The organism is Bacillus sp. TCT6, assembly GCF_056033845.1.
Genome location: NZ_JBVYHX010000001.1, coordinates 3,534,088 through 3,591,758, shown reverse-complemented (window position 1 = coordinate 3,591,758; position 57,671 = coordinate 3,534,088). Strand labels below are relative to the sequence as shown.

Below are 57,671 nucleotides of genomic sequence, written 5' to 3'. Positions count from 1 at the left end.
GCAGATTGTCACTATCACGTATGTCACGTAAGTACAAAAGGTTCTGTACGTGTAATCCGTGATGCGAAACGAGCTGGAATTAAAGTAACAGCAGAAGTAACACCACATCACCTAGTGTTATGTGAAGATGATATCCCATCAGTTGATCCTAACTTTAAAATGAACCCACCGCTTCGTGGAAAAGAAGACCATGCAGCATTAATTGAAGGATTACTAGATGGAACGATCGATATGATCGCAACTGACCATGCACCGCATACAGCGGAAGAGAAAGCACAAGGAATTGAAAGAGCGCCATTCGGAATTACTGGTTTTGAAACAGCATTCCCACTTCTATACACAAACCTTGTGAAAAAAGGAATTATTACATTAGAGCAGTTAATTCAATTCTTAACAGAAAAGCCAGCTGATACATTCGGCTTAGAAGCAGGTCGCCTGAAAGAAGGTAGAACAGCTGATATTACAATCATTGATTTAGAACAAGAAGAAGAGATTGACCCAACAACATTCTTATCAAAAGGAAAAAATACACCATTCGCAGGTTGGAAATGCCAAGGATGGCCGGTAATGACAATCGTTGGTGGTAAGATCGCATGGCAAAAGGAGAGTGCATTAGTATGAAAAGACAACTTATCTTAGAAGATGGAACAGTATTAATTGGAAAAGGTTTCGGAGGCGAAATTGAAAAGTCAGGTGAGGTTGTATTTACAACAGGAATGACTGGATATCAAGAAACATTATCTGATCCATCATATTGCGGTCAAATCGTAACATTCACGTACCCATTAATCGGAAACTACGGCATTAACCGTGACGATTTTGAATCGATTCACCCATCTGTAAATGGCTTAATCGTAAACGAAATTTGTGATCACCCATCAAACTTCCGTAATGAAATTTCGTTAAATGATTACTTAAAAGAAAGAAATATCCCAGGGTTAGCAGGAATTGATACAAGAAAATTAACGAGAAAAATTCGTCAATACGGTACATTACGTGGACGTCTATGTAACATGGATGCAGATGTAGAATACATCGTGAGCCAATTAAAAGCGACAGTATTTACAGATCACGTGAAACGCGTATCAACGAAAGATCCATACCCAAGCCCAGGCCGTGGACACCGAGTTGTACTTGTAGACTTCGGAATGAAACATGGTATTTTACGAGAATTAAACAAACGTGACTGTGATGTAATTGTAGTACCTTACAATACAACAGCAGAAGAAATTTTACGCCTTAGCCCAGATGGAATTATGTTAAGTAACGGACCTGGAGATCCGAAAGATGTACCAGAAGCAATTGAAATGTTAAAAGACATTATCGGTAAAGTTCCTTTATTCGGAATTTGCTTAGGACATCAACTATTCGCTCTAGCATCTGGTGCGAATACAAGTAAGTTAAAATTCGGTCACCGTGGTTTAAACCATCCAGTAAAACATCTTGCAACTGGAAAAGTAGCAATTACATCTCAAAATCATGGTTACGCAGTAGAAGAAGAATCAGTTAAAAATACAGAACTTGAAATTACACATGTCGCTTTAAATGATGGAACAGTAGAAGGTCTTCGTCATACGAAGTTCCCAGCATTTACAGTGCAATACCATCCAGAAGCTTCAGCAGGACCAGAAGATGCAAATGATTTATTCGAAGATTTCTTAGAAATGATTGAAAACTTCAAGAAAGAAGGGGAAGAGTTATGCCAAAACGCCTAGACATTAACACAATTTTAGTAATCGGATCAGGACCAATTGTAATTGGGCAAGCAGCAGAGTTTGACTACTCTGGTACACAAGCTTGTCAATCTCTTAGAGAAGAAGGTTACAAAGTAATCCTTGTTAACTCTAACCCAGCAACAATTATGACAGATACTGCAACAGCAGATAAAGTATATATAGAACCATTAACACTAGAATTCGTAAGCCGTATCATTCGTAAAGAACGTCCAGATGCAATCTTACCAACATTAGGTGGTCAAACAGGTTTAAACATGGCTGTTGAACTTGCGAAATCAGGCATACTTGAAGAGTGTGGAGTTGAAATTTTAGGAACGAAATTATCAGCAATTGAGCAAGCGGAGGATCGTGATTTATTCCGTACATTAATGCAGGAATTAAATGAACCAATTCCATCTAGTACCATCATTCATACGCTAGAAGAAGCACATGAATTTGTAAAAGAAATTGGATATCCAGTTATTGTTCGCCCAGCATTTACAATGGGGGGAACAGGTGGCGGAATCTGTAGTAATGAAGAAGAACTAATTGAAATCGTATCAGGTGGATTAAAACATAGTCCAGTAACACAATGTTTATTAGAAAAGAGCATTGCTGGTTGTAAGGAAATTGAATATGAAGTAATGCGTGATTCAAATGATAATGCGATTGTAGTATGTAATATGGAAAATATCGATCCAGTTGGAGTTCACACAGGTGATTCTATCGTAGTAGCACCGAGCCAAACATTAAGTGACCGTGAATATCAAATGTTACGAAACACTTCATTACGAATTATTCGTGCATTAGGAATTGAAGGTGGATGTAACGTTCAGCTTGCACTTGATCCACATAGCTTCCAATACTATGTAATCGAAGTAAACCCGCGTGTAAGTCGTTCATCTGCACTAGCATCTAAAGCAACTGGATATCCAATTGCGAAGCTAGCGGCAAAAATTGCAGTCGGTCTAACATTAGATGAAATTATAAATCCAGTAACACAAAAAACATACGCTTGTTTCGAACCAGCATTAGACTATGTTGTTTCAAAAATTCCGCGCTGGCCATTTGATAAGTTTGAATCAGCAAACAGAACACTGGGTACACAAATGAAGGCAACTGGTGAAGTTATGTCAATCGGACGTAACTTAGAGCAATCATTATTAAAAGCGGTTCGTTCTTTAGAACTTGGCGTTTATCACTTAGAGTTAGAGCATTTAAAAGAACTTGATAAAGAAACAATGAAAAAACGCATTATAAAAGCTGATGATGAGCGACTGTTTATTGTAGCAGAAGCAATTCGTCAAGGTGTAACGAAAGAAGAAATCAACGAATGGTGTGAAATGGACTTCTTCTTCTTACAAAAAGTTGAAAACATCGTAAATATGGAACGTGAAGTAAAAGCGAATGTAGGAAATATGGAAGTACTACAAACTGCGAAAGAAATGGGCTTCAGCGATCACTACGTTGCAGCAGCTTGGAATAAAACAGAGCGTGAAATTTACGATATGCGTAAAGAAAGCAATATAACTCCTGTTTATAAAATGGTAGATACTTGTGCGGCAGAGTTTGAATCTGCAACACCATACTACTACAGCACATATGGTGACGAGAATGAATCGGTTAGAACAGATCGTAAGAGTGTAGTAGTTCTAGGATCTGGTCCAATCCGTATCGGTCAAGGTGTTGAGTTTGACTACGCAACTGTTCACTCTGTATGGGCAATTAAAGAAGCTGGATATGAGGCAATCATTGTTAATAACAATCCAGAAACAGTTTCAACAGACTTCAGTATTTCTGACAAATTATACTTTGAACCATTAACAATTGAAGATGTAATGCACATTATCGATTTAGAAAAGCCAGAAGGTGTTATCGTTCAGTTCGGTGGACAAACGGCAATTAACTTAGCGGCGAAATTAGAAGAACACGGTGTGAAAATTTTAGGAACATCACTTGAAGATTTAGACCGCGCAGAAGATCGTGATAAGTTTGAAGCAGCTCTAACACAGCTTGGTATCCCGCAACCAGTTGGTAAAACAGCAACAACTGTAGAACAAGCGGTAGCAATCGCTGAAGAAATTGGTTATCCAGTATTAGTAAGACCGTCTTACGTACTAGGTGGACGTGCGATGGAAATCGTATATCGTCAAGAAGAATTACTGCACTACATGAAAAATGCAGTTAAAGTTCATGCAGAGCATCCGGTATTAATTGACCGTTACATGGTTGGTAAAGAAATTGAAGTAGATGCAATTTCAGACGGTGAGAATGTATTCATTCCAGGTATTATGGAACATATTGAACGCGCTGGAGTTCACTCTGGTGACTCAATTGGAGTATACCCACCACAAAGCTTATCTGAAAAACTAAAAGAACAAATCATTGAACATACAATTGCACTTGGAAAAGGTTTAAACATTGTTGGATTACTAAATATCCAGTTCGTAGTATTCAAAGATCAAGTGTACGTAATTGAAGTAAACCCACGTGCGAGTCGTACAGTACCGTTCTTAAGTAAAATTACGGGCGTACCGATGGCGAATGTTGCAACGAAAGTTATTTTAGGTCAAGACTTAGTAGAGCAAGGATACGGAACTGGTTATCACCCAGAAGAGAAAGAAGTATATGTAAAAGCGCCGGTATTCTCGTTTGCGAAACTACGCTCAGTTGATACAACATTAGGACCTGAAATGAAGTCAACAGGGGAAGTAATGGGTAAAGACTTAACGCTTGAAAAAGCATTATACAAAGGATTAGTTGCTTCTGGAATTAACATCCCAACGCACGGATCAGTAATCATCACAGTAGCGGATAAAGATAAAGAAGAGGCAATGGAAATTGCAAAACGTTTCCACGAAATCGGTTATAACTTATTAGCAACAGCTGGAACAGCACAATCGTTAGCAGAGCAAAATATTCCAGTGCAAGTGGTAAACAAAATTGATTCTGAAGACTATAACTTACTTGATATTATCCGTCAAGGAAAAGCACAGTTTGTAATCAATACATTAACAAAAGGCAAACAACCAGCGCGTGATGGTTTCCGCATTCGCCGTGAATCAGTAGAAAATGGTGTGGCTTGCTTAACATCACTTGATACAACGAGAGCAATCTTACGAGTATTGGAATCTATGACATTCTCAGCTCATTCAATGAAAGAAATTACGCAAACAAAGCGTCACGAGGTGGTACATGCATGATGCAAAAGCAAAATATGATTGTCGTTAACCAAAAAGAAATCGCAAAAAACATTTACGAATTAGTGCTTCAAGGAACGTTAGTACAGCAAATGAACGAACCAGGGCAGTTTGTACACATTAAGGTAGCAGAGGGCATTGCGCCCCTTCTGCGCCGCCCAATTAGTATTTGTAATGTAGATCAAGAGAAGAACGAATTTACAATGCTATATCGTGCCGAAGGACAAGGGACAAAAACATTAGCAACTAGAAAACAAGGTGAAATGATAGATGTACTAGGACCATTAGGACACGGTTTTCCTGTAGAAGAAGCAGAAGCTGGTCAAACAGCTTTACTAGTAGGCGGGGGAATTGGTGTACCACCACTTTATGAATTATCACAGCGCCTCGTTGCAAAGGGTGTACGTGTGATTCACATCTTAGGTTTTCAAACGAAAGATGTTGTTTTCTATGAAGAAAAATTTGCAGAACTTGGTGATACGTACGTTGCGACAGTAGACGGTACACACGGTACAAAAGGATTTGTCACAGATGTAATTGATAATTACGGAATCGACTTTGACATTCTTTATTCATGTGGCCCGTTAGCGATGCTTCGTGCATTAGAAGGACGTTACAAAGAGAAAAAAGCATATATTTCATTAGAAGAGCGTATGGGCTGTGGTATTGGAGCTTGTTTCGCATGTGTATGCCACTTACAAGAAGATCCAAGTGGACATTCTTACAAGAAGGTGTGTAGCGACGGACCAGTATTTCCAATCGGGGAGGTTGTACTATGAACAGATTGCAAGTTGAATTACCAGGATTATCATTAAAAAATCCAATTATACCGGCATCTGGATGCTTTGGATTTGGTCGTGAATATGCACAGTTTTACGATTTAAGTGTACTAGGATCAATCATGATTAAAGCGACGACAGAACAACCACGTTATGGAAATCCAACGCCTCGTGTTGCTGAAACACCAGGCGGCATGTTAAATGCAATCGGACTTCAAAACCCGGGATTAGACAAAGTAATGAATTCGGAATTACCATGGTTAGAACAATTTGACCTTCCAATTATTGCGAACGTTGCAGGCTCACAGGCTGAGGATTACGTAGCGGTTGCGAAGGAAATTTCTAAAGCGCCTAATGTCCATGCACTAGAATTAAATATTTCTTGTCCAAACGTAAAAACAGGTGGTATCGCCTTTGGTACAAATCCTGAAATTGCTGCTGATTTAACGAAGCGAGTAAAAGAGGTTTCTGAAGTACCTGTATACGTGAAATTGTCACCGAACGTGGCAAACATAGTGGAAATTGCAAAAGCGATTGAAAATGCAGGTGCAGATGGTTTAACGATGATTAATACATTGCTTGGTATGCGTCTAGATTTAAAAACAGCTAAACCAATTTTAGCAAACCGTACAGGCGGATTATCAGGTCCTGCGATTAAGCCAGTAGCAATTCGCATGGTACATGAAGTAAGCCAAGCGGTTAACATTCCAATTATCGGAATGGGCGGTATTGAAACAGCGGAAGATGTAATTGAATTCTTCTACGCTGGCGCAAGCGCAGTTGCAGTAGGTACAGCGAACTTTATCGATCCGTTCGTATGTCCGACAATTATTGAAGAGTTACCAGCATTACTAGATGAATTAGGATTTGATCATATTTCGGAATGTCAAGGAAGGAGCTGGAAGCAAACATGTCACAGTCGTTAATCGTTGCACTAGATTTTCCAGGGAAACAAGAAGTAGAACAATTCTTACACCACTTTGAAGGGGAAGAGTTATTTGTCAAAGTAGGTATGGAGTTATTTTACAAAGAAGGCCCTGCAATTATTACGTACTTAAAAGAAAAAGGACATAAGATTTTCCTAGATTTAAAACTTCATGATATTCCGAATACAGTAAAAAGCGCTATGCGTAGCCTAGCTAGTCTAGATGTTGATATGGTAAATGTTCATGCTGCTGGGGGAAGTAGCATGATGAAAGCTGCGATTGAGGGATTAGAGGAAGGTAAGCAAGAAGGAAAAGAGAGACCGATTTGTATTGCAGTTACACAACTAACAAGCACTTCGGAAGCTATGATGAAAAAAGAGATTGGCATTGAGAAAACGTTAGAAGAAGCGGTTGCTCATTATGCAAAATTAACGAAAGACAGTGGACTTGATGGCGTTGTTTGTTCAACACTTGAAGTTCCAAAATTACGTGAAGTATGCGGAAATGAATTTGTAACAGTAACACCGGGGATTCGTCTTGCAAGTGATGATGTTAATGACCAAGTGCGCGTAGCAACACCGAAACGTGCGAGGGAACTTGGCTCAAGCTACATCGTAGTTGGACGCAGTATTACGAAAGCAGAAAATCCGCTTGAAGCGTATAAAACAGTAAAACAACAGTGGGAAGGTGTAACAGTATGAAAAAAGAAATCGCATCGCATTTATTAGAAATTGGAGCAGTATTTTTACAACCGAATGATCCATTCACTTGGTCTTCAGGTATGAAATCACCAATTTATTGTGATAACCGTTTAACTTTATCTTATCCAAAAGTACGTCAAGCGATTGCAGCTGGATTAGAAGAGTTAATTAAAGAGCACTTCCCAACTGTAGAAGTTATTGCAGGAACAGCAACTGCTGGTATTGCGCACGCTGCATGGGTAAGCGATCGTATGGATTTACCAATGTGCTACGTACGTAGTAAAGCAAAAGGTCACGGTAAAGGGAACCAAATTGAAGGAAAAGCTGAAAAAAGTCAAAAAGTAGTAGTAGTAGAAGACTTAATTTCAACTGGTGGTAGTGCAATTACGTGTGTAGAAGCACTTCGCGAAGCTGGCTGTGAAGTATTAGGAATCGTATCAATCTTCACATACGAGCTAGAGTCAGGAAAAGAAAAATTAGAAGCAGCTAACGTAGCATCATATTCTTTAAGTGATTACAGTGCATTAACTGAAGTTGCAGCAGAAAAAGGTATGATCGGACAAGCTGAAACGAAAAAATTACAAGAGTGGCGTAAAAATCCAGCTGACGAAGCTTGGATCACAGCGTAACATAAAAAAGACGACTGCGGGGGAACGCAGTCGTCTTTTTTATCATTGTTAAAAATTCAAGTAAAGTCCTATCGATATTAAAGAAAATTCATATTATAATCTTTCTACTAAAAACTACTTAGCGCTTTCTGCAAGCTCATATCCTCTTACAAACAATAGAGTCATATAAGAAACAATAAATGAGAAGATGCTGTACATGCCAACCCAAAAGAAGAATTTTGGAGTGAAGGCGATAACACCTATTATTAAAAAACTAGCAAACGTTACAATCGGCATTACGTAATACGTTTTCGTCTTGCGTGTTCCAATAACAGAAACGATAAAGATAAGTAATGGACAAATTAATAAGACGAAAATCAATTCATTCATAGTTATGTCCCCTTTTCTAATGGAAGTAATCTGTACCTCGTAAACGTTTTTTAAATAAATATTCTCTTAATATAACTTCGCTAACATGTAGTTAATCCCTTTAGAAAGTCACTGGATTTCATAATAAAAAGCGTAAGCAAGAGAAAACTTGCTTACACTATAGAATAAACATCGCAACGATCGTGGTGACAATTAAGCCAATCACAACTGGTAAAAAGTTTCGGCGTGCGAGTTCAAATGGATCCACTTTACAAATGGCAGCGGCAGGAATAAGCGCCCAAGGAATTAAAGTCCCGCCTCCGGTCCATATGGCAGCAATTTGCCCGAGTGCTGTTAATGTAGCTGTTCCATGCCCAAGTGCTGTTCCGAAAAGATTGGCAATTGAACCAGCAAGTGATATACCAGAAAAGCCAGATCCATCTAATCCTGTTATGACACCAACGATAGTTAATGTTCCCGCCGATACGTATTGATTTAAAGGAACAGTTTGAGATAAGGCAATCCCTAAGTCGTTAATGATTCCATGTGAACCTTTCGGTAAATAGTCTCCGATAATTTTCACAAAACCGCTATCTCCTAAATAAAAGAGTGCAGCAATTGGAATAACTGGACCAAAGATTTTAAATCCAAATTGGAGCCCTTCTATAAAATAATCGGTTGTTTTATTTAGTCCATTACCTTTGTAGGCGATGAGGGAAATGATGATAATCATAATAACAGTCGTTCCGCCGATAAGTGCTGTTGCATCGCTTCCTTGTAGTTTAAATTGAATCATGCAAAGGATATCGATGATATATACGATAGGGATACATATAGCGAGCCATTTCTTTATGCGAGGAGATAATAAAATAGTAGTTTTAGATGGTTCCGTTGATGCAGGGGAGTTTTGCAAGGATAATCCTGTATCAAATTCTTTTCGTAAGAAGAAAAAAGCGACAGAAGTTGTAACAACGCCCATCACGATAACGAGGGGAACACTGGCAGAAACGACGCTGGAAACAGGAAGACCAGCCGCGTCTGCAGTTAATTTCGGTGCTCCTTGAATAACGAAGTCGCCAGATAAGGCGATGCCGTGTCCGAATAAGTTCATAGCAATGGCAACCCCAATTGGAGGAAGACCGACGCGTACAGCGACGGGGAATAAAATAGCTCCCATTAAGGCGACAGCTGGAGAAGGCCAAAAAAAGAAAGAAATTGTCATCATTAAAAGGCCGATAATCCAGTAGGCGAGGGTAGGGGTACGAATCATCTTTGTAAATGGTGAAATCATCGTATCATTTATGCCAGTATGAACGAGTAGATTGCTCATTGATACGATAATAGAGATGATTAATATAGTTGGTAAAAGTTCAGTAATAGCGTAAATGAAACTTTGAAAAATACCGCTAACGGCAAGAGGGATAGAACTTGTAGCGGTTAATGCTAATAAAAAGATAAAAACGATACAAATAATCGTCGTATCTTTCCGGAGAATAAAAAAAGTAATAATAGTGAGTAAACAAAGAATATAGAGAGCATGCAACAGCGTTAATTCAACTCCCATAACATTCACATCCTTTAGGCATTCGTGTAGTTTATTGTATGAAAGCAGTAAAAGTATGTGAGTATAGGAAAAAAAGTGAAATTTCATGTACTGTAATGGTAAGAAGTGGAAATGGATGTTACAATACAATTAATCCTAAAAATGGAATTTAAGGAGGGCTTATGCGCAAAAAAAATCGGGTTTTGGGGATTCATTATATCTTGTAGTCTATTAATCATTTTAAATCTATTTACAAACAATGAATGGATAAGTATCACCCCTCTTTTTGGGTTTGTTTTTATACTGTTATAACGATGGGATGACATGAAACAACATAGTAAGAAAAGCATTGGAATTATGATAGGTATCATTGTTGTTTGCTCATTTTTCATAGGGTTTATTTTAATAGAAGGACAGAAACAGATGGAGAAAATGTCTATTTTTCAAGAATGGATGTCTTCTGCAAAAGGTCTTTATATTGTAATTGTAGTTGTTATTTTTCTTAGGTTCACGATAAGAATATGGAGTTACATATTAAAGAGAGGATAGAATGGAGGTAGTAAGAATGAGAGAAAAAATAGGATATTATGGTGTGCTCGTTTGTTTACTATTATCAGTTATTTCAGGGCAATTTTTAAAAAGTGAATGGGTACCAGTTATATTATGTATAGGAGTATTGATTTTTGCACCTATGTATCGCTGGAATGAATGGAAAGCATATAGTCGAAAAAAGAAAATGGTTTTCAGCATCGAATTTGTCATTATAATCAGCACAATTCCGTTTTTGTTATGGAAAGGAAATGAGATAATAGATGGAATTGTAATGTTTCAAGGGTGGTTGTTTATTGCGAAAATGCTATATTTAATATGCATTTTAATGTTGGTAGTGGTAGTCACTAAAATAATAAACGAAAAGCTATTCGTTAATGAATAAAAGAAAATACCACCTTATTCGGTGGCATTTCCTCATTTTACTGCATGAGCTTTTTGCATCTTTTTAATTAAACGAATTTGTCCACGATGATTGATTTCATCTTCAAAAACGTGAAACCACTTAAAATAGTTATTTGCTGGTTTGTCATACCAAAAGTCTGTCGTTTTAAATAACCATTCATCAGGTAACGATTGAAAAGTCTCGATTGTTTTGGAACGTACTTCTTGTAATGTATTTATGTAAAATTCTATAGCGTTTCCTTTTATTTTCTCACGTCCAAGATCGCCTAATTCAATGCCAGGTAACCAGCGTTCTAATTCAGCCTCCGTTGGTTCACGGTCTTCAAAAGTATGAATCTGGTAGTAAAATTCAATAGCAGCCATATGATACAATAACATGCCAATTGAATTTGCTTCCTTATCATATAAATAATCAAGTTCTTCAATTGTTAAACTTTCCACTGCTTGCATTGTTGTATAGCGAGCGTAATTCATCATGGAAACAAGCTTTGAAAATTCTACATGTAAACCCTCCAATTTATCAATTACAAAATTCAATTAAAATTCCCCCTCTTTAAACGATGACTCCAGAGAAAGAATTCTATGTGCAGAGAAAAACTCCTTTTAAAAAGTTCATGATTTTAACAAGGAATCACAATTAGTTCCCGATTTGATTTTGTAATAACTTCATATCCGTCTTTTGTGATGACAATATCATCTTCAATTCTACAACCGCCCCAGTTTGGTATGTAAATACCAGGTTCAACTGTAACAACCATACCTTCTTCTAAAGTAGCCTGACTTTCTTGGGATAGGCGAAGAGGTTCATGTATTTCTAACCCAAGACCATGACCAGTAGAGTGTCCAAAGTATTGACCGTATCCATGTTCTGTAATGTAATCTCTCGTTATATCATCGATACTTTTCGCAGTTTCTCCAGGCTTAATTGCTTTAGTTCCACGTTTTAACGCTTCTCGTACAACATTGTATATCTTTTTGAATTCTTCTGATGATTCTCCGATTGCTACAGTACGAGTTATATCGGAACAATATCCATCGTAAAGTGCACCGAAATCTAATGTAACGATGTCGCCTCGCTCGATTATTTTATTTGATGCAACTCCATGAGGAAGTGAAGAACGAACGCCAGAAGCTACAATGATTTGGAATGAAGAGGATGTAGCCCCTTTTTTTCGCATGAAAAATTCCAACTCATCTCGTACATCATTTTCACTTATTCCTGGTTTTAGAAACGTAATGATGTGGTGAAATGCTTCGTCAGCAATATTAGCTGCGATTTTCATTGTTTCTATTTCCGGCATGTCTTTAATAATACGAATATTTTCGATGATTTCGCACACTTGAACCATTTCCACATGTACGCATTTTTGTAAGTTTTTATATTGTTGCAATGTCATGTTGTTCTCTTCAATTCCGAGTTTTTGAATGTTTAATTTTGATACTTGATTTGCAATTTCTTTTTCTAAATTTCCTGTATGCATAATAATTTCAGCATCTTTTATTTGTGATTTCGCTTGATCTACATAGCGAAAATCAGTTATAAAAACAGCTTTATCCGCAGAGATTAAGACGACGCCAGCACTACCTGTAAAGCCTGTTGCATATTGGCGATTTTCTTTTTTGGTAATGAGTAACCCGTCAATTTCATAGTTTTGTAGTTGATTTTGGATTTTATTAATTTTTAAAGTCATGTTAATTCCCCCCTATTCACAGTATTTAATAAAGCAAATAGTGTGCCAAAATGTATATTTGAAGAAAGGATAGTAGGGAAAACATATATTTTAAGGGAGATAAGAAAATAGCCCGCCATTTGTGGGAGACGGTTTGTTTATAAAATTCAGATTGCTTCAATAAATAGCAGGGGGATGAAAAAATATTGATTGGAGTTACACTTGTACTTTATTTACATGCTTTAAAAAATTTATACAAATGTAAAATGACACTGTCAATTTTTTTGACAATATTGAATGGATATAGCAACTAAATTGAAAATAAATAAAAAATGCGTTGCTTATAAGCAACGCATTTTTGTATTTACGCTTTTAATTTCATTACAATATCAGCATCTGGTGTTACATATACGGTTTGCTGATTGTCGTACGTAACAAAACCAAGTTTTGCACCACTCGGTTTTTTCACATGGCGTATTTTAGTGAAATCAACAGGTACAGAGCTAGACTCTTTCGCTTTACTGTAATAAGCGGCAATTTTGGCAGCTTCTAGTAAAGTTTCTTCAGCAGGCTCTAAAGAACGAATGACAACGTGAGAGCCAGGTATGTCTTTCGTATGTAACCAAATTTCATCACGGCGGGCAAACTTCGTTGTTAAATAATCATTTTGTTTATTGTTTTTACCAACGAAAATCTCTGTGCCATCACTTGCTAAATATTTATCTAATACTGGCTTAGTAGGCTTTTTCTTTGCGTTTTTCGTTTTGCGATTGCGCACATAACCTTCTTCAGCTAATTCCTCACGAATTTCTTCAATATCTTTTGAAGAAGCAGCTTCCATTTGTTGAAGTAAGCTATCAAAATAAAGAATTTCTTCATTGGTTTTTTCGATTTGTTCTTCTACAACAACAACTGAATTTTTTGCTTTTTGATACTTTTGGAAATAGCGTTGTGCATTTTCAGATGGTGTTTTTAAAGGATCTAATGTGATTTTTACAGTTCCGCCATTTTCATCGTAATAATTAACGACCTCAATATCTTTATCGCCTTTTTTCAAAGCGTACATATTAGCTGTAAGTAGCTCTCCAAATAGTTGATATTTATCTGCTTTTCCAGCATCTTGCAGTGTTTTTTCGAGTTTAATGAGTTTTTTCTCGTTTTTATTTTTTTCGTTTTGCATAAAGCGTTCTAAATCATGAGCTTGTTGTTTTACACGATCACGTTCTGCTTTGCCAAAGAAGAAACGATCTAACAATTCGCTCACTGATGAGAATGTTTTTTCTTCTCCTTGCAAGTGTGTAAGAGGGAAAAGATAAAAGAATTCTTTTCCATTTGCAGTAATCATTGCTGGTGTATATGCATGAGATAGTAATGGTGTTTGTATAGAGAAAAATGCTTCTGATAATGCTTTCTCATTTACCATACCGGCTTTCTTTACTACTTCTTTTGCAAATAATGGGGATATTCCCATGAAAGCCCCGACGAGTTGTTTATCCATATTTCCAGATAGAAAGTCTAGCGGTCTAATAAAATCATCTGCGGTTTCAATTTGCAGAGGATTGATTTTATGTTGGGCTGGTGGCGCGACGTACTCAGCACCAGCATATACAGTTCGGTGACGGTTTACGGCTAATGAAACGTGTTTTAAGCTATCTAAAATCACGTTTGTTTTCGTATCTAATAAGATAATGTTGCTATGTCTTCCCATTATTTCAATTACTAATGTTTTTAATGATTCGTCTCCGATTTCATTACGACTGCGAACTGTAATTTGGATAATCCGTTCTAAGTCGATTTGTTCAATTTTTTCAATAAATCCACCTTCTAAATGTTTACGAAGAAGCATACAAAACATCGGCGGTATTGCTGGCGAATCGTAGTTTTGATTCGTTAAGTGCATACGCGCATATGTAGGATGAGATGAAAGAATTAGTTTTTGGTTCTTTCCATTCGCTCGAATATGTAATAAAATCTCGTATTTTGAAGGTTGGTATATTTTAGAAATCCTTCCCGTGTAAAGAGAATTTTCAATTTCATGTGTAATCGCTCTTGTAAATAATCCATCGAATGCCATTAATGAACACTCCTTTCTAACTAAAAGTTAATTATAGCATTTTTTTGGACGAGGCTGAATAAGCTTTCAATAGAGTATGTCTGGAATCAGGAGGTCGATGGCAGGATGAACTGGTATGGAATGCGAGCACATGAAGTGGAAGAAAGAACGAATACGAATGTAAAGGTTGGACTTACGGAGAAAGAAGCAGAAGGGCGAATTAAGAAATTTGGTACAAATGAATTAGAAGAAGCAAAAAGGCCTTCTGCACTAATGGTATTTTTAGCGCAATTTAAAGATTTCATGGTACTCGTTTTGTTTGGAGCAACAATTGTTTCTGCGTTTTTAGGTGAATACATTGATTCTATTGCTATTGTTGCCATTGTTATTATCAATGGTATTCTCGGCTTTTTTCAAGAAAGAAAAGCTGAAAAATCATTGGAAGCTTTAAAGGAACTAGCTGCTCCACAAGTTACTGTAATGCGGAATGGAAAGTGGGTAAAAGCACCATCTAAAGCACTTGTTTTAGGTGATATTATTAAGTTTTCCAGTGGTGATCGTATTGGGGCTGATGTGCGTCTTGTTGAGGCATCAAGTTTATATATTGAAGAGTCTGCTTTGACAGGGGAGTCCGTACCTGTGCAAAAGAAGGTAGAAGCATTGCAAGGGCAAGAGGTTGCAATTGGTGATCAAAAAAATATGGCTTTTATGGGGACAATGATTACGCGAGGATCTGGAACAGGTGTCGTTGTAGCAACTGGTATGAATACAGCGATGGGTCAAATTGCAAATATGTTACAAAATGCAGAGCAAATGGAAACACCACTGCAAAGAAGGTTAGAACAGCTCGGAAAAATATTAATTATTGTAGCTCTTATTTTGACAGCGCTCGTTGTATTGGCTGGTGTGTATCAAGGGAATGAAGTATATCATATGTTTTTAGCTGGCGTATCGCTAGCTGTTGCGGCTATTCCAGAAGGGTTGCCAGCAATTGTTACAGTAGCTTTATCACTTGGTGTACAGCGGATGATAAAAAAGAGAGCAATTGTACGAAAGTTACCAGCCGTAGAAACGTTAGGTTGTGCTTCCGTTATATGTTCTGATAAAACGGGGACAATGACGCAAAACAAAATGATGGTAACACATATGTGGTCAGGCGGAGAATTGTGGAAAGTGACAGGGCAAGGATATGAACCTAATGGCTCTTTTATGAAAGGTGAAATAGAAGTGAATCCAGCTAAGACAAAAGCACTTTATCAGCTACTTACATTTGGTTCACTATGTAACAATGCAAATATTATTCAAAAGAAAAAGGCGTACGTATTAGATGGAGATCCAACAGAGGGAGCGCTTGTAGCTGCAGCAATGAAAGCTGGGATTACACGTGAGGCATTGAAAGGGAAATTTGAAATTATTCGTGAATTTCCATTTGATTCAACTCGAAAAATGATGAGTGTTATTGTACGAGATCGAGAGGGGAAGAAGTTTATTGTTACGAAGGGAGCACCGGACGTTCTTTTGCAAATGAGTCAAACGATTTTATGGGGGGATAAGCAGCAGCCGTTAAGTGAGTTATATAGAAGAGAAGTACAGGCGGCTATTCATAGCTTAGGTAGTCAAGCGCTTCGAACAATTGCAGTTGCGTTTAAACCTTTAAAAGTCACGGATTCTATTGAACATGAAAGAGACGTTGAAAAAGATTTTATGTTGGTTGGGATACAAGGTATGATTGACCCGCCAAGGCCAGAAGTGGCGCAGGCGGTAAAAGAGTGTAAAGAAGCTGGTATTCGAACGGTAATGATTACAGGTGATCATAAAGTGACAGCAATGGCGATTGCTGAACAATTAGGAGTTTTGCCACCAGATGGACGCGTTGTTGAAGGCGTAGAACTCGCGAATATGGATGTGGAGGAATTAGAAAATGTTGTAGAAGATACGTATGTATTCGCTCGTGTATCACCTGAGCATAAATTAAAAATTGTTAAGGCACTGCAAAATCAAGGACATATAGTAGCCATGACAGGCGATGGAGTGAACGATGCTCCAGCTATAAAAACAGCGGATATTGGGATAGCGATGGGAATTACAGGGACAGATGTTGCGAAAGAGGCCTCTTCACTTGTTTTACTAGACGATAATTTTGCTACAATTAAATCAGCAATTAAAGAAGGAAGAAATATATACGAGAACATACGTAAGTTTATTCGCTACTTATTGGCGTCAAACGTTGGAGAAATTTTAGTCATGTTATTTGCGATGTTACTTGCATTACCACTGCCGATGGTTCCTATTCAAATTTTATGGGTGAACTTAGTTACTGATGGTTTACCAGCGATGGCATTAGGTTTGGATAAGGCTGAAGGAGATGTGATGAAGAGAACGCCGCGCCACCCGAAAGAAGGGGTATTCGCTAGAGGGCTTGCGTGGAAAATAATAAGTCGAGGGTTTTTAATTGGGGCAGTGACGTTAGTAGCGTTTATTATTGCGTATAACCAACATCCAAATGAACTGAAATATGCACAAACTGTAGCGTTCGCGACGTTGGTACTTGCTCAGCTTATTCATGTATTTGATTGTCGTAGTGAGCATTCTGTCTTTCACCGCAATCCATTTGGGAACGTGTATTTAGTAGGGGCGGTTATCATTTCGTTACTACTCATGCTAGTGGTTATATATTATCCACCGTTACAACCGATCTTTAGCACAATGCCGATACAAGCAAGAGATTGGTTATTAATTGGAGGTTTGTCATCAATTCCGACTTTCTTACTAGTAGGTTCTTTATTAACAGGGAAAAAGGCGAAAAAGAAAAAGCCAATGTTATATAAGAAGGGATTAAACTTGAAATAGTCAATGTTATGAAAATGTGATATAATTTACAGAAGGTAGTAGAGCCTTGTCTCTATTACCTTTTTCATTGAGTTATTTTATGGCTTGGATGTGATAAAAATGATTTCTAGTATGACAGGGTTTGGAAGATCGAAAGTAGAAAGTGATACTTTTCAAATTACAGTAGAAATGAAATCGGTGAACCACCGTTTTTTAGAGATGAGTATTCGACTTCCTAAGCAAATGATGGTATTTGAGGACAAAATTCGTAAAATAATTGCACAGCAAGTTCGACGTGGACGCATTGAGGTGTCTATTAGTATAGCAGGTGAAGGACTTGTTGAAAGAAAATTAAGTGTGAATTGGTCACTTCTTGAGCAGTACCAATCGATGATGGAAGATATAAAAGGAAAGTTTCAATTACAAGATTCTATTACACTCGAGCAATTAATGGCAATGCCAGAAGTAACAGCAATTGAAGAAATAGAAAATGTAAATGAACATTTTGAGAACAGTTTATATGAGGCTGTTCGTCAAGCTGCTCATATGTTGAAAACGATGAGAGATGGCGAAGGAGAACGATTACATAAAGATATAGCGTATCGTTTACAAGAGATTAGCAATTGTGTAAATGCAATTATTCCACATGCACCAATTGTTACACAAAAATATCGTGAACGATTAGAAAATCGCTTAAAAGAATTACATAATCAAGAGTTAGATGAACAAAGATTGCTAACAGAAGTCGCAATCTTTGCAGAGCGTTGTGATATTCATGAAGAGTTAGTTCGTTTGCAAAGTCATTTAGAGCAATTTCATGAAACATTGCAGATTGAAGAGCCTGTTGGAAGAAAAATGGATTTCATCGTGCAAGAGATGCATAGAGAAATTAATACGATTGGTTCTAAGGCAAATGACTTAACAATTTCAAAATATGTTGTAGAAATGAAAAATAACCTTGAAAAAATTCGTGAACAAGTACAAAATATTGAGTAGCTTTCAAAAAATATATAAAGTTATACGTGGTGGAGAAATCGGATAGACTTACTAGGAGGCGCAAACTATGGCCATGCGGTTTTTAAATATTGGATACGGAAATATTGTATCTGCTCATCGAATTATTGCTATTGTAAGTCCGGAGTCAGCTCCTATTAAACGAACAGTACAGGAAGCACGCGAACATAATGCTTTGCTTGATGCTACGTATGGGAGAAAAACAAGGGCGGTTATTGTTATGGATGATGGGCATGTTGTATTAAGTCCAATTCAACCAGAGACGATTGCACATCGTTTGAATAATAAAGAAGATTTAAGTGAGGAAGGGTAGGTTTTACATATTTATGAGAAGTAGAAGAGGATTGCTCATCGTTCTTTCAGGGCCTTCTGGGGTTGGAAAAGGAACGGTTCGTAAAGAGCTGTTTAGCCATGAGGATACACGTTTTCAGTACTCTATTTCAGTAACGACACGTAAGCCGCGTGAAGGTGAAGTAGATGGTGTGGATTATTTCTTTAAAGAAAGAGAAGAATTCGAGGAAATGATTCGTAATGAAAGATTACTTGAGTGGGCTGAGTTCGTAGGTAATTATTACGGAACACCGATTGACTATGTTGAAAAAACATTACAAGAAGGAAAAGATGTATTCTTAGAAATTGAAGTGCAAGGAGCAATTCAAGTTAAGAAAGCTTTCCCAGAAGGTGTATTTATTTTCTTAGCACCTCCAAGTTTATCTGAACTAAAGAGCCGTATTGTCGGCCGTGGTACAGAGACTGAAGATGTTATTGAAAATCGTTTAACTGTAGCGAAAGAAGAAATCGAGATGATGGACGCTTACGACTATGTAGTAGAAAACGATCAAGTTGAATTAGCTTGTGATAGAATTAAAGCAATTGTGGTTGGCGAACATTGCCGCCGCGAAAGGGTAGCAAAATATTATAAAGAAATGACGGAGGGTCTATAATTATGTTAAATCCATCAATTGACTCATTACTACAAAAAATCGATTCTAAATACACACTAGTAACAGTGGCTGCAAAGCGTGCACGTGAAATGCAACTTGCTAATAACTGTGTTGTAGAGCAACCGGTTTCTCATAAGTGTGTAGGTAAAGCATTAGAAGAAATCGATGCGGAAGTATTAAGCTACGTACCAAGTGAAGATAAAGTTGCTGAATAAGCCTTTGCCTTCGACAAAATAAAACATAGACTTTATAATTTTCTATGTAACGGTAACAACCTATTTACAAGTAGGTTGTTATTTTTTTACGAAAGGAATGAAATATTGGTACTGACGAGCTGGGAATTCTATTTCAGTATTATAAGTTTGAAAAAGAAAGAGGACGAGTCATATGCTAAAAGGGAAAAAGATACTTCTATGTGTAACAGGAGGCATTGCGGTTTTTAAAGCAGCTGCGTTAACGAGTAAATTGACACAATCTGGCGCGATTGTAAAAGTAATGATGAGTGAGTCGGCAATGAAGTTTGTTACGCCTCTTACATTCCAAGCACTTTCTCGCCATGATGTATATACGGATACATTTGATGAGAAAGACTCGGCTGTTATTGCTCATATTGATTTAGCAGATTGGGCGGATGTTGTACTTGTCGCACCTGCTACTGCCAATTGTATTGGAAAGTTAGCTGGTGGTATTGCAGATGATATGATTACAACTACTTTGTTAGCTACTGCAGCTCCGGTATGGATTGCGCCTGCTATGAATGTGCATATGTATGAAAATAAAATTGTTCAAAAAAATATGATGACATTGAAAACGCTAGGATATACGTTTATTGAGCCTGGGGAAGGCTTTTTAGCATGTGGATATGTAGCAAAGGGACGACTAGAAGAACCTGAAGCGATTATCGCACGGTTAGAGGAAGCTTTCTCAGAACACAAACCATTGCAGGGAAAAAGAATATTAATAACTGCTGGCCCAACACGTGAAAAGGTTGATCCAGTTCGTTTTATGACGAATTTTTCTTCTGGAAAAATGGGGTATGCGATTGCAGAAGTGGCGGCGAATTTAGGCGCTGATGTTATACTCGTTTCAGGACCGACAGCATTAAATCCACCGTTACATGTAACGACAGTGCAAGTGGAATCTGCACAAGATATGTTAGAAGCAGTTCTTCAACATTATCAAAACGTAGACGTTGTCATTAAAACAGCAGCAGTTGCAGATTATCGTCCGAAATATGTTCATGATAATAAAATGAAAAAGCAAAATGGTGATGCTGTCATTGAACTCGAAAGAACGGTGGATATTTTAAAAACGTTAGGTCAGAAAAAGGATAAACAGTTACTTATCGGTTTTGCTGCTGAAACGACAAATGTAGAGGAATATGCAACGAAAAAACTACGTGAGAAAAATGCAGATATGATTGTCGCGAATGATGTAAAAGCGCAAGGAGCTGGATTTGGCACGGATACGAATATTGTAACGATGTATAGAAAAGATGGAAAAGTTATTGAGTTGCCACTTTTAATGAAAAAAGAGGTAGCTCGTGAAATATTAAAGCAAATTGAAATGATGTTAGAAGATGATCGTTTATGAAATTTGCAAGTGTAATTGTTGATGTACCTGCCCGTCAGACAGATCGACCATTTGATTACATTATCCCTAAAAAATGGGAAGATATTGTACAGACAGGAATGCGGGTAGTAGTTCCGTTTGGGCCAAGAAAATTGCAAGGTTTTATTATTGGGATTAAAGATTCGGTGGATGTAGAAAGTAAGAAGTTAAAGACGATCCATGAAATATTAGATGTAACACCGGTTTTAAATGATGAATTATTAAAACTTGGATATTGGCTTACAAGTGAAACGTTATGCTACATGATTTCAGCTTTTCAAGTGATGCTTCCAACTGCGATAAAAGCAACGTATAAAAAACGTCTACAACTTTGTAAACAGGAAGAAATAGCACCTGAAATACTATATTTATTTCAGGATAAAGAAGCAATTGATTTTGAAGTAATCGAGCAACAGCCACATTTATACCGGACTATTCAACAAGAAATTAAAAATGGTACGGTTGAAGTCGTTTATCAAGTGAAAGATAAAGTACAAAAGAAGAAGCAAAGAGTTGTTCAGCCGGAGTTGCCAGAAGATAAATTAGAATTAGCGGCATTTGAACTGAAAAGTAAAAAACAACAAGATGTACTCTATTATTTTGTGGAAAATTATAAAAGTGTACCGTTGAAAGTAATTACAGAAGAGTTACAAATAACAGATGCTCCAATAAAAGCACTTGTTAAAAAGGGATTCATTTCAGAAAAGTATGTGGAAGTATACCGAAATCCGTATGACGATGATGGTTTTGAACAAACGAAACCATTGCCACTTACGGAGGAACAAAAACAAGTTATTACACCGATTTTATCATCAATTACAAATGAAACTTATAATCCATTTTTACTATATGGTGTTACAGGAAGTGGAAAGACAGAAGTATATTTACAATCTATAGCAGCAGTGCTCGAGAAAGGAAAAGAAGCTATCGTTCTTGTTCCTGAAATTGCACTAACACCCCAAATGGTGGATCGTTTTAAAGGTAGGTTTGGCTCGCAAGTTGCAGTTCTTCATAGTGCGTTGTCTGTTGGAGAAAAGTATGACGAGTGGCGTAAGATTTTAAGAAAAGAAGTGAAAGTTGTAGTTGGTGCGCGTTCAGCCGTTTTTGCGCCTTTTGAGAATTTAGGGATTATTATTATTGATGAAGAGCATGAATCAAGTTACAAACAAGAAGATAATCCAAGGTATCATGCAAGAGATGTGGCTGTCTGGAGAGGGCAATACCATAAATGTCCTATCGTTCTTGGTAGTGCGACACCAACACTTGAATCGTTTGCAAGGGCGAAAAAAGGTGTTTATGAACTACTAACAATGGAAAAACGTATGAATGAACAAGCTTTACCAACGGTAGAGATTGTTGACATGCGAGAAGAACTTCGTGACGGGAATCGATCAATGTTTTCTAAGGCGCTGCATGAAAAAATAGCAGATCGATTAGAAAAGAAAGAACAGATGGTACTCTTCTTAAATAGAAGAGGTCATTCTACATTTGTTATGTGCCGTGATTGTGGGTATGTTGTACAATGTCCGCATTGTGATATTTCATTGACATATCATAAAATGAATCATCGTTTAAAATGTCATTATTGTAGTTACGAAGAAAATATGCCAACTGAGTGTCCAGCTTGTCAAAGTACATACATTCGTTTCTTTGGTACAGGTACACAAAAGGTAGAAGAAGAAATTACAAAACTATTTCCAGAGGCGCGAGTCATTCGAATGGATGTAGATACGACAAGTCGAAAAGGAATGCATGAAAAATTATTAAAGGCGTTTGGGGAAGAAAAAGCAGATATATTACTTGGAACACAAATGATTGCTAAAGGATTAGATTTTCCAAAAGTAACGCTTGTTGGGGTTTTAACTGCAGATACGATGCTTCACTTACCTGATTTTCGTGCAAGTGAAAAGACATATCAGTTATTGACGCAAGTAAGTGGACGAGCGGGTAGACATGAATTGCCAGGGGAAGTTGTGATTCAAACGTATACGCCAGAACATTACAGTATAGAGTTAGCGAAGAACCAACAATATGATGTGTTTTTTGACCAAGAAATGCAAATGAGACGAACAAGACAATATCCTCCATATTACTATGTTGTACTCGTAACCGTATCTCATCCTGAATTATTAAAAGCGGTACAAGTGACGGAAAAAATTGCCTCGTATTTACGAACGCATTGCTCGCAGCAAACAATGGTGTTAGGACCAGTTGCTTCAGCAATTCCAAGGATAAAAGATAGATATCGTTATCAATGCATGATAAAATACAAACGGGAACCAAACTTAAAGAACGTGCTCAAAATGGTAAATGAACATTATCAAGCAGAAATGCAAAAAGAGCTACAAATCTCAATTGATTTTAATCCAACAATGTTAATGTAGCGGAGGGAAATATGGCAGTTTTAGAAATAGTAAAGCATCCAAATGAAGTGTTAGAAACACCATGCGAAAGAGTAATTAACTTTGATAAAAAGTTAGTGAAATTGTTGAAAGATATGCATGAAACAATGTTAATTGCGGACGGAGTCGGTTTAGCTGCGCCTCAAGTAGGTGTAAGCTTGCAAGTAGCGGTTGTTGATGTCGATGATGATACTGGGAAAATCGAGTTAATCAATCCATCAATATTAGAAAAACGTGGTGAACAAGTAGGTCCCGAAGGATGTTTAAGCTTCCCGGGACTTTATGGTGAAGTAGAACGTGCGGATTATATTAAAGTAAGAGCACAAAATCGCCGTGGGAAAGTATTTTTATTAGAAGCGGAAGGATTTTTAGCGCGTGCAATTCAACATGAAATCGATCATTTACACGGTGTTTTATTTACATCGAAAGTGACAAGATATTATGAAGAAAACGAACTAGAATAGGTGTTAAAAGGAGCGGTTTTTAAATGATAAAAGTAGTGTTTATGGGAACACCGGACTTTTCAGTGCCGGTGCTTCGTCGTCTTATTGAAGATGGCTATGAGGTAGTAGGTGTTGTGACGCAACCTGATCGTCCAGTAGGTAGAAAAAAAGTATTAACACCTACACCTGTTAAAGTTGAAGCGGAAAAACATGGTATCCCTGTGTTACAGCCGTTAAAAATTCGTGAAAAAGATGAATATGAAAAAGTATTGGCATTAGAGCCAGATTTAATTGTAACAGCTGCATTTGGTCAGATTGTACCAAATGAAATTTTAGAAGCACCGAAGTATGGATGTATTAATGTCCACGCTTCTTTACTTCCTGAACTTCGTGGTGGTGCACCAATTCATTATGCAATTATGGAAGGTAAAGAAAAAACAGGTATTACAATTATGTATATGGTAGAAAAATTGGATGCTGGTGATATCTTAACGCAAGTGGAAGTGGAAATTGAAGAGCGTGAAACGACAGGCTCATTATTTGATAAATTAAGTGAAGCAGGAGCACATCTTCTATCTAAAACAGTACCTTTATTAATTCAAGGTAAGTTAGAACCGATTAAACAAAACGAAGAAGAAGTAACGTTTGCGTACAATATAAAACGTGAGCAAGAGAAAATTGATTGGACAAAAACAGGTGAAGAAGTATACAATCACATTCGCGGATTGAATCCATGGCCAGTTGCTTATACAACTTTAGCAGGACAAGTTGTTAAAGTATGGTGGGGAGAAAAAGTGCCTGTAACTGAACCGGCTGAAGCAGGTACGATTGTTGCGATCGAAGAAGATGGTTTTGTAGTAGCAACTAGTAATGAAACAGGTGTTAAAATTACTGAATTGCAACCTTCTGGTAAAAAGCGTATGAGTTGTTCACAATTTTTACGTGGAACAAAACCTGAAATTGGAACGAAGTTAGGAGAAAATGCATGAGACAAAATGTTCGTGAATTAGCTCTTGATGGTTTAATTCAAGTGGAAAAAAGTGGTGCATATAGCAACTTACTTTTAAATAATTTAATTGAAAAAAGTGCAATTGATAGAAAAGATATTGGTTTATTAACTGAAATTGTATATGGAACGATTCAACGTCGTGACACATTAGATTATTATTTACAGCCTTTTTTAAAAAAGAAGGTTGAGGCGTGGGTAAGAGTATTGCTTCGCTTATCTTTATATCAAATGATTTATTTAGACCGAGTGCCAGAAAGAGCGGCTATTCATGAAGCGGTTGAGATTGCAAAGCGTCGCGGGCATAAAGGAATTGCTGGTATGGTGAACGGTGTATTACGTTCGATTCAGAGAGAAGGTGTACCTTCTGTAGATGAAATCAAGGATCCAGTAGAACGGCTTGCAATTGCGATGAGTCATCCAGTTTGGCTTGTACAAGAGTGGACTTCTGCATATGGCTTAGAAACTGCAGAGAAAATGTGCGAAGTAAATATGTTACCTCCTGTACCTACAGCGCGTGTGAATGTTGATAAGGTAACGGTAGAAGAAGCGATTGAGTTGTTGGCAAGTGAAGGTATAGAAGCAAAACGTGGTGACTTGTCAGATGATGCAATTCAGATTGAAAGAGGAAATGTAGCGCATACAGAAGCGTTTAAAAAAGGATTTCTTTCTATTCAAGATGAAAGTTCTATGCTTGTAGCACGCGCTTTAGAACCAAATGAGGGAGAGACAGTTCTTGATAGTTGTGCGGCTCCTGGTGGTAAAACTACGCATATAGCTGAGCGTTTAAAGGGAACTGGTAAAGTAATGTCTCTTGATTTACATGCACACAAAGTACGTTTAATTAAACAGCAAGCAGAGCGACTTGGGTTAGAAAATGTCGAAACAAAAGCGCTAGATGCTAGAAAAGTGCAAGAGCACTTTTCAAATGAAACGTTTGATAAAATATTGGTAGATGCACCGTGTTCTGGATTTGGTGTAATTAGACGTAAGCCTGATATTAAGTTAGGAAAAGATAAAGGCGATAGTGAAAGATTATCGACGATTCAACTTGCGATACTAGAAAAAATAGCACCGTTATTAAAACAAGGCGGTCGTCTTGTTTATAGTACGTGCACAATTGAGAAAATAGAAAATGAACAAGTAATAGATAAATTTTTAAAAGAACATCCTGAATTTGAATGGGATACTACGATAAAAGAACGTATGCCAGAAAAATTAAGTCCGTATATTAATGAAGGTCAAGTACAAATTTTACCGCATTATTTTGCAACGGATGGCTTTTACATTGCTTGTTTAAGGAAGAAGGTGTAGCATCATGGAAACGACTGTAAGAAAACAAAAGAAAAATGTAGAAACGAAGAAACCATCAATTTACTCTTTACAAATTCATGAAATGCAAGATTGGTTAAAGGAACAAGGAGAACCGAAGTTCCGCGCTGGACAAATTTTTGACTGGCTATATAAAAAACGTGTAAAAAATTATGAGGATATGTCAAACCTTTCTAAAGGATTGCGTGATAAATTGTCGAATTCCTTTGATATTACTACTTTAAACACGTTAGTAAAACAAACGTCTTCGGATGGAACGATTAAATTCTTATTCCAATTATATGACGGGTATTCTATTGAAACGGTATTAATGCGACATGAATATGGAAATTCCATTTGTGTAACAACGCAAGTTGGTTGTCGTATTGGATGTACGTTCTGTGCTTCGACGCTTGGTGGACTAAAACGAAACCTAGAAGCTGGAGAAATCGTAGCGCAAGTAGTAGAAGTTCAGCGTGCGCTTGATGAAACAGAAGAACGTGTAAGCTCTCTTGTTGTTATGGGAATTGGAGAACCATTTGATAATTACGATAATTTAATGGGATTCTTACGCATCACTAACCATGAAAAAGGACTTCATATTGGTGCTAGACATATGACTGTTTCGACGAGTGGAATTATCCCGAAAATTTATAAGTTTGCTGAAGAAGAACTACAAATTAATTTTGCGATTTCATTGCATGCTCCAAACTCAGAATTACGTTCAAAATTAATGCCGATTAACCGTGCTTATAAATTACCGGATTTAATGGAAGCTATTAAATACTATGTAAATAGAACAGGGCGCCGTATTACTTTTGAATATGGATTATTTGGAGGAGAAAATGACCAAGTTGAGCACGCTGAAGAGCTTGCTGCGCTCTTAAAAGGTGTAAAATGTCATGTAAACTTAATCCCGGTAAACTACGTACCTGAACGTGATTATGTACGTACACCACGTGAGCAAATTTTCTTGTTCGAGAAAACGTTAAAAGATCGTGGAGTGAATGTAACGATTCGCCGTGAACAAGGTCATGATATTGACGCAGCCTGCGGTCAGTTGCGTGCGAAGGAGCGCAAAGAAGAGACGAGGTGACGAGATGAAAGCCGTATTTCTATCGGATAAAGGAAAAGTTCGTCAACATAATGAAGATAGTGCAGGAGTTTTTCACAATTTAGATGGAAATGTTTTAGCGGTAGTAGCAGATGGAATGGGAGGTCATCGAGCTGGTGATGTAGCTAGCTCGATGGCCATTCAATTATTCCATGATTATTGGAAGCAAACGCATAATATGAATGAACCGAAAAAAGTAGAACAATGGTTACATACTAGTGTTGGGATTATTAATGAGCGCATATATGAATACGCTCAGCAAAATGTAGAATGTAATGGTATGGGAACAACGCTTATAATAGCTGTTTGTACACCAAGTTTTGTGACGATAGGGCATATAGGAGATAGTCGTTGCTATATGGTATCAGAAGGAGAAATGACGCTTGTAACGGAAGATCATTCGCTTGTAAATGAGCTTGTGAGACATGGTGAAATTTCAAAGGAAGATGCAGAGTATCATCCGAAAAAGAATGTGTTATTAAGAGCGCTAGGAACAGAAGAAAAAGTTGGATTAGATGTTAAAACGTTGGTGCTTGAGGAAGATGATCAATTACTTCTTTGCTCTGATGGGTTATCAAACAAAGTTTCTATTGATGATATGCAACAAATTTTACAGTTAAATGAACAGCTTGAAGGTAAAGGGCAGCGTCTCATTCAATTGGCGAATGATCGCGGTGGAGAAGATAATATCACACTTGTTCTTATTGATTATGCGGGTTCGACAAACGAAAGTAGGTGAAGTGCAACGTGCTGATTGGAAAACGCTTAAATGACCGTTATAAGCTGCTGAAAATGATTGGTGGTGGCGGAATGGCCAATGTATATTTAGCTCATGATGATATACTTGGCCGAGATGTAGCGGTAAAAATATTAAGACTCGACTACTCAAATAACGAAGAGTTTATTAAACGTTTCCATCGAGAAGCGCAGTCTGTTACAACGTTGTCGCATCCAAATATTGTGAATATGTATGATGTCGGAGAAGAAGATGGTATATATTATCTTGTCATGGAATATGTACCCGGGCAAACATTGAAGCAATACATAATTGAGCGAGGTATGTTACCTATAGGAGAAGCTCTTGATATTATGGAGCAGTTAACATCCGCCATGGCACACGCCCATCATTTTGAAATTGTGCATCGTGATATAAAGCCGCACAATATTTTAATTCGAGCTGATGGAATAATAAAAGTAACAGATTTTGGAATTGCGACAGCTACAAGTGCAACAACAATTACACATACAAATTCAGTACTGGGTTCAGTCCATTATTTATCACCAGAACAGGCACGTGGCGGGATAGCAAATAAACAATCGGATATTTATTCTCTTGGAATAGTTATGTTTGAATTGTTAACAGGAAGACAACCGTTTTCTGGCGAATCTGCTGTTGCTATAGCTTTAAAACATTTACAAAGTGAAATCCCATCACCAAAAAGATGGAATGAAAATATTCCGCAAAGTGTTGAAAATATTATATTAAAGGCAACTGCAAAAGATCCTTTCCATCGATATCAATCTGCCAATGCGATGAAGCGAGATATTGAAACTGCGCTATATCCAGAGAGGATAAATGAGCAACCATTTTACATACCAGAAGATATGGAAGCGACGAAAGCGATTCCGATTATTCAACAAGAACAATTATTTGAAAATGTAAGTGATGAAACGATTGTTTTAAAAGGGAGTAAGGTGGAAGAACCGATAAGAGCAGAAGAAGCTGAGTTAGATAAGAAGAAAAAACGGAGTAACAAGTGGCTTAAAGTTTTAATTTCAACATTTTTATTTTTAGCAATAGGAATAACATTAGCGCTTACGGTTATTCCAGGATTATTTATTCCGAAAGATGTGAAAGTGCCTGATGTGGCTGGTATGAAATACACGACAGCTGTAAATACGTTAGTAGAAAAGGGCTTTGAGGTGACGGAGCCTAATATTGTATATACAGATGATGTTGAAGTTGGGGATGTAATAAAAACGGAACCTGTAGCAGGAAGAGTCGTAAAAGAAAACGCTAAAATTACTATCTATCAATCAGGTGGAAAAAAGAAAAGTAAGATGGCGAATTTCACAGGGCAAAACTTTGAGAGTGTAAAAGCTGAGTTAGAAGAAAAATATAAACAAGTTACAGTAAATTATATTGAAAATGATAAGCCGAAAGGTGAAATTGTAGAGCAAATTCCGACGCCTGATCAAATGGTTATAGAAGCGGAGCAAGAACTGAAAATCTGGGTAAGTAAAGGTCCTTATCAAATTAGACCAGGTGACTTTTCGGGGTGGACTGAAAATAGTGTAACTGGTTATTTGAATGAGAGAAAACTAACGTCAGATATAAAACGAGAGTACTCAGATTCAGTCGAAAAAGGACTTGTAATTTCGCAATTTCCAAAACCAGGTACACCATTAAAAGAGGGAGATAAAGTAACTATTATTATCTCTGATGGTCAAAAGCCTAAAGTGACTAAAACGGTAAAAGTGGACAATATCTCTATCCCATATGAGCCTGCTGTAACAGGTGAAAAAAAGCCGCAAACAATAGAAATTTATAAAGAAGACATGCAGCAAAAAATGGATAGACCGGTTGAAACGAGAACAATTACTGAATCAGCGACTATTTCTTTAGAATTTGTAATTCAAGAAGGTTCAAAGGGACACTATAAAATTGTACGAGATGGAGTAACGATTATTGATAAAGAAGTACCATATCCAACTCAATAATAGTGAAAGTCTACTTATTATTATTGCCTGTTATGCTGTCTACAAAGTGGACGGTATAGCAGGCAAAAATATATGATTCAAAAAGCTAGTAAAGTGATGCAGCTGTAAATATTTTTTTGCATTTAATGGAAGATTTAATGTATATTAGCGAAAGTATATATGGTAGGTTTTGAAATCGTTATTTGGAAAATTTAAATCCATTCATTTTTAAATTCAGCATCACCTTATACAAAAAAAGGAGAATTCTATGCCAGAAGGAAAAATTATAAAAGCTTTAAGTGGGTTTTATTACGTGCAGCATGAAGAAGGGGTTACGCAATGTCGTGGGCGAGGTGTATTTAGAAAAAATAAAATTACACCACTTGTAGGAGACCAAGTTGTTTTTCAGGCAGATAATCCAACTGAAGGTTATGTGCTTGAAGTGTTTGATCGAAAAAATGAACTTGTTAGACCTCCTATTGCTAATGTCGATCAAGCGATCCTTGTGTTCTCTGCAGTAGAACCAGATTTTAATCCTGGACTGTTAGATCGATTTTTAGTGCTGATTGAATATCATAACATTAAGCCAATTATTTGTATTAGCAAGATGGATTTAGTAGATGAAAAGATGAAAGCAACTGTTGAAGCTTATGCGAATGATTATCGTGAGATGGGTTATGATGTTTTATTTACTTCTATTAATACGTCAGAAAGTATTGATATATTAAAACCATACTTAGAAAATTGTGTTTCTGTTGTTGCGGGTCAATCTGGTGTTGGGAAATCTTCAATGCTTAATGTGCTACGTCCAGAATTAGAGCTGAAAACAAATGATATTTCCTCCCATTTAGGACGCGGGAAGCATACGACAAGACACGTAGAATTAATTGCAATTGGGAGTGGACTAGTAGCAGATACACCGGGTTTTAGTTCACTAGATTTCATTGATATAGAAGTAGAAGATCTTACATATTGTTTTCCAGAGTTGAAAGAAGCGAGCCAATACTGTAAATTTAGAGGGTGTACACATCTTTCTGAACCGAAATGTGCTGTGAAAGCTGCGGTTGAAGAAGGGAAGATTACAGAATATCGCTATAAGAACTATAAACAATTCGTAGAAGAAATTAGAGAGAGAAAGCCGAGGTATTAGTTATGATTAAAATTGCACCATCGATTTTATCAGCAGATTTTTCAAAATTAGGGGAAGAGATTAAAGATGTAGAAAAGGGCGGAGCGGATTACATTCACGTTGACGTAATGGATGGACATTTCGTACCAAATATTACGATTGGACCATTAATTGTAGAAGCTATCCGTCCAATTACATCATTACCATTAGATGTACATTTAATGATTGAAAATCCTGATAACTATATCCCGACTTTCGCACAAGCGGGAGCGGATATTATTACTGTTCACGCAGAGGCGTGTCCACATCTGCATCGTACAATTCAGTTAATTAAATCTCACGGTATTAAAGCGGGCGTTGTATTAAATCCACATACGCCAGTTTCAGTGATTGAGCATGTATTAGAAGATATAGATATGGTATTACTTATGACAGTAAACCCTGGATTTGGTGGACAGAAGTTTATCCATTCTGTATTACCGAAAATTAAACAAGTTGCAGACATGGTGAAAGAGCGCAATCTAGAAGTAGAAATTGAAGTTGATGGTGGTGTAAATGCTGAAACAGCAAGACTTTGTGTGGAAGCAGGAGCAAATGTACTTGTAGCTGGATCAGCAGTATACAATCAAAAAGACCGCGGTGAAGCAATTCGCGTAATTCGTGGGTAGTGATGAACTTTTATCCTAGTAAGGTATTCATAGGATAGGGTAAAAATATGTAAAAAGGCAATCTACCGAATGGCAGATTGCCTTTTTACAATGGAAGGGGAAGAAAAAATGATTATTCATATTTTGGCAGGAGGACCTTCGGAATATTGCGCAGATTTTGCTCGATATGAGAATGAGGAAGTAGTGTGGGCTGCGGTTGATAGGGGAGTATACCGTCTATTAAAGAAAGGGATTACCCCGGCTGTTGCGTTTGGAGATTACGATTCAGTTACTGAAGAAGAATTAGTATGGATGGGACAGCAAACGAACGAATTACATATTGTTCCGCGGGAAAAAGATCAAACGGATTTAGAAATTGCAATCAACTGGGCATTAGGACAGAAGCCGGCACTAATTCGTATTTTTGGTGCTACCGGTGGAAGACTTGATCACGGTTTGGCAAATATACAAATGCTTTTAAAAGGGTTAGAAGTAGAGATAGAAATGTGTATTGTGGACAATAAAAATGAAATAACAGTTAAAAAAGTGGGTACACATATAATTGAAGAAAATAAAAATTTTCCTTATGTATCTTTTGTACCAGTTACTGAAATAGTGGAAGGGATTACATTGTTTGGTTTTAAGTACCCTCTTACTAATAAAACAATAGAGTGGGGATCAACACTTTGTATTAGTAACGAACTCGTTGAGGAAAAAGGTACTTTTTCATTTACTTCTGGCATATTAATGTTGATAAGAAGCACTGATTGAAGAAACAATTTTGCTCCTTACATCATATAGTGACCAAGTGGAGTAATGGGGATTAGGAGGGAAACCATGAGATTTTATACAATTAAGTTACCTAAATTTCTTGGTGGAATTGTTCGTGCAATGTTAAATACCTTCAAAAAAGATTAAAAAAGCACCTATCACCGGTGCTTTTTCCATTGTTATAGTAAAAAAAGAGCCTATCGGCTCTTTTTTTTATTATTAAACACGTTCGATTTTGCCAGATTTTAATGCTCTAGCAGAAACGTAAACACGTTGAACTTTTCCGTCGATGCGTACGCGAACTTTTTGAAGGTTAGCGCCCCACTTACGTTTTGTAGCGTTCATTGCGTGAGAACGAGAGTTACCAGAACGAGCTTTTCTTCCAGTAATAGCACAAACACGAGCCATTTATATTTCCCTCCCTTGATACCTTACCATACGTAATTTTTCAATGTTAGTCTTTTATGCGATGCTAAAAACACTACTATAATTTAACACAACTAAAAAGAGAATGCAACACCGTAGAAAAAAGAAATCAAGAAAATTTACTTGACACTATATGTCAATGAAGAAAAGTTAAAATCCATAAAAATTGCTTGACATATTATAGTGGTACATGTTGTATAATAACAATGGACTATTTTGCTCATCATAAAAAAGTGTAATTTAAAACATAAAATATGAGAGTGAAAAGAAAGAACGATGGAATTTTCTTTAAAAAGATTATATGATAGTAACTAAAGTAGTCTAGCTCACTTTCACCATTTATGAAGGGGGAAACGAGATGTCAATTGAAATTAAAACGAAGTACGGTCAAATTGATATTAGTACAGATGTAATTGCAACAATTGCTGGAGGTGCCGCGGTAGATTGCTACGGTATCGTAGGTATGGCATCAAAAAATCAGTTAAAAGATGGATTAACAGACATTTTACGAAAAGAAAACTTCACTAGAGGTGTTATTGTTCGTAAAGATGAAGATGAAGTACATATTGATATGTATATTATTGTGAGCTATGGTACGAAAATTTCAGAAGTGGCACATAATGTGCAGACGAAAGTGAAATATACATTAGATCAAACTGTAGGACTAGCAGTAGATTCTGTAAACATCTACGTACAAGGAGTTAAAGTAATAAACTTGTAATGTGCATTAAGGAGGAAAATCTGTGTCAATTCAAAAAATTGATGGAAAACGTTTATCACAAATGATCATGCAAGGAGCGAATAATTTAACAAATAATGTTCAGCTTGTTGATGCATTAAACGTATTTCCAGTTCCAGATGGCGATACCGGTACAAACATGAACTTATCTATGACTTCAGGTGCGCGTGAAGTGAAAGCAAATCCTTCACAGCATGCTGGTAAAGTCGGCGTAAGTTTAGCCAAAGGATTATTAATGGGAGCTCGTGGTAACTCTGGAGTTATTCTATCTCAGTTGTTCCGTGGTTTCTCTAAATCCATTGAACAAAAAGAAGAATTAACAACGGTTGATTTTGCTGCAGCACTAGAAGCTGGAGTAGAGGCGGCTTATAAAGCGGTTATGAAACCGATTGAAGGAACGATTTTAACGGTTGCAAGAGAAACGGGTAAATATGCAGTAACAGTTGCGAAAAAACAGCGCGACTTTGTTTTGTTTATGGAAGACGTTGTGAAAGAAGCAAACGCATCGTTAAATCGTACGCCAGATTTATTACCTGTATTAAAACAAGTTGGCGTTGTAGATAGCGGTGGTAAAGGTCTTGTAGTGGTATACGAAGGATTTTTAGCTGACTTAAAAGGAGAAACGATTTCTTCTGATGCACCGACGCAAACATCTATGAATGAGATGGTACGCGCAGAACATCACCGTAGTGTACAAAGCCAATTGAGTACAGAAGATATTAAGTATGGATATTGTACGGAGTTCATGGTGAAATTAGAGGCTGAAAAGGTGAAAGAGCATAATTTCTCTGAACAAAAATTCCGTGAAGATATTAGTGTATATGGTGATTCTCTACTAGTTGTGTCTGATGATGAAATTGTAAAAGTTCATATCCACGCAGAACATCCTGGAGACGCTATGAACTACGGGCAAAAATACGGTAGTTTAATTAAGATTAAAGTAGAAAATATGCGTGAACAGCATACTGCTTTATTAGATGAACCTGCTATGGTTCTTGAACAACCAGCTCAATCGAAAGAAAAACAACCATATGGTATCGTAACTGTGGCAATGGGGTCTGGTATTAAAACTTTATTTGAGAGCATCGGCGCAACGAAAGTTATCGAAGGTGGTCAAACGATGAATCCAAGTACGGAGGATATCGTGAAGGCAATTGAAGAAGCAAATGCTGAAAAAATCATTATTTTACCGAATAACGGAAATATTGTAATGGCAGCAGAACAAGCGGCATCAGTTGTAGATCAAGAAGTTATTGTTGTTCGTTCGAAAACAGTTCCTCAAGGTATGGCAGCAATGTTAGCATTTAACCCAGTTGGAACGTTAGAAGAGAATGAAGAAAACATGCAAGAAGCTTTATCTCATGTGAAAACAGGTCAAATTACGTATGCTGTACGTGATACGGAAATTGATGGTGTAGCAATTCAAAAAGATGACTTCATGTGTATTGCAGATGGAAAAATTGTATCTACAAATGCTGAAAAAGTAGGAGCTGCGAAGCAATTACTAGAAGCGCTTATTGATGAAGATTCTGAAATCGTAACGATTCTACAAGGTGAAGATGCAACTGACGAAGAAGTAGCGGAGTTAGTTGAATTTGTAGAAGAGAAATTTGAAGATGCAGAAGTAGAAGTGCATGCTGGAAACCAACCAGTGTATTCTTTCATCTTCTCTGTAGAATAAGATAAGATTCGTTTTGAAAATAAATGGATTACTTACTTGCTAATGGATAAGGAGTAGTAATATGAAGTTTATTACTAGTTTTTATTCAAAAGGCTAGCATATTGAAGAGAGAAAAGAGCCTTGCTGCTAATAGTGAGGCTCTTTTTTACTTGTTTTATATAAGGGATTTGAGTAGTTTCTCTTAGAATGCCTATGATAGAATATATAAGGTGAAAGAGAGCGATTACAGATGCTAATTGGTACTCAAATAAAATGCAATAAAGAAAATAATGTGACGGGGTGTGAGAATCTTGAATGATGTTGTACAAGTTCCTGTTACGGATGTAAAGGGGATCGGAGGAGAAACATCTGAGTTACTACATGAGATGGGTATTTATACAGTTTCTCATCTATTAGAACATTTTCCGTACCGTTATGAAGATTATGCGATGAAAGATCTTGCTGAAGTAAAGCATGATGAACGTGTAACGGTTGAAGGGAAGGTTCATAGTGCTCCTTTGCTGCAATATTATGGTAAGAAGAAATCGCGTCTAACAGTTCGTGTTCTCGTCGGTCGTTATTTAATTACGGCGGTATGTTTTAATAGGCCTTACTATAAGCAAAAATTAACGTTAGATGAAACGGTAACGATTACTGGTAAATGGGATCAACATCGTCAAACAATTGCTGTATCAGAACTTCATTTTGGGCCAGTTGTACGTCAACAAGAAGTGGAGCCAGTTTACTCAGTAAAGGGGAAACTTACAGTAAAACAGATGCGTCGTTTTATTGCTCAAGCGTTAAAGGAATATGGAGATTCTATAGTCGAAGTGTTACCGGATGGTTTGTTAGGCCGGTATAAATTATTACCAAGATATGAAGCACTTAAGGCTTTGCATTTTCCGGTAGGACAGGAGGATTTAAAGCAAGCGCGTCGCCGTTTTGTATATGAGGAATTTTTCTTATTTCAGCTGAAAATGCAAACGCTGAGGAAAATGGAGAGGGAAAATTCAAAAGGGACGAAGAAAGAGATTCCGTCAGTAGAATTACAAGAATTTATCGATGCACTGCCGTTTCCGTTAACGGGTGCGCAGCGCCGAGTTGTAGATGAAATTTTAAAAGATATGACATCTCCTTATCGGATGAACCGACTATTACAAGGTGACGTTGGTTCTGGGAAAACAGTTGTTGCTGCGATTGGCCTTTATGCATCGAAATTAGCTCATTATCAAGGTGCTTTAATGGTTCCTACAGAAATTTTAGCTGAGCAACATTATCAGTCGCTTGCTGAAACGTTTTCGCATTTTGGTATGAAGGTGGAACTGCTAACAAGTTCTGTTAAAGGTGCGAGACGACGAGACATTTTAGCGAAGTTAGAACAAGGAGAAATAGATATTCTTGTTGGAACGCACGCTTTAATTCAAGATGAAGTTATATTTCATAGGTTGGGTCTCGTTATTACGGATGAACAGCATCGATTTGGTGTAGCGCAGCGCCGAGTTTTACGGGAGAAAGGTGAAAGTCCAGATGTATTATTTATGACAGCGACACCAATTCCGCGTACGCTTGCAATTACTGCATTTGGAGAGATGGATGTTTCAATAATCGATGAGATGCCAGCAGGGAGAAAGGTGATTGAAACATACTGGGCAAAACATGATATGTTAGATCGCGTCCTCGGTTTTGTTGAGAAGGAGATAAAAAAAGGAAGACAGGCATACGTTATTTGTCCTCTAATTGAAGAATCTGAGAAACTTGATGTGCAAAATGCTATCGACTTACATAGTATGCTGACGCATCATTACCAAGGGAAATGCCAAGTTGGATTGATGCATGGGAGATTATCGTCTCAGGAAAAAGAAGAGATAATGGGACAGTTTAGTGAAAATAAAGTGCAAATTCTTGTATCGACAACAGTTGTTGAGGTTGGTGTGAACGTACCGAATGCGACTGTGATGGTTATTTATGATGCAGAACGTTTCGGTTTATCGCAGCTTCATCAGCTTAGAGGGCGTGTCGGGCGTGGTAGTGAACAATCATATTGTTTATTAATAGCAGACCCTAAATCAGAAACAGGAAAAGAAAGAATGCGCATAATGACTGAAACAAATGATGGATTTGTATTGTCAGAAAAAGATTTAGAATTACGAGGTCCTGGAGATTTCTTTGGGAGTAAGCAAAGTGGCTTACCGGAATTTAAGGTTGCTGACATGGTACACGATTATCGAGCGTTAGAAACAGCAAGGCAAGATGCGGCGATACTAGTAGAGTCAGAAGCATTTTGGCACAATGATCAATACGCTGCCTTGCGTACGTATCTTGATGGGACAGGTGTGTTCCAAGGAGAGAAGCTCGATTAAAGGGAGTCAACAAAAAAATTGTTGCATTCTACTTTCAATGATTATATACTACTGTTAGTACCTAGTCATAAAAATGGATGGTGCGGTATGAAGAAAAGAAGAAGTAAAAAAGAAAGACAAGAATTATTACAACAAACAATCGAATCAAATCCTTTTATTACGGATGAAGATTTAGCGGAAAAATTTCAAGTGAGTATACAAACAGTACGACTGGATCGTATGGAATTGTCTATTCCTGAATTAAGAGAGAGAATTAAACATGTAGCTACAAAGCAACATGAAGAAGATGTGAAATCTTTACCGTTAGAAGAGGTTGTCGGAGAAATTATTGATATTGAATTAGATAGACATGCAATCTCTATCTTTGAAGTAAAGGTAGAACATGTATTTAAAAGAAATCAAATTGCCCGTGGGCATCATCTGTTTGCGCAAGCAAACTCACTAGCTGTTGCGGTTATTGATGAAGAATTAGCTTTAACTGCAAAGTCTACCATTCGATATATTCGCCCTGTAAAATTAGGAGAGCGTGTTGTTGCAAAAGCGCGTGTTGAAGACGTAGAGAATGATAAGGGACGGACGGTTGTCAAAGTGCGTAGCTTCGTTGGAGAAGAACTTGTTTTTACAGGCACTTTTGAAATGTATCGATCTAGTAATTATAGTGAGGAAGGTAACAACTTATGAAAATCGCAATAGATGCAATGGGCGGAGATCACGCTCCAAAGGCTGTAGTATTAGGGGCAATGAAAGCTATTAAGGAATATTCTGATTTACATATTACGTTAGTAGGGAAAGAAGAGGAAATTCGTCAATACTTAACGAGTGATGAACGAATTACTATTCTTCATACAGACGAAAAAATAGAATCGACGGAAGAACCAGTAAGAGCGGTTCGTCGAAAAAAACAAGCTTCAATGGTACTTGCGGCACAGCAAGTAAAGGATGGAGAAGCAGACGCTTGTATATCCGCAGGTAGCACAGGAGCTTTAATGGCAGCTGGATTATTTGTTGTCGGTCGTATGGAAGGAATTGAGCGACCAGCTTTATCGCCTACAATGCCAACTGTAGATGGAAAAGGTTTTGTTATGTTAGATGTTGGAGCAAATGTTGATGCAAAACCAATTCATTTATATCAATATGCAGTAATGGGATCTGTTTATGCTGAGAAGGTAAGAGGAATTGAAAATCCTCGTGTTGGACTATTAAACGTTGGAACAGAGGATGGAAAAGGAAACGAGCTTTCAAAGCAAGTATTTGCAATGCTTAAGGATGCGCCAATTAATTTCGTTGGGAACGTTGAATCGAGAGATTTATTGCAAGGTGTAGCAGATGTTGTTGTATGTGATGGTTTTACAGGGAATGTAGCGTTGAAATCATTAGAAGGAACAGCACTTGCGCTATTCTCTATGTTGAAAGAACAACTAATGAGTTCGTTTACGAGCAAATTAGCAGCGGCGGTATTAAAGCCAAAACTTATGGTATTAAAAGATAAAATGGATTATTCGGAGTATGGGGGAGCTGCATTATTTGGATTGAAAGCACCTGTCATTAAGGCTCACGGTTCTTCTAATGACCAGTCGATATTTAGTGCGATTCGTCAAACGAGAGAAATGGTAGCGAAAGAAGTAATTCCTACAATTTCAAGCGTAATGGAGAAAGAGTCACTCCAATAAGAGGAGGATTTGAAATGGGAAAAATAGCATTTCTTTTTCCGGGCCAAGGTTCACAGGCAGTTGGAATGGGTAAACAATTAGCAGAGAATAATAAAGAGGTTGCAAAAGTGTTTGCAAAAGCAGATGAGGTGTTACAAGATTCACTTTCAGAAGTGATTTTTGAAGGACCGCAGGAAAAGCTTACATTAACAACAAATGCTCAGCCTGCATTATTAACAACGAGTTTTGCTATTTTGACAGCTTTGAAAGAGTATGACATTACACCTAACTTTGTCGCTGGTCATAGTTTAGGTGAATATAGCGCTCTTGTAGCAGCTGGTGCATTAACTTTTGAAGATGCTGTATATGCTGTAAGGAAACGTGGCGAATATATGGAAGAAGCTGTTCCAGACGGGGAAGGTGCGATGGCAGCTATATTAGGTGCTGACCTAGATATGCTGAAACAAGTTACAGAAGAAGTAACAAGTGAAGGATATGCAGTGCAAATCGCTAATATGAATAGTACGAAGCAAATTGTTATTTCTGGAACGAAGCAAGGTGTAGAGGTTGCTTCTCAAAGAGCGAAAGAAAATGGTGCAAAGAGAGCAATTCCACTAAAAGTAAGTGGGCCTTTCCATTCTTCACTTATGAAGCCGGCAGCTGAGAAGTTCCAAAGTGTTTTAAATGAAATTACAATTCATGACACGAATATTCCTGTTATTGCAAATGTTACGGCGGATGTTATTACACGTGGTGCAGACATTCAAGAAAAGTTAATCGAACAGCTTTATTCGCCTGTATTATGGTACCCGTCTATTGAATGTATGGTGCAGCAGGGAGTAGATACATTTATTGAAATTGGACCTGGGAAAGTACTTGCTGGACTTATGAAGTCGATTGATTCATCAGTGAAAGCATATGCGATATATGATGAAGAGACATTAAAAGATACCATTTCAAATTTGAGAGGAGAAAACTGATGTTAAAAGGGAATGTAGCATTAGTAACTGGCGCTTCACGTGGAATTGGTCGCGCGATTGCGATCGATTTAGCGAAACAAGGGGCAAATGTAGTAGTGAATTATGCAGGTAATGAACAAAAAGCAAATGAAGTAGTAGATGAAATTAAGAAATTAGGTTCTGATGCAATTGCGGTAAGAGCAGATGTTGCAAATGCTGATGATGTTACAAATATGGTGAAACAAACAGTAGATACATTTGGACAAGTTGATATTCTTGTAAATAATGCTGGTGTAACAAAAGATAATTTATTAATGCGTATGAAAGAAGAAGAATGGGATACAGTTATTAATACAAACTTAAAAGGTGTATTCTTATGTACAAAAGCAGTATCTCGCTATATGATGCGTCAACGTCACGGTAGAATTATAAATATCGCTTCGGTTGTTGGTGTTATAGGAAACCCAGGGCAAGCTAATTATGTTGCTGCTAAAGCGGGTGTTATTGGATTAACAAAAACATCTGCAAAAGAGTTAGCAAGTCGAAATATTACAGTGAATGCAATTGCGCCGGGCTTTATTGCGACTGATATGACAGATGTACTAGATGAGAATATTAAAGCAGAAATGTTAAAAGTTATTCCAGCTGCTCAATTTGGTGAAGCGCAAGATATCGCGAATGCTGTAACGTTTTTTGCTTCTGATCAAAGCAAATATGTTACAGGTCAAACGTTAAATGTTGATGGCGGTATGGTAATGTAATAAAAGAATCGATTTCACCTAGTTTTTTTGGTCAATATTTAATATAATATTTGAGGGGAGGTGAATGGAATGGCAGATGTTTTAGAGCGCGTAACAAAAATCATCGTTGATCGTTTAGGAGTAGAAGAGACTGAGGTAGTACCAGCTGCAAGCTTCAAGGAAGATTTAGGAGCAGACTCCCTAGATGTAGTAGAACTTGTAATGCAATTAGAAGATGAATTCGAAATGGAAATTTCTGATGAAGATGCTGAAAAGATTGCTACTGTTGGCGATGCTGTGACTTACATAGAGAGTCATCTATAATGCTTAAGTGAAGTCCCGTTTTTTAGCGGGGCTTTCTGGCTTATATCTGGAGGGACCTATGCCGTACCGAAAATATAGAGAAAAAAAATACGAAACAAAATATCGTGAAGCATTTAAAGTGTTTCAAGAAAAGATAGGTATTACGTTTACAGATGAAAAATTATTGATTCAAGCATTTACGCATTCATCGTATGTGAATGAGCATCGAAAAAAACCGCATGAAGATAACGAGCGTCTTGAATTTCTTGGAGATGCAGTATTGGAACTTACTGTATCGCAGTATCTGTTTCAAAAATATCCGACAATGAGCGAAGGAGAGTTAACAAAACTACGTGCAGCTATTGTATGTGAGCCATCTCTTGTTCGTTTTGCGAACGAATTGTCATTTGGTAGCCTTGTTTTATTAGGAAAAGGTGAAGAAATGACAGGTGGACGTGAACGACCAGCTTTATTAGCGGATGTCTTTGAAGCGTTTATTGGTGCCCTTTATCTTGATCAAGGGTTAGAAACAGTTTGGGAATTCTTAAAAGAAATTGTATATCCGAAAATTAATGAGGGTGCTTTTTCTCATGTGATGGATTATAAGAGTCAGTTACAAGAATTGATTCAGCGTGATGGTAGTGGCAATGTTGAGTATCAAATTTTGCAAGAAAAAGGACCAGCTCACAATCGAGAATTTGTGTCACGTGTTACGTTAAATAACGTAGCTTTAGGTCTTGGTAGTGGTAAGTCGAAAAAAGAAGCAGAGCAACAAGCTGCTGCAGAAGCATTGAAAAAATTAAAAGAACAACTATAAGGAATCCCCCTTTGAATGAGGGGGATTCCTTATGCATAGAATGAAACTTTCTTTTTGTTTGTGAATAAAAGGAAGGGAAATCCGTATGATAGCTCGTTTTTGTATAGATAACAGTTATAGCAACGGAGAATAGGAGGAAGGCCTTTCGTGTTTTTAAAAAGATTAGAAATAGCAGGATTTAAGTCTTTTGCTGAGCGTGTATCTGTTGATTTTGTCCCAGGTGTAACTTCTGTAGTAGGCCCTAATGGAAGCGGGAAAAGTAATATTACTGATGCGATTCGCTGGGTACTTGGTGAACAATCTGCAAAATCATTACGTGGTGCAAAGATGGAGGATATTATTTTTGCAGGCAGTGATACGAGGAGAGCGGTTAATGTTGCTGAAGTAACAATAACTTTAAATAATGAAGATCAACGTTTACCAATTGAATACAATGAGGTGTGTGTAACACGTCGTGTATCTCGTTCAGGTGATAGTGATTTTTATATTAATAAACAATCATGTAGATTGAAAGATATTATCGATTTATTTATGGACTCTGGTATGGGAAGAGAAGCTTTTTCAATTATTAGCCAGGGGAAAGTGGAAGAGATTTTAAGTAGTAAGTCAGAAGAGCGTCGAGGTGTATTTGAAGAAGCGGCAGGCGTACTGAAATACAAACTTCGCAAAAAGAAAGCTGAAGGGAAGTTAGCAGAAACAGAAGAAAACTTAAATCGTGTACAAGATATAATTCATGAATTAAGTAGTCAAGTAGAACCTTTAGAAAGACAAGCTTCTATTGCGAAAGATTATCTTGAGAATAAAGAAGAATTAGAGAAAGTAGAAGCTGCGCTTATTGTACATGAAATTGAAGAATTGCATGAGAAATGGGAAGCGCTTCGAAATCAGTTTGGGCATAATAAAGACGAAGAAGCTAAAATGTCAACGGATTTACAAAAAAGTGAAGAAGAGCTTGAGGAATTACGAGGACAATTACAAGCGGTAGATGAGTCTGTAGATTCGTTGCAAGAAGTACTTCTTCTTTCTAGTAAAGAGCTAGAAAAACTAGAAGGACAGCGCGAGTTGTTAAAAGAGAGAAAGCAAAATGCTACGACGCATTGTGCGCAACTTGAGCAGTTAATTGTTGAATTAACAGAGAAAGCTAAAAGTTACGATGGTGAAATTGCGTCAAGTACAGAAGCTTTAATGCAATTTGTGAATGAAGTAAAAGAGTTAGAGCAAAAATTGCATGATAATGAGCAACTGCTTGCTACTTTTGCTGACAATTTAGAGGAACAGATTGAGAATTTAAAAGGTGACTATATTGAACTTTTAAATCAACAAGCTAGTCATCGCAATGAATTATCTATGATTGAAGAACAATCTAAACAGCAAACGTCTAAAAACGAGCGGCTGGATGAAGAGAATGCGAAATATGTAGAAATGCGTATGGAAATTACAGCGAAAAAGACGAAACTTGTAGAAAATTACGAACAAGTGAAAGAAAAAGTAGCTGGCATCCTCTCAAACATACAGAAGACAGAGGCGGCGCTCGGGAAATGTAAGACGCAGTATAGTGAAAATGAAACAAAACTGTATCAAGCATATCAATTTGTGCAACAGGCACGTTCTCGAAAAGAAATGCTTGAAGAGATGCAAGAAGATTATTCTGGCTTCTATCAAGGTGTACGTGAAGTATTGAAAGCTAGAGAAAATAGGTTGCAAGGTATCGAGGGTGCTGTTGCGGAACTGTTAACGGTACCTAAAGAATACGAAGTTGCAATGGAAATCGCTCTAGGTGCAGCGATGCAGCACATTGTTGTACAAACAGAGGAACATGCTCGTAATGCAATTGCATTTTTAAAGCAAAATAAACATGGGCGTGCAACGTTTTTACCGCAAGCTGTTATTAAAAGCAGGTCGTTATCATTTGAGCAATTACGCATTGTAAATCAACACCCATCGTTTGTAGGTGTGGCGGCAGAACTTGTGCAGTACAATAATAAATATGAAAATGTAGTTTCAAATTTATTAGGTACTGTTATTGTTGCGAAAGATTTACGCGGAGCAAATGAGTTGGCGAAACAACTGCAATACCGTTATCGCATTGTAACAATCGAAGGTGACGTAGTGAATCCTGGCGGTTCTATGACTGGTGGAGCGGTAAAACAAGCGAAATCTTCTTTATTAGGACGCCAACGTGAACTGGAAGAGTGGACTCGCAAGTTAACTGATATGGAAGAAAAAACAACGAAGTTAGAAAACTTTGTTAAAGCAGTAAAACAAGAGATTCAAGAAAAAGAAGTGAAAATACGCGAACTAAGGCAAACTGTAGAAGCAGAGCGTGTAGATGAGCAGAAATTAAGAGAAGAGATTAATCGTTTAGAATTAGAAGAACATCGTATTAATGACCGCTTGTCTATTTATGATTTAGAGATTGAAGGTTTTTTACAAGATCGAGTAAAAACACAAGGGCGTAAAGAGGCGTTAGAAGGGATCTTAACGAATCTTCAAGCTGATATCACAGAGTTAGATAGTAAAATTGTAGCTTTAACAAAACAAAAAAGTGAGCAACATTCTTCAAAAGAAAAAGTTCAAAAAGAAATGACTGAGTTAAAAGTGCTGGTAGCTGAAAAGCAACAACGCTTATCTAATCAAAAAGAAAAAGTTGAACGATTTACGAAGGGAAAAGAAGAAACGGATGCGACACTTGTAAAAACGAAAGAGGATTTAGCTTTCTTAAAACAAGAAATGACATCTAATTCAAGTGGTGAAGAGCAAATTACGAATATGATTGAGAAGAAAGCGTATGATCGTAATCAAACTTCAGAATTAATTCGCTCTCGTCGCGAACAACGTGTCTCGTTGCAAGAGAGAGTAGAACATTTAGAGCGTAATTTGAAAGAAACGACAGGTAAACATAAATATATTATTGAAATGTTGAAAGATCAAGAAGTGAAAATAAACCGACTTGATGTAGAGTTGGAAAATAGATTACAACATTTACGTGAAACATATACGATTTCATTTGAAGCGGCAAAACTAAAATATACAATGACAATGCCTGCAGAAGATGCGCGTAAGAAAGTAAAATTAATCAAATTATCCATAGAAGAGTTAGGTACAGTGAACCTAGGGGCAATTGATGAATATGAACGCGTAGCGGAGCGTCATACATTTTTACTAGAGCAGAGAGACGACCTAGAAGAAGCGAAAACGACATTGCACCAGCTTATTACCGAAATGGATGAAGAAATGAAAAAACGCTTTTTTACTACGTTTGAAGGCATTAGAATGGAGTTTCAATCGGTATTCTCTGAGTTATTTGGAGGCGGAAGAGCGGATTTAGTAATGACTAATCCAGAGGATTTACTAAATACGGGTATTGATATTGTAGCACAACCGCCAGGGAAGAAATTGCAGAACTTAGGTTTACTTTCAGGTGGAGAGCGTGCTTTAACGGCAATTGCGCTTTTATTTGGTATTTTAAAAGTGCGCCCAGTACCGTTCTGTGTACTAGATGAGGTAGAGGCCGCCCTTGATGAAGCGAATGTAGCTCGTTTTGCACAGTATTTAAAGAAATTTAGTGATGAGACGCAGTTTATTGTAATTACACATAGAAAAGGTACAATGGAAGAGTCTGATGTGTTGTACGGTGTAACAATGCAAGAATCAGGGGTATCTAAACTTGTTTCGGTTCGTTTAGATGCCGGAGAAGAACTTATTGCAAGTGAATAGGAAGGATGGGAAAGTATGAGTTTTTTTAAAAAACTAAAAGAAAAAATTTCAAAACAAACGGATACAGTTACAGAGAAATTTAAACACGGATTAGAAAAAACTAGAAATTCATTTGCGGATAAAGTGAATGATTTAGTGTATCGTTACCGTAAAGTGGACGAAGATTTCTTCGAAGAGTTAGAAGAAATCTTAATCGGTGCAGACGTTGGCGTCGCAACGGTAATGGAATTAATTGATCAATTGAAAGAAGAAGTACAACGTCGTAACATTCAAGATCCAAAAGAAGTACAAGCTGTTATTTCAGAAAAACTAGTAGGAATTTACAAAGGTGACAGCGATTTTAGTAACGAAATTAATATGCAAGAAGACCAATTAACGGTTGTTTTATTTGTTGGTGTTAACGGTGTAGGAAAAACGACGACAATTGGTAAACTGGCGCATAAGTTTAAATCAGAAGGTAAGTCAGTCTTATTGGCGGCAGGAGACACATTCCGTGCTGGGGCGATTGAACAATTAGAAGTATGGGGCGATCGCGTTGGTGTAGAAGTGATTAAACAAGGATCTGGATCTGATCCAGCGGCGGTTATGTATGACGCTGTACAAGCTGCAAAAGCACGTAAGGTAGATGTATTACTATGTGACACAGCAGGACGCTTGCAAAATAAAGTAAACTTAATGAAAGAGTTAGAGAAGGTGAAGCGTGTAATTGAGCGTGAAGTACCAGGTGCTCCTCATGAAGTATTGCTTGTTATTGATGCAACAACAGGACAAAACGGTTTAAGCCAAGCGAAAACATTCCGTGAAGCAACGAATGTAACAGGTATTGTTTTAACGAAGTTAGATGGAACTGCTAAAGGTGGTATTGTATTAGCGATTCGTAACGAAATTGATGTACCGGTGAAGTTTGTTGGATTAGGAGAGCAAATGGATGACTTGCAGCAGTTTGATCCAGAACAATATGTGTATGGTTTATTTGCGAACTTAGTAGAAACAGAAGAAGCGTAAGCGAAAGAAGCGGTATTTCCGCTTCTTTTTCTATAAAAATATATGATGTTAAGAAAAAAACTTGACACTCTTTTGGACTCCATGTAAACTAACTTATGTAAAGGGAAATCACTTAACAAAGGATGATCCAACATGCTCGAAAAAACAACGAGAATGAACTATTTATTTGATTTTTATCAATCGTTGTTAACGCAAAAACAAAGAAGTTATATGTCGCTTTATTATCTAGATGATTTATCTCTTGGTGAAATTGCGGAAGAATTTGATGTAAGTCGCCAAGCCGTGTATGATAACATTAAACGGACTGAAGCGATGCTTGAAGAATATGAAGAAAAATTAGTATTACTTCAAAAGTTTCAAGAGCGACAGCGACTTGTTGCAAAGCTAAAACAGCTAATCAGCGAAGAAGAGCATGTGAATGAAGAAATGAAACAAGTTGTTGAAGCTATCGAAAAATTAGATTAGGAGGGCGGCAATATGGCATTTGAAGGATTAGCCGACCGACTTCAACAGACAATGCAAAAAATCCGCGGCAAAGGAAAAGTTTCTGAAGCCGATGTGAAAGAAATGATGAGAGAAGTTCGTCTAGCTCTTTTAGAAGCAGATGTTAACTTTAAAGTAGTAAAAGATTTTGTGAAGCGTGTGTCTGAACGTGCTGTCGGACAAGATGTAATGAAAAGTTTGACACCTGGACAACAAGTAATTAAAGTTGTACAGGAAGAACTTACAGAACTTATGGGCGGAGAGCAAAGCAAAATTGCTGTTGCTAATAAGCCACCGACTGTTATTATGATGGTTGGTCTGCAAGGTGCGGGTAAAACAACGACGACAGGTAAGCTTGCGAATTTGCTTCGTAAAAAGCATAATCGTAAACCGATGCTTGTTGCAGCGGATATTTACCGTCCAGCAGCGATTAAACAGCTTGAAACATTAGGGAAGCAATTGGACATGCCTGTATTTTCTTTAGGAGATCAAGTAAGTCCTGTTGAAATTGCGAAACAAGCGATTGCAAAAGCAAAAGAAGATCATCATGATTATGTTTTAATCGATACAGCGGGTCGCCTGCATATTGATGAAGAACTAATGGATGAATTAGCGAAAGTTAAAGAAGTTGCGAAACCGGATGAAATTTTCCTTGTTGTCGATGCGATGACGGGACAAGACGCGGTAAATGTTGCACAAAGTTTCCATGAACAGTTAGGTTTAACAGGTGTTGTATTAACGAAATTAGATGGTGATACCCGCGGTGGTGCTGCATTATCTATTAAGGCTGTAACAAACACACCGATTAAATTTGCTGGTATGGGTGAAAAACTAGATGCAATTGAAGCGTTCCATCCAGAGCGTATGGCATCCCGTATTTTAGGGATGGGCGATGTCTTAACATTGATTGAAAAAGCGCAAGCTACAGTTGATGAAGAGAAAGCAAAAGAACTTGAGCAAAAAATGCGTACGCTTTCGTTTACGCTTGACGATTTCCTAGAACAACTTGGACAAGTGCGTCAACTTGGACCGCTTGATGAATTGTTAGGAATGCTTCCTGGTGCAAATAAAATTAAAGGGCTGAAAAATGCGCAAGTTGATGAAAAACAAATTGGGCATATTGAGGCAATTATTCGTTCTATGACTAAATTAGAACGAGAACAACCGGAAATAATCAATGCTAGTCGCAAAAAGCGCATTGCCAAAGGTAGCGGTACAACTGTACAAGAAATCAATCGTCTAATTAAGCAATTCGATGACATGAAAAAAATGATGAAGACGATGACGGGAATGCAAAAAGGCAAGAAAAAAGGACTAGGTGGATTGAAGTTTCCATTCATGTAAGGAAAAAAAGATGGCTCTGTTAAGAAAAAATACTTTACAAAGCAATAGTCTTTTTGCTAATATAATTATCTGTGTGAAATAAATTCGGAGGTGCTTTATAAATGGCAGTTAAAATTCGTTTAAAACGTATGGGAGCTAAAAAAACTCCTTTCTATCGTGTAGTTGTTGCAGATTCTCGTTCTCCTCGTGACGGACGTTTCATTGAGGAAATCGGAACTTACAATCCAGTTGCTCAACCAGCTGAAGTTAAGATCGACGAAGAAGCAGCATTAAAATGGTTAGGAAATGGTGCTAAACCATCTGATACAGTTCGTAACTTATTCTCTAACCAAGGTATCATGGAGAAATTCCACTTATCTAAACAAGGTAAGTAATTGAGGCAATGACTATGAAGAAGTTAGTCGAGACGATTGTCAAGCCTCTTGTCGATCATCCTGAAGATGTAAAAGTTACACAGGAACTTTGCAACGGAGAGATAAAGTATCGATTAACTGTACATCCTGAGGATGTTGGAAAAGTCATTGGAAAGCAAGGGAGAGTTGCGAAAGCGATTCGAATGCTCTTGTATTCAGTGGGACATCATAATGATGAAAAAGTAACACTGGAAATTCAATAAACGTAAAAAGGGCGAGGAGTTATTCCTCTCCCTTTTTTAACATTTAAATAGAGATTGCATGTTCCATCTATGAAATGGAGATGCTTAATTTATATAGAAACCAGGGGTGACATACTATTTATGACAAAGTGGTTTAACGTAGGGAAAATTGTAAATACTCATGGAGTAAGAGGAGAAATCCGTGTGATTTCTCGTACTGATTTTCCAGAAGAGCGATATAAAGTAGGAAACACGCTATACATATCGAATGAGAAAGACACAGACTATCTTCCAGTGAAGGTAACTTCTCATCGCCAACATAAGACATTCGATTTATTAACATTTGAAGGATATAACAATGTAGATGAAGTAGAGAAGTTTAAAGGTTCTTTAATAAAAGTACCGGAAGAGCAGTTAGGTGAACTTGCTGAAGGTGAATACTACTATCACGAAATTATTGGTTGCAGCGTTGTAACGGAAGAAGGAGAAGCGCTAGGGACAATCAAAGAGATTCTCTCTCCTGGTGCAAATGATGTTTGGGTGATTAAACGTCCGAAGGGTCAAGATCTCTTAATTCCTTATATTGATGACGTTGTACTTCAAGTTAATATTGAAAATAAATTAGTAACCATTCATGTAATGGAAGGATTGCTATAATGAAAATTGATATTTTAACGTTGTTCCCAGACATGTTTACCGGTGTATTTGGATCTTCTATATTAAAGAAGGCACAAGAAAAGGAAGCGGTAAACCTTCGTGTTGTTAACTTTCGTGATTATACAACAAGTAAGCATAATAGCGTAGACGATTATCCTTACGGCGGAGGAGCTGGTATGGTGCTTACTCCTCAGCCTATTTTTGACGCTGTAGAAGATTTGACGAAAGAGACAGAGCGTAAGCCGAGAGTTGTCTTAATGTGTCCGCAGGGCGAAAGATTTACGCAGAAGAAAGCGGAAGAGCTTGCAGGGGAAGAACATTTGATCTTTGTATGTGGGCATTATGAAGGGTATGACGAACGAATTCGTGAGCATCTTGTAACGGATGAGATTTCTATTGGTGACTATGTATTAACGGGCGGAGAATTAGCTTCTATGGTTATTACTGATAGTGTTGTACGTCTCTTGCCAGGCGTGCTAGGAAATCATGCTTCACAAGTAGAGGATTCGTTTAGTACAGGTTTATTAGAGCATCCTCATTATACACGTCCGGCTGATTTTCGTGGTATGAAGGTACCGGATGTATTAATGTCAGGGAATCATAAAAATATTGACGAATGGCGACATAAGGAATCTTTGCGCCGTACGTATACGCGTAGACCTGATTTGTTAGATGATAGAGATCTATCTAAACAAGAGAAAAAATGGCTTGAGGAAATAAAGCGAGAGCAGTAATAACTTCATATATTTGCTATTGCAACAGGCCTAGTAATATGCTATTATAACATTTGTGCTACTGAAATCAGTAGCCGTATTAACGATGTTCCGCTGTAATTTATTAAGACTTTATAAGAGCATCTGTTTAAAGGAGAGAATTTAATATGCAACAATTAATCGCAGAAATTACAAAAGGCCAATTAAAAACTGACCTTCCTTCATTCCGTCCTGGTGACACTTTACGTGTACACGTAAAAGTTGTTGAGGGAACTCGTGAAAGAATTCAGCTTTTCGAAGGTGTTGTAATTAAACGTCGTGGTGGCGGAATTAGTGAAACATTCACAGTTCGTAAGATTTCTTACGGTGTAGGTGTTGAGCGTACATTCCCAGTTCACACGCCAAGAATCGCGAAAATCGAAGTACTTCGCCGTGGTAAAGTACGTCGTGCTAAGTTATACTACTTACGTAACCTTCGCGGTAAAAAAGCACGTATTAAAGAAATTCGATAAGACATGTATGGGAGCTTGTAAATGCACAAGCTCCCTTTTTCCAATCTATATGAAATTTTGGTATAATACGAACAGCTTACATAACCGTGGAGGGGAAATGCATGAAAAAAGAGAAGAGTTCACTTTGGGAATGGATTAAAGCAATTTTGATTGCTGTTGTATTAGCTGGTGTTATTAGACAGTTTTTCTTTGCGCCAATTCTCGTAGACGGGGTATCGATGGCACCTACTTTACATGATCGTGATCGAATGATTGTAAATAAAATTGGTTATCACATTGGAGATCCAAAACGCTTTGATATTATCGTATTTCGAGCAACAGAAGATAAAGATTACATTAAGCGCATTATAGGCCTACCGGGCGATGAAATAGAGTATCGTAATGATAAGCTGTATGTTAACGGAAAGGCTTATGAGGAGCCGTATTTAGACAAGCAGAAAAAGCAAATTGCTGACGGACCGCTTACATATGATTTTAATCTTGAAGAAATGACAGGCAAGAAAACCGTTCCAAAAGATCAATTATTTGTTTTAGGTGATAATCGTCGTTTTAGTAAAGATAGCCGTTCAATCGGTACGATTTCAATGGATCAAGTAATTGGTAAAGCTAATATGTTATATTGGCCGTTAGAAGACGCACGTATTGTGAAATAAATGAAAAAGAAGGTGGCAACATGGTAATTCAATGGTTTCCAGGGCATATGGCGAAGGCTAGACGCCAAGTAACGGAGAAATTAAAATTAATTGATGTTGTAATTGAACTTGTAGATGCTCGATTACCATTATCATCTCGAAACCCAATGATTGATGAAATCATTACACATAAGCCAAGGCTTGTTGTTTTAAATAAAGCGGATATGGCAGATGACCGTTTAACAAAACAATGGATCGCATATTTTAAAGAAAAAGGTCATATGGCAATTTCGATTAACGCGCAAGCTGGACAAGGTATGAAAGAAATTGCAGCAGCTTGTAAAGTGCTTGTTAAAGAAAAATTTGATAAAATGGTTGCAAAAGGTATTAGACCGAGAGCGATTCGTGCATTAATTGTAGGTATACCAAATGTTGGTAAATCTACATTAATTAATAAATTGGCAAAGAAAAATATTGCTAAAACAGGAGATCGTCCAGGTGTGACAACAGCTCAACAATGGATTAAAGTTGGGAAGGAAATGGAATTGTTAGATACGCCAGGTATTCTGTGGCCTAAATTTGAAGATCAATTAGTGGGTCTTCGCTTAGCGACGACGGGTGCAATTAAAGATTCAATTTTAAATTTACAAGATGTAGCTGTTTACGCATTACGTTTTATGGAGAAACATTATCCAGAACGCTTGAAAGAACGCTATAATTTAAATGAGATTCCAGAAGATATTGTGGAATTATTCGATGCAATTGGAAAAAATAGAGGCTGCTTAATGGGCGGCGGAATGATTGATTATGATAAGACATCTGAGCTTGTACTTCGTGAGCTTCGTGGTGGCAAACTTGGAAAAATGACGTTTGAAACACCGGAAGAGTTTGCAGAGCAAGTAGAAGATGTGGAAAAAATAGAAGAAGTATAAGACGTGCGTTTGTGCGTCTTTTCTTTTTGGATACGTTTAAAAAGGAGTTTGTATAAATGCAAAAAATGACGATAAAAGAAGCGGAAAATGTATTGAAAGAAATTATGAATGAAGAAGATGATCGCTTTCAACTGTTAATGAAAGATGAGCGAAAAGGCGTTCAAAAGCTCGTTTTGAAGTGGTATAAACAAAAAGAGTTAGAACAGAAAGAAAAAGAGAATTTTTTTGAAATGTCCAAGTATGAAAATGCTTTGCGTGAAAAAGGGGTCACATATATCGCGGGTATTGATGAAGTAGGGCGTGGCCCGTTGGCTGGGCCTGTTGTGACGGCAGCTGTCGTCCTTCCAGAGGATTTTTATATTCCAGGGTTAAATGACTCAAAAAAGCTGAGTGAAGCGAAACGTGAGCGTTTTTATGATGAAATAAAAGTACAAGCAATTGCAATTGGAGTAGGAATTGTATCACCGCAAGTTATTGATGACATTAATATTTACCAAGCAACGAAACAAGCAATGTTAGATGCAGTTGCAAATTTATCTTGTACACCCCAACATTTATTAATTGATGCGATGAAGCTTCCTACACCAATTCCGCAAACCTCAATTATTAAAGGTGATGCGAAAAGTATTTCTATTTCAGCTGCATCTATTATTGCGAAAGTAACGAGAGATCGTATGATGAAAGAACTGGGAGAAAAGTATCCTGAATACGGATTTGAGCAACATATGGGATATGGCACAAAGCAACATTTAGAGGCAATTGAAGTGCATGGAGTATTAGATGAACACCGAAAGTCATTCGCGCCAATTAAAGATATGATTCAAAAATAAGCTGTAAATATACAGCTTATTTTTTATTTTGGCATATAAACATTACTATTTTCGAAAAAGAATAAAGCGATTTCAGTTTTCTGACACTTTATTGTAGACAGCGTGCCAATCATCTTATACAATGGCAATGTAATGTTTTTTAAACATTAAAAAACTTTTCGAGTAAAACAGGAAAACAGGGGAGGATGGGACCATGAATATCCATGAGTACCAAGGTAAGGCAGTCCTTAGAAGCTATGGGGTTAGCGTTCCGAACGGGAAGGTTGCATTTACAGTAGAAGAAGCTGTAGAAGCAGCGAAAGAACTAGGAACAGATGTATGTGTAGTGAAAGCACAAATTCACGCTGGTGGACGCGGCAAAGCTGGCGGAGTAAAAGTTGCAAAAAATTTAGATGAAGTTCGTACATATGCAGAAAGCATTTTAGGAACTACACTTGTGACACATCAAACAGGTCCTGAAGGTAAGGAAGTAAAACGCTTACTTATCGAAGAAGGTTGCGATATTAAAAAAGAATATTATGTAGGTCTAGTTTTAGATCGTGCAACTTCTCAAGTTGTTTTAATGGCGTCTGAAGAAGGTGGAACAGAAATTGAAGAAGTAGCAGAAAAAACACCTGAAAAAATCTTTAAAGAATATATTGATCCAGCAGTAGGCTTACAAGGTTTCCAAGCACGCCGAATTGCATTTAACATCAATATTCCAAAAGAGCTTGTAGGACAAGCTGTGAAGTTTATGATGGGCTTATACCGTGCGTTTATCGAAAAAGATTGCTCTATCGCTGAGATTAACCCACTTGTTACAACAGGTGAAGGTAAAGTTATGGCATTAGATGCAAAATTAAACTTTGATTCTAATGCGTTATATCGCCATAAAGACATTTTAGAGCTTCGTGATCTTGATGAAGAGGATTCAAAAGAAATTGAAGCTTCAAAATACGATTTAAACTACATTCCTTTAGATGGAAATATCGGTTGTATGGTTAATGGTGCAGGTTTAGCGATGGCTACAATGGATATCATTAAACATTACCACGGTGACCCAGCTAACTTCTTAGATGTTGGTGGCGGTGCAACTGCTGAAAAAGTTACAGAAGCATTCAAAATTATCCTTTCTGACAAAAATGTAAAAGGTATCTTCGTTAACATTTTTGGTGGTATTATGAAGTGTGATGTTATTGCAGAAGGTGTTATTGAAGCAACGAAACAAGTAGGTCTTGAGTTACCTTTAGTTGTACGTCTTGAAGGTACAAACGTAGAACTAGGTAAGAAAATTTTAAATGAGTCTGGCTTAAATATTGTTGCAGCAGAATCTATGGCAGACGGTGCACAAAAAATTGTTTCACTAGTGGGCTAATAGAAAGCGGGGGAGAAAAATGAGCGTATTAGTTAATAAAGATACAAAAGTTATTGTTCAAGGTATTACAGGTTCTCAAGGTTTATTCCATACAAAACAAATGATTGAATACGGTACGAAAATTGTCGGTGGTGTAACACCAGGTAAAGGCGGCACTGATATTGAAGGTGTACCAGTATTTGATACAGTAGAAGATGCAGTGAAAGCAACAGGCGCAAACGCTTCAGTTGTATACGTTCCACCCGCTTTTGCGGCAGATGCAATTATGGAAGCAGTTGATGCAGAAATTGATTTAGTAGTATGTATTACTGAAGGAATTCCTGTATTAGATATGGTAAACGTAAAGAGATATATGGCTGGTAAACATACACGTTTACTTGGACCAAACTGCCCAGGTGTAATCACACCAGATGAATGTAAGATTGGTATTATGCCAGGATATATTCATAAAAAAGGTCATGTTGGTATCGTATCTCGCTCTGGTACATTAACGTATGAAGCTGTACATCAATTAACACAAGAAGGTATTGGCCAATCTACTGCTGTAGGTATCGGTGGAGACCCTGTTAACGGTACAGACTTTATTGATGCGTTAAAAGCATTTAATGAAGATGAAGAAACACATGCTGTAATTATGATTGGTGAAATCGGCGGTACAGCAGAAGAAGAGGCAGCTGAATGGGTAAAAGCTAATATGACAAAACCTGTTGTAGGCTTCATTGGTGGTCAAACAGCGCCTGCTGGCAAACGTATGGGCCATGCTGGTGCAATCATTTCTGGTGGTAAAGGAACTGCTGCTGAAAAGATTAAAACAATGGAAGCTTGTGGCATTAAAGTAGCTGAAACTCCAGCAGTTATGGGAGAAACGCTAATCTCTGTTTTAAAAGAAAAAGGTCTATTTGAGACTTGCAAAAACTATTAATCTGTTGAAAGACACCTTCTTACTTGAGGGTGTCTTTTTACACTTTTTTCTGTTTACATAATAAAAATTATGGGTAAGGAGAATCAAGATGAAAAGAGAGCGGTTATTACATCTTCATTACTTGCTAGCAGATTATTGGAAAGCGATGGAGAGGCTACTATATGTCGATCCAGAATTAAAGAACATATATAATTTTAACGAAAAACAAATGGAGCACTACACTGGAATATCCTCGAAAAAATCTTCAGAACTAGTGAAATTTCTTCAAAGTTCAAATCTTCCGCAATATATATCTTATTTAGAGAAAAATCGTATCTTTTATATAACGATATGGGATGAAAATTATCCACAATTATTACGTGAAATACAAGACCCTCCCTTCGTTTTATATGGAAAAGGAGAGAAAGATTTTCTAAATAAAGTAAATAAATTAGCAGTTGTTGGAACGAGAGAACCATCATTATATGGTCATGAGAGCTTGAAATTTATTTTACACCCTTTATTAGAAAGAGAGTGGCTTATTGTCAGTGGGTTTGCAAAAGGGATAGATACAATGTCTCATGAGATTACAGTAAGGCATCATTGTCCCACTATTGGGATATTAGGGCATGGATTGTCGTTTATGTATCCGAAAGAAAATAGACATTTATATGAAATGTGGAAGGAATATATATTGTTATTGACAGAGTATCCTCCGCACTATGCACCGAAAAAATGGTATTTTCCAAAAAGGAACCGGATTATTAGTGGTATAAGTAAAGGTGTTTTAGTTGTAGAAGCGAAATCGAGAAGTGGGACACTTATTACTGCAGACCTTGCGTTAGAGCAAAATAGAGAGGTGTTTGCGCTTCCTGGACCTATATTTATAGAGGGGGCATCGGGAACAAATCATCTTATTCAACAAGGCGCAAAATTAGTAAGAAATGCAGAAGATATCTTGGAAGAGATTTTAAATTAACCTTATATTTTTAAATTTTTATTAAACAATTATTGACAAATGGTAGATTGGCACTGTATGGTATATTCATTCTTGATTGACAAAAACAAGAGAAATCAATAAGATTAATGAAGACTTGAATCCACCTCTTAAGGAGGCACTAGCATGTCAGATTACCTCGTGATCGTGGAGTCGCCTTCTAAGGCGAAGACCATTGAGAAATATTTAGGGAAAAAATACAAAGTTGTCGCGTCTATGGGACATGTTCGCGATTTGCCAAAAAGTCAAATGGGGATAGAAGTAAAGAACAACTTCACCCCGAAGTATATTACCATTCGTGGTAAAGGTCCCGTCTTAAAAGATTTAAAATCAGCGGCGAAAAAAGCAAAGAAAGTCTATCTCGCGGCCGATCCAGACCGCGAAGGGGAAGCAATTGCTTGGCATTTAGCGAATACGTTAAATGTGGACGTTGAATCAGATTGTCGGGTTGTGTTTAATGAGATTACGAAAGATGCAATCAAAGAATCATTTAAACATCCTCGTGCAATTAATATGGATTTAGTAGATGCACAACAAGCAAGACGTATACTTGATCGTCTTGTTGGTTACAATATTAGTCCTTTATTATGGAAGAAAGTAAAAAAAGGATTAAGTGCAGGGCGTGTACAATCTGTAGCAGTTCGTTTAATCATCGAACGTGAAAAGGAAATTCAAAGCTTTGAACCTGAAGAATTCTGGACAATTAAAACAGAATTTGTAAAAGGAAAAGACACATTTGAAGCAAGCTTTTACGGTGTAGATGGGGAAAAGGTTCAATTAACGAATGAAACGCAAGTGAATGAAATAATTGAACAGATGAAAGACAATGCGTTTTCAGTTGAAAATGTAACGCGCAAAGAGCGAAAACGTAATCCTGCATTACCGTTTACAACATCTTCCTTGCAAC

At 37.3% G+C, this 57,671-nt stretch carries 56 protein-coding genes and 1 pseudogene (2 of these 57 only partly in view); 51 read left to right on the top strand and 6 right to left on the bottom strand.

The window, feature by feature from the left end:
* The 7 genes in view from pyrC to pyrE are tightly spaced (each overlapping or abutting the next) and all read left to right on the top strand, a layout consistent with a single transcriptional unit that may run on beyond the window.
* Positions 1–621, top strand: partial view of a dihydroorotase gene (gene pyrC / locus AC0ONG_RS18135; RefSeq protein ID WP_001108387.1) — the 3' end only. The gene continues 666 nt to the left of window position 1, outside the view; the window shows 621 of its 1,287 coding nt (coding positions 667–1,287); its start codon lies off the left edge, out of view; its stop codon occupies positions 619–621.
* The gene (locus tag AC0ONG_RS18130) at positions 618–1,715 is read left to right on the top strand and encodes a carbamoyl phosphate synthase small subunit (RefSeq protein ID WP_000828669.1); all 1,098 of its coding nucleotides are present in this window, start codon (positions 618–620) and stop codon (positions 1,713–1,715) included. The genes pyrC and AC0ONG_RS18130 overlap by 4 nt, the downstream gene beginning before the upstream one ends.
* The gene (gene carB / locus AC0ONG_RS18125; RefSeq protein WP_001126139.1) at positions 1,700–4,918 is read left to right on the top strand and encodes a carbamoyl-phosphate synthase large subunit; all 3,219 of its coding nucleotides are present in this window, start codon (positions 1,700–1,702) and stop codon (positions 4,916–4,918) included. Before AC0ONG_RS18130 ends, carB begins: the two co-directional genes overlap by 16 nt.
* On the top strand, positions 4,915–5,694 hold the full coding sequence (gene pyrK, locus AC0ONG_RS18120) for a dihydroorotate oxidase B electron transfer subunit (protein WP_000983354.1): 780 nt from the start codon (positions 4,915–4,917) through the stop codon (positions 5,692–5,694). The genes carB and pyrK overlap by 4 nt, the downstream gene beginning before the upstream one ends.
* Positions 5,691–6,620: a dihydroorotate oxidase B catalytic subunit gene (gene pyrD / locus AC0ONG_RS18115; RefSeq protein ID WP_001081049.1), complete on the top strand. Its 930-nt coding sequence runs from the start codon at positions 5,691–5,693 to the stop codon at positions 6,618–6,620. The genes pyrK and pyrD overlap by 4 nt, the downstream gene beginning before the upstream one ends.
* Positions 6,605–7,321 (top strand): orotidine-5'-phosphate decarboxylase, encoded by a 717-nt coding sequence (gene pyrF / locus AC0ONG_RS18110; RefSeq protein ID WP_000083509.1) that lies wholly within the window; start codon positions 6,605–6,607, stop codon positions 7,319–7,321. Before pyrD ends, pyrF begins: the two co-directional genes overlap by 16 nt.
* Positions 7,318–7,950, top strand: coding sequence for an orotate phosphoribosyltransferase (pyrE, locus tag AC0ONG_RS18105; protein WP_136997191.1), 633 nt, complete (start codon positions 7,318–7,320; stop codon positions 7,948–7,950). The genes pyrF and pyrE overlap by 4 nt, the downstream gene beginning before the upstream one ends.
* Positions 7,951–8,064: 114 nt before the next feature.
* Here the strand turns inward: pyrE and AC0ONG_RS18100 are convergent, their stop codons facing one another.
* Positions 8,065–8,319, bottom strand: a complete 255-nt coding sequence (locus tag AC0ONG_RS18100) for a YbeF family protein (protein ID WP_001003933.1) — start codon at positions 8,317–8,319, stop codon at positions 8,065–8,067.
* A gap of 157 nt (positions 8,320–8,476) precedes the next feature.
* The gene (locus AC0ONG_RS18095; RefSeq protein WP_000537891.1) at positions 8,477–9,862 is read right to left on the bottom strand and encodes a membrane protein; all 1,386 of its coding nucleotides are present in this window, start codon (positions 9,860–9,862) and stop codon (positions 8,477–8,479) included.
* Between the two features lie 161 nt (positions 9,863–10,023).
* On the opposite strand from AC0ONG_RS18095, the pseudogene AC0ONG_RS18090 reads away from it, so the two are divergent.
* A pseudogene (locus AC0ONG_RS18090) lies at positions 10,024–10,390 on the top strand (YoqO family protein).
* Between the two features lie 16 nt (positions 10,391–10,406).
* On the top strand, positions 10,407–10,775 hold the full coding sequence (locus tag AC0ONG_RS18085) for a YoqO family protein (RefSeq protein ID WP_001208267.1): 369 nt from the start codon (positions 10,407–10,409) through the stop codon (positions 10,773–10,775).
* A 32-nt stretch (positions 10,776–10,807) separates the two neighbouring features.
* On the opposite strand, the gene AC0ONG_RS18080 is transcribed toward AC0ONG_RS18085, so the two are convergent.
* The 3 genes from AC0ONG_RS18080 to AC0ONG_RS18070 form a co-directional block, all read right to left on the bottom strand.
* A complete protein-coding gene (locus AC0ONG_RS18080; protein ID WP_001012056.1) occupies positions 10,808–11,332 on the bottom strand; it encodes a DinB family protein in 525 nt (174 codons plus the stop codon).
* 83 nt (positions 11,333–11,415) lie between these two features.
* Positions 11,416–12,486: a M24 family metallopeptidase gene (locus tag AC0ONG_RS18075; RefSeq protein ID WP_000172798.1), complete on the bottom strand. Its 1,071-nt coding sequence runs from the start codon at positions 12,484–12,486 to the stop codon at positions 11,416–11,418.
* A gap of 343 nt (positions 12,487–12,829) precedes the next feature.
* Positions 12,830–14,539: an Rqc2 family fibronectin-binding protein gene (locus AC0ONG_RS18070; protein ID WP_136996834.1), complete on the bottom strand. Its 1,710-nt coding sequence runs from the start codon at positions 14,537–14,539 to the stop codon at positions 12,830–12,832.
* A 105-nt stretch (positions 14,540–14,644) separates the two neighbouring features.
* Here AC0ONG_RS18070 and AC0ONG_RS18065 point away from each other — a divergent pair, with 105 nt between their 5' ends.
* From AC0ONG_RS18065 to spoVM, 17 genes are all read left to right on the top strand, one after another.
* The gene (locus AC0ONG_RS18065; RefSeq protein ID WP_001104763.1) at positions 14,645–17,368 is read left to right on the top strand and encodes a calcium-translocating P-type ATPase, SERCA-type; all 2,724 of its coding nucleotides are present in this window, start codon (positions 14,645–14,647) and stop codon (positions 17,366–17,368) included.
* Between the two features lie 99 nt (positions 17,369–17,467).
* Positions 17,468–18,343: a YicC/YloC family endoribonuclease gene (locus AC0ONG_RS18060; protein WP_000625867.1), complete on the top strand. Its 876-nt coding sequence runs from the start codon at positions 17,468–17,470 to the stop codon at positions 18,341–18,343.
* Positions 18,344–18,410: 67 nt separating this feature from the next.
* Entirely contained in the window at positions 18,411–18,674 is a 264-nt protein-coding gene (gene remA, locus AC0ONG_RS18055; RefSeq protein ID WP_001251456.1) for an extracellular matrix/biofilm regulator RemA, read from the top strand.
* A gap of 13 nt (positions 18,675–18,687) precedes the next feature.
* Entirely contained in the window at positions 18,688–19,305 is a 618-nt protein-coding gene (gene gmk, locus AC0ONG_RS18050) for a guanylate kinase (RefSeq protein ID WP_001257742.1), read from the top strand.
* A gap of 2 nt (positions 19,306–19,307) precedes the next feature.
* A complete protein-coding gene (rpoZ, locus tag AC0ONG_RS18045) occupies positions 19,308–19,520 on the top strand; it encodes a DNA-directed RNA polymerase subunit omega (RefSeq protein WP_000933962.1) in 213 nt (70 codons plus the stop codon).
* Between the two features lie 172 nt (positions 19,521–19,692).
* Positions 19,693–20,898 carry a bifunctional phosphopantothenoylcysteine decarboxylase/phosphopantothenate--cysteine ligase CoaBC gene (gene coaBC, locus AC0ONG_RS18040; protein WP_000911744.1) on the top strand — a complete coding sequence of 402 codons (1,206 nt, stop codon included), beginning with the start codon at positions 19,693–19,695 and terminating at the stop codon, positions 20,896–20,898.
* Positions 20,895–23,300 carry a primosomal protein N' gene (priA, locus tag AC0ONG_RS18035; protein ID WP_000666722.1) on the top strand — a complete coding sequence of 802 codons (2,406 nt, stop codon included), beginning with the start codon at positions 20,895–20,897 and terminating at the stop codon, positions 23,298–23,300. Before coaBC ends, priA begins: the two co-directional genes overlap by 4 nt.
* Positions 23,301–23,311: 11 nt before the next feature.
* Positions 23,312–23,782 carry a peptide deformylase gene (gene def / locus AC0ONG_RS18030; protein ID WP_000279470.1) on the top strand — a complete coding sequence of 157 codons (471 nt, stop codon included), beginning with the start codon at positions 23,312–23,314 and terminating at the stop codon, positions 23,780–23,782.
* A 23-nt stretch (positions 23,783–23,805) separates the two neighbouring features.
* The gene (fmt, locus tag AC0ONG_RS18025; protein WP_000598805.1) at positions 23,806–24,750 is read left to right on the top strand and encodes a methionyl-tRNA formyltransferase; all 945 of its coding nucleotides are present in this window, start codon (positions 23,806–23,808) and stop codon (positions 24,748–24,750) included.
* Entirely contained in the window at positions 24,747–26,081 is a 1,335-nt protein-coding gene (gene rsmB / locus AC0ONG_RS18020) for a 16S rRNA (cytosine(967)-C(5))-methyltransferase RsmB (RefSeq protein WP_001249661.1), read from the top strand. Before fmt ends, rsmB begins: the two co-directional genes overlap by 4 nt.
* Before the next feature lie 4 nt (positions 26,082–26,085).
* Positions 26,086–27,174: a dual-specificity RNA methyltransferase RlmN gene (rlmN, locus tag AC0ONG_RS18015; RefSeq protein ID WP_000450548.1), complete on the top strand. Its 1,089-nt coding sequence runs from the start codon at positions 26,086–26,088 to the stop codon at positions 27,172–27,174.
* Positions 27,175–27,178: 4 nt separating this feature from the next.
* Entirely contained in the window at positions 27,179–27,931 is a 753-nt protein-coding gene (locus AC0ONG_RS18010) for a Stp1/IreP family PP2C-type Ser/Thr phosphatase (RefSeq protein WP_000648708.1), read from the top strand.
* Positions 27,932–27,939: 8 nt separating this feature from the next.
* Entirely contained in the window at positions 27,940–29,913 is a 1,974-nt protein-coding gene (pknB, locus tag AC0ONG_RS18005) for a Stk1 family PASTA domain-containing Ser/Thr kinase (protein WP_000904752.1), read from the top strand.
* 247 nt (positions 29,914–30,160) lie between these two features.
* A complete protein-coding gene (gene rsgA / locus AC0ONG_RS18000; RefSeq protein WP_001113932.1) occupies positions 30,161–31,042 on the top strand; it encodes a ribosome small subunit-dependent GTPase A in 882 nt (293 codons plus the stop codon).
* A 2-nt stretch (positions 31,043–31,044) separates the two neighbouring features.
* On the top strand, positions 31,045–31,689 hold the full coding sequence (rpe, locus tag AC0ONG_RS17995) for a ribulose-phosphate 3-epimerase (protein WP_000589970.1): 645 nt from the start codon (positions 31,045–31,047) through the stop codon (positions 31,687–31,689).
* Positions 31,690–31,758: 69 nt separating this feature from the next.
* Complete coding sequence (locus tag AC0ONG_RS17990) at positions 31,759–32,439, top strand: thiamine diphosphokinase (RefSeq protein WP_000752665.1); 681 nt, start codon at positions 31,759–31,761, stop codon at positions 32,437–32,439.
* Between the two features lie 66 nt (positions 32,440–32,505).
* A complete protein-coding gene (gene spoVM, locus AC0ONG_RS17985) occupies positions 32,506–32,586 on the top strand; it encodes a stage V sporulation protein SpoVM (protein WP_001213599.1) in 81 nt (26 codons plus the stop codon).
* 72 nt (positions 32,587–32,658) lie between these two features.
* Here spoVM and rpmB read toward each other — a convergent pair whose 3' ends face one another.
* Entirely contained in the window at positions 32,659–32,847 is a 189-nt protein-coding gene (rpmB, locus tag AC0ONG_RS17980; RefSeq protein WP_000124776.1) for a 50S ribosomal protein L28, read from the bottom strand.
* Between the two features lie 376 nt (positions 32,848–33,223).
* Here rpmB and AC0ONG_RS17975 point away from each other — a divergent pair, with 376 nt between their 5' ends.
* The 25 genes from AC0ONG_RS17975 to topA all read left to right on the top strand — a co-directional run.
* Positions 33,224–33,586: an Asp23/Gls24 family envelope stress response protein gene (locus tag AC0ONG_RS17975; RefSeq protein WP_000021109.1), complete on the top strand. Its 363-nt coding sequence runs from the start codon at positions 33,224–33,226 to the stop codon at positions 33,584–33,586.
* 22 nt (positions 33,587–33,608) lie between these two features.
* The gene (locus AC0ONG_RS17970) at positions 33,609–35,285 is read left to right on the top strand and encodes a DAK2 domain-containing protein (RefSeq protein WP_016098852.1); all 1,677 of its coding nucleotides are present in this window, start codon (positions 33,609–33,611) and stop codon (positions 35,283–35,285) included.
* A gap of 290 nt (positions 35,286–35,575) precedes the next feature.
* Positions 35,576–37,624 (top strand): ATP-dependent DNA helicase RecG, encoded by a 2,049-nt coding sequence (gene recG / locus AC0ONG_RS17965; protein ID WP_001000822.1) that lies wholly within the window; start codon positions 35,576–35,578, stop codon positions 37,622–37,624.
* A gap of 87 nt (positions 37,625–37,711) precedes the next feature.
* Positions 37,712–38,305, top strand: coding sequence for a transcription factor FapR (fapR, locus tag AC0ONG_RS17960; RefSeq protein WP_000747349.1), 594 nt, complete (start codon positions 37,712–37,714; stop codon positions 38,303–38,305).
* On the top strand, positions 38,302–39,294 hold the full coding sequence (gene plsX / locus AC0ONG_RS17955) for a phosphate acyltransferase PlsX (RefSeq protein WP_000684100.1): 993 nt from the start codon (positions 38,302–38,304) through the stop codon (positions 39,292–39,294). The genes fapR and plsX overlap by 4 nt, the downstream gene beginning before the upstream one ends.
* Positions 39,295–39,308: 14 nt before the next feature.
* Positions 39,309–40,253 (top strand): ACP S-malonyltransferase, encoded by a 945-nt coding sequence (gene fabD, locus AC0ONG_RS17950; RefSeq protein ID WP_000515908.1) that lies wholly within the window; start codon positions 39,309–39,311, stop codon positions 40,251–40,253.
* The gene (gene fabG / locus AC0ONG_RS17945) at positions 40,253–40,993 is read left to right on the top strand and encodes a 3-oxoacyl-[acyl-carrier-protein] reductase (RefSeq protein ID WP_000911998.1); all 741 of its coding nucleotides are present in this window, start codon (positions 40,253–40,255) and stop codon (positions 40,991–40,993) included. The genes fabD and fabG overlap by 1 nt, the downstream gene beginning before the upstream one ends.
* Before the next feature lie 69 nt (positions 40,994–41,062).
* The gene (gene acpP, locus AC0ONG_RS17940; protein WP_000786062.1) at positions 41,063–41,296 is read left to right on the top strand and encodes an acyl carrier protein; all 234 of its coding nucleotides are present in this window, start codon (positions 41,063–41,065) and stop codon (positions 41,294–41,296) included.
* A 58-nt stretch (positions 41,297–41,354) separates the two neighbouring features.
* Positions 41,355–42,092 carry a ribonuclease III gene (rncS, locus tag AC0ONG_RS17935; protein ID WP_001146875.1) on the top strand — a complete coding sequence of 246 codons (738 nt, stop codon included), beginning with the start codon at positions 41,355–41,357 and terminating at the stop codon, positions 42,090–42,092.
* Positions 42,093–42,239: 147 nt separating this feature from the next.
* On the top strand, positions 42,240–45,809 hold the full coding sequence (gene smc / locus AC0ONG_RS17930) for a chromosome segregation protein SMC (RefSeq protein ID WP_474203622.1): 3,570 nt from the start codon (positions 42,240–42,242) through the stop codon (positions 45,807–45,809).
* A 15-nt stretch (positions 45,810–45,824) separates the two neighbouring features.
* The gene (ftsY, locus tag AC0ONG_RS17925) at positions 45,825–46,814 is read left to right on the top strand and encodes a signal recognition particle-docking protein FtsY (RefSeq protein WP_000007640.1); all 990 of its coding nucleotides are present in this window, start codon (positions 45,825–45,827) and stop codon (positions 46,812–46,814) included.
* Positions 46,815–46,946: 132 nt separating this feature from the next.
* Positions 46,947–47,279, top strand: coding sequence for a putative DNA-binding protein (locus tag AC0ONG_RS17920; protein WP_000891062.1), 333 nt, complete (start codon positions 46,947–46,949; stop codon positions 47,277–47,279).
* Positions 47,280–47,291: 12 nt separating this feature from the next.
* Positions 47,292–48,641 (top strand): signal recognition particle protein, encoded by a 1,350-nt coding sequence (gene ffh / locus AC0ONG_RS17915; RefSeq protein WP_000863460.1) that lies wholly within the window; start codon positions 47,292–47,294, stop codon positions 48,639–48,641.
* A gap of 101 nt (positions 48,642–48,742) precedes the next feature.
* Positions 48,743–49,015 carry a 30S ribosomal protein S16 gene (gene rpsP / locus AC0ONG_RS17910; protein WP_000268748.1) on the top strand — a complete coding sequence of 91 codons (273 nt, stop codon included), beginning with the start codon at positions 48,743–48,745 and terminating at the stop codon, positions 49,013–49,015.
* 14 nt (positions 49,016–49,029) lie between these two features.
* Entirely contained in the window at positions 49,030–49,257 is a 228-nt protein-coding gene (locus tag AC0ONG_RS17905) for a KH domain-containing protein (RefSeq protein ID WP_000737393.1), read from the top strand.
* 120 nt (positions 49,258–49,377) lie between these two features.
* Positions 49,378–49,893, top strand: coding sequence for a ribosome maturation factor RimM (rimM, locus tag AC0ONG_RS17900; RefSeq protein ID WP_000170272.1), 516 nt, complete (start codon positions 49,378–49,380; stop codon positions 49,891–49,893).
* Positions 49,893–50,627: a tRNA (guanosine(37)-N1)-methyltransferase TrmD gene (gene trmD, locus AC0ONG_RS17895; RefSeq protein ID WP_000686901.1), complete on the top strand. Its 735-nt coding sequence runs from the start codon at positions 49,893–49,895 to the stop codon at positions 50,625–50,627. Before rimM ends, trmD begins: the two co-directional genes overlap by 1 nt.
* 146 nt (positions 50,628–50,773) lie before the next feature.
* Entirely contained in the window at positions 50,774–51,118 is a 345-nt protein-coding gene (rplS, locus tag AC0ONG_RS17890; RefSeq protein ID WP_001186516.1) for a 50S ribosomal protein L19, read from the top strand.
* Between the two features lie 101 nt (positions 51,119–51,219).
* Positions 51,220–51,771 carry a signal peptidase I gene (lepB, locus tag AC0ONG_RS17885; protein ID WP_000711853.1) on the top strand — a complete coding sequence of 184 codons (552 nt, stop codon included), beginning with the start codon at positions 51,220–51,222 and terminating at the stop codon, positions 51,769–51,771.
* A gap of 20 nt (positions 51,772–51,791) precedes the next feature.
* Positions 51,792–52,682: a ribosome biogenesis GTPase YlqF gene (ylqF, locus tag AC0ONG_RS17880; RefSeq protein WP_000236702.1), complete on the top strand. Its 891-nt coding sequence runs from the start codon at positions 51,792–51,794 to the stop codon at positions 52,680–52,682.
* Between the two features lie 56 nt (positions 52,683–52,738).
* Complete coding sequence (locus tag AC0ONG_RS17875) at positions 52,739–53,512, top strand: ribonuclease HII (protein WP_001171121.1); 774 nt, start codon at positions 52,739–52,741, stop codon at positions 53,510–53,512.
* 193 nt (positions 53,513–53,705) lie between these two features.
* A complete protein-coding gene (gene sucC / locus AC0ONG_RS17870; RefSeq protein ID WP_001020791.1) occupies positions 53,706–54,866 on the top strand; it encodes an ADP-forming succinate--CoA ligase subunit beta in 1,161 nt (386 codons plus the stop codon).
* A 19-nt stretch (positions 54,867–54,885) separates the two neighbouring features.
* A complete protein-coding gene (gene sucD / locus AC0ONG_RS17865; RefSeq protein ID WP_000115178.1) occupies positions 54,886–55,788 on the top strand; it encodes a succinate--CoA ligase subunit alpha in 903 nt (300 codons plus the stop codon).
* Between the two features lie 88 nt (positions 55,789–55,876).
* A complete protein-coding gene (gene dprA / locus AC0ONG_RS17860) occupies positions 55,877–56,746 on the top strand; it encodes a DNA-processing protein DprA (RefSeq protein ID WP_000818044.1) in 870 nt (289 codons plus the stop codon).
* A gap of 144 nt (positions 56,747–56,890) precedes the next feature.
* Positions 56,891–57,671, top strand: the 5' portion of a protein-coding gene (gene topA, locus AC0ONG_RS17855) for a type I DNA topoisomerase (RefSeq protein WP_001286957.1). Its footprint extends 1,298 nt past the window's final position; only the first 781 of its 2,079 coding nucleotides appear in the window; the start codon lies at positions 56,891–56,893; its stop codon lies beyond the right edge, outside the window.

Bases quoted from the DNA above. Each gene is read 5' to 3' on its own strand.
- AC0ONG_RS18130 (WP_000828669.1), top strand. From the start codon at position 618: ATGAAAAGACAACTTATCTTAGAAGATGGAACAGTATTAATTGGAAAA.
- carB (WP_001126139.1), top strand. From the start codon at position 1,700: ATGCCAAAACGCCTAGACATTAACACAATTTTAGTAATCGGATCAGGA.
- pyrK (WP_000983354.1), top strand. From the start codon at position 4,915: ATGATGCAAAAGCAAAATATGATTGTCGTTAACCAAAAAGAAATCGCA.
- pyrD (WP_001081049.1), top strand. From the start codon at position 5,691: ATGAACAGATTGCAAGTTGAATTACCAGGATTATCATTAAAAAATCCA.
- pyrF (WP_000083509.1), top strand. From the start codon at position 6,605: ATGTCACAGTCGTTAATCGTTGCACTAGATTTTCCAGGGAAACAAGAA.
- pyrE (WP_136997191.1), top strand. From the start codon at position 7,318: ATGAAAAAAGAAATCGCATCGCATTTATTAGAAATTGGAGCAGTATTT.
- AC0ONG_RS18100 (WP_001003933.1), bottom strand. From the start codon at position 8,319: ATGAATGAATTGATTTTCGTCTTATTAATTTGTCCATTACTTATCTTT.
- AC0ONG_RS18095 (WP_000537891.1), bottom strand. From the start codon at position 9,862: ATGGGAGTTGAATTAACGCTGTTGCATGCTCTCTATATTCTTTGTTTA.
- AC0ONG_RS18085 (WP_001208267.1), top strand. From the start codon at position 10,407: ATGAGAGAAAAAATAGGATATTATGGTGTGCTCGTTTGTTTACTATTA.
- AC0ONG_RS18075 (WP_000172798.1), bottom strand. From the start codon at position 12,486: ATGACTTTAAAAATTAATAAAATCCAAAATCAACTACAAAACTATGAA.
- AC0ONG_RS18070 (WP_136996834.1), bottom strand. From the start codon at position 14,539: ATGGCATTCGATGGATTATTTACAAGAGCGATTACACATGAAATTGAA.
- AC0ONG_RS18065 (WP_001104763.1), top strand. From the start codon at position 14,645: ATGAACTGGTATGGAATGCGAGCACATGAAGTGGAAGAAAGAACGAAT.
- AC0ONG_RS18060 (WP_000625867.1), top strand. From the start codon at position 17,468: ATGATTTCTAGTATGACAGGGTTTGGAAGATCGAAAGTAGAAAGTGAT.
- remA (WP_001251456.1), top strand. From the start codon at position 18,411: ATGGCCATGCGGTTTTTAAATATTGGATACGGAAATATTGTATCTGCT.
- gmk (WP_001257742.1), top strand. From the start codon at position 18,688: ATGAGAAGTAGAAGAGGATTGCTCATCGTTCTTTCAGGGCCTTCTGGG.
- rpoZ (WP_000933962.1), top strand. From the start codon at position 19,308: ATGTTAAATCCATCAATTGACTCATTACTACAAAAAATCGATTCTAAA.
- coaBC (WP_000911744.1), top strand. From the start codon at position 19,693: ATGCTAAAAGGGAAAAAGATACTTCTATGTGTAACAGGAGGCATTGCG.
- priA (WP_000666722.1), top strand. From the start codon at position 20,895: ATGAAATTTGCAAGTGTAATTGTTGATGTACCTGCCCGTCAGACAGAT.
- def (WP_000279470.1), top strand. From the start codon at position 23,312: ATGGCAGTTTTAGAAATAGTAAAGCATCCAAATGAAGTGTTAGAAACA.
- fmt (WP_000598805.1), top strand. From the start codon at position 23,806: ATGATAAAAGTAGTGTTTATGGGAACACCGGACTTTTCAGTGCCGGTG.
- rsmB (WP_001249661.1), top strand. From the start codon at position 24,747: ATGAGACAAAATGTTCGTGAATTAGCTCTTGATGGTTTAATTCAAGTG.
- rlmN (WP_000450548.1), top strand. From the start codon at position 26,086: ATGGAAACGACTGTAAGAAAACAAAAGAAAAATGTAGAAACGAAGAAA.
- AC0ONG_RS18010 (WP_000648708.1), top strand. From the start codon at position 27,179: ATGAAAGCCGTATTTCTATCGGATAAAGGAAAAGTTCGTCAACATAAT.
- rsgA (WP_001113932.1), top strand. From the start codon at position 30,161: ATGCCAGAAGGAAAAATTATAAAAGCTTTAAGTGGGTTTTATTACGTG.
- rpe (WP_000589970.1), top strand. From the start codon at position 31,045: ATGATTAAAATTGCACCATCGATTTTATCAGCAGATTTTTCAAAATTA.
- AC0ONG_RS17990 (WP_000752665.1), top strand. From the start codon at position 31,759: ATGGCAGATTGCCTTTTTACAATGGAAGGGGAAGAAAAAATGATTATT.
- spoVM (WP_001213599.1), top strand. From the start codon at position 32,506: ATGAGATTTTATACAATTAAGTTACCTAAATTTCTTGGTGGAATTGTT.
- rpmB (WP_000124776.1), bottom strand. From the start codon at position 32,847: ATGGCTCGTGTTTGTGCTATTACTGGAAGAAAAGCTCGTTCTGGTAAC.
- AC0ONG_RS17975 (WP_000021109.1), top strand. From the start codon at position 33,224: ATGTCAATTGAAATTAAAACGAAGTACGGTCAAATTGATATTAGTACA.
- fapR (WP_000747349.1), top strand. From the start codon at position 37,712: ATGAAGAAAAGAAGAAGTAAAAAAGAAAGACAAGAATTATTACAACAA.
- plsX (WP_000684100.1), top strand. From the start codon at position 38,302: ATGAAAATCGCAATAGATGCAATGGGCGGAGATCACGCTCCAAAGGCT.
- fabD (WP_000515908.1), top strand. From the start codon at position 39,309: ATGGGAAAAATAGCATTTCTTTTTCCGGGCCAAGGTTCACAGGCAGTT.
- fabG (WP_000911998.1), top strand. From the start codon at position 40,253: ATGTTAAAAGGGAATGTAGCATTAGTAACTGGCGCTTCACGTGGAATT.
- acpP (WP_000786062.1), top strand. From the start codon at position 41,063: ATGGCAGATGTTTTAGAGCGCGTAACAAAAATCATCGTTGATCGTTTA.
- rncS (WP_001146875.1), top strand. From the start codon at position 41,355: ATGCCGTACCGAAAATATAGAGAAAAAAAATACGAAACAAAATATCGT.
- ftsY (WP_000007640.1), top strand. From the start codon at position 45,825: ATGAGTTTTTTTAAAAAACTAAAAGAAAAAATTTCAAAACAAACGGAT.
- AC0ONG_RS17920 (WP_000891062.1), top strand. From the start codon at position 46,947: ATGCTCGAAAAAACAACGAGAATGAACTATTTATTTGATTTTTATCAA.
- ffh (WP_000863460.1), top strand. From the start codon at position 47,292: ATGGCATTTGAAGGATTAGCCGACCGACTTCAACAGACAATGCAAAAA.
- rpsP (WP_000268748.1), top strand. From the start codon at position 48,743: ATGGCAGTTAAAATTCGTTTAAAACGTATGGGAGCTAAAAAAACTCCT.
- AC0ONG_RS17905 (WP_000737393.1), top strand. From the start codon at position 49,030: ATGAAGAAGTTAGTCGAGACGATTGTCAAGCCTCTTGTCGATCATCCT.
- rimM (WP_000170272.1), top strand. From the start codon at position 49,378: ATGACAAAGTGGTTTAACGTAGGGAAAATTGTAAATACTCATGGAGTA.
- trmD (WP_000686901.1), top strand. From the start codon at position 49,893: ATGAAAATTGATATTTTAACGTTGTTCCCAGACATGTTTACCGGTGTA.
- rplS (WP_001186516.1), top strand. From the start codon at position 50,774: ATGCAACAATTAATCGCAGAAATTACAAAAGGCCAATTAAAAACTGAC.
- lepB (WP_000711853.1), top strand. From the start codon at position 51,220: ATGAAAAAAGAGAAGAGTTCACTTTGGGAATGGATTAAAGCAATTTTG.
- ylqF (WP_000236702.1), top strand. From the start codon at position 51,792: ATGGTAATTCAATGGTTTCCAGGGCATATGGCGAAGGCTAGACGCCAA.
- AC0ONG_RS17875 (WP_001171121.1), top strand. From the start codon at position 52,739: ATGCAAAAAATGACGATAAAAGAAGCGGAAAATGTATTGAAAGAAATT.
- sucC (WP_001020791.1), top strand. From the start codon at position 53,706: ATGAATATCCATGAGTACCAAGGTAAGGCAGTCCTTAGAAGCTATGGG.
- sucD (WP_000115178.1), top strand. From the start codon at position 54,886: ATGAGCGTATTAGTTAATAAAGATACAAAAGTTATTGTTCAAGGTATT.
- dprA (WP_000818044.1), top strand. From the start codon at position 55,877: ATGAAAAGAGAGCGGTTATTACATCTTCATTACTTGCTAGCAGATTAT.